The organism is Microbispora sp. NPDC046933 (assembly GCF_040644635.1).
In the GTDB taxonomy this organism is placed as follows: domain Bacteria; phylum Actinomycetota; class Actinomycetes; order Streptosporangiales; family Streptosporangiaceae; genus Microbispora.
The window spans coordinates 21298-76759 of the sequence record NZ_JBEYWW010000017.1; the positions used below are offsets into that span (position 1 = coordinate 21298).

57 protein-coding genes are annotated in these 55462 nt (G+C 71.5%); 30 read left to right on the forward strand and 27 right to left on the reverse strand.

All coding sequences use genetic code 11. From position 1 onward, the window contains the following. Positions 1-204, reverse strand: a 204-nt coding sequence (locus ABZ857_RS22730; RefSeq protein WP_357045940.1) for an RICIN domain-containing protein, incomplete at its 3' end; no start/stop codon positions are given. A 23-nt stretch (positions 205-227) separates the two neighbouring features. Continuing rightward, positions 228-1703, reverse strand: coding sequence for a pectinesterase family protein (locus ABZ857_RS22735; RefSeq protein WP_357045942.1), 1476 nt, complete (start codon positions 1701-1703; stop codon positions 228-230). A gap of 302 nt (positions 1704-2005) precedes the next feature. Here ABZ857_RS22735 and ABZ857_RS22740 point away from each other — a divergent pair, with 302 nt between their 5' ends. Further along, the gene (locus ABZ857_RS22740) at positions 2006-2764 is read left to right on the forward strand and encodes a MerR family transcriptional regulator (RefSeq protein ID WP_357045944.1); all 759 of its coding nucleotides are present in this window, start codon (positions 2006-2008) and stop codon (positions 2762-2764) included. Positions 2765-2771: 7 nt separating this feature from the next. On the opposite strand, the gene ABZ857_RS22745 is transcribed toward ABZ857_RS22740, so the two are convergent. Next, positions 2772-3218, reverse strand: a complete 447-nt coding sequence (locus tag ABZ857_RS22745) for an SRPBCC domain-containing protein (protein ID WP_357045946.1) — start codon at positions 3216-3218, stop codon at positions 2772-2774. Further along, positions 3215-3649, reverse strand: a complete 435-nt coding sequence (locus ABZ857_RS22750; protein WP_357045947.1) for a metalloregulator ArsR/SmtB family transcription factor — start codon at positions 3647-3649, stop codon at positions 3215-3217. The genes ABZ857_RS22745 and ABZ857_RS22750 overlap by 4 nt, the downstream gene beginning before the upstream one ends. A 97-nt stretch (positions 3650-3746) precedes the next feature. Between ABZ857_RS22750 and ABZ857_RS22755 the strand changes: the two genes are divergently transcribed. After that, positions 3747-4481, forward strand: a complete 735-nt coding sequence (locus ABZ857_RS22755) for an HAD family hydrolase (protein WP_357045949.1) — start codon at positions 3747-3749, stop codon at positions 4479-4481. A 36-nt stretch (positions 4482-4517) separates the two neighbouring features. Here ABZ857_RS22755 and ABZ857_RS22760 read toward each other — a convergent pair whose 3' ends face one another. From ABZ857_RS22760 to ABZ857_RS22785, 6 genes are all read right to left on the reverse strand, one after another. After that, positions 4518-5282, reverse strand: coding sequence for a GNAT family N-acetyltransferase (locus tag ABZ857_RS22760; protein ID WP_357045952.1), 765 nt, complete (start codon positions 5280-5282; stop codon positions 4518-4520). An 8-nt stretch (positions 5283-5290) separates the two neighbouring features. Further along, entirely contained in the window at positions 5291-6718 is a 1428-nt protein-coding gene (gene purB / locus ABZ857_RS22765; protein ID WP_357045953.1) for an adenylosuccinate lyase, read from the reverse strand. A 107-nt stretch (positions 6719-6825) separates the two neighbouring features. Further along, on the reverse strand, positions 6826-7836 hold the full coding sequence (locus ABZ857_RS22770; RefSeq protein ID WP_357045955.1) for an RNA polymerase subunit sigma-70: 1011 nt from the start codon (positions 7834-7836) through the stop codon (positions 6826-6828). 113 nt (positions 7837-7949) lie between these two features. Further along, on the reverse strand, positions 7950-9254 hold the full coding sequence (locus tag ABZ857_RS22775) for an MFS transporter (RefSeq protein ID WP_357045957.1): 1305 nt from the start codon (positions 9252-9254) through the stop codon (positions 7950-7952). Next, positions 9251-9880, reverse strand: a complete 630-nt coding sequence (locus ABZ857_RS22780; RefSeq protein WP_357045959.1) for a winged helix-turn-helix domain-containing protein — start codon at positions 9878-9880, stop codon at positions 9251-9253. Before ABZ857_RS22780 ends, ABZ857_RS22775 begins: the two co-directional genes overlap by 4 nt. 85 nt (positions 9881-9965) lie before the next feature. Next, positions 9966-13226 carry an efflux RND transporter permease subunit gene (locus ABZ857_RS22785; protein WP_357045961.1) on the reverse strand — a complete coding sequence of 1087 codons (3261 nt, stop codon included), beginning with the start codon at positions 13224-13226 and terminating at the stop codon, positions 9966-9968. Between the two features lie 110 nt (positions 13227-13336). Here ABZ857_RS22785 and ABZ857_RS22790 point away from each other — a divergent pair, with 110 nt between their 5' ends. The 9 genes from ABZ857_RS22790 (at position 13337) to ABZ857_RS22830 (ending at position 21407) form a co-directional block, all read left to right on the forward strand. Beyond that, positions 13337-13882: a MarR family transcriptional regulator gene (locus tag ABZ857_RS22790; protein WP_357045963.1), complete on the forward strand. Its 546-nt coding sequence runs from the start codon at positions 13337-13339 to the stop codon at positions 13880-13882. Positions 13883-13940: 58 nt separating this feature from the next. After that, on the forward strand, positions 13941-14714 hold the full coding sequence (locus tag ABZ857_RS22795; RefSeq protein ID WP_357045965.1) for an SDR family oxidoreductase: 774 nt from the start codon (positions 13941-13943) through the stop codon (positions 14712-14714). Positions 14715-14895: 181 nt separating this feature from the next. After that, positions 14896-15327 carry a hypothetical protein gene (locus ABZ857_RS22800; RefSeq protein WP_357045967.1) on the forward strand — a complete coding sequence of 144 codons (432 nt, stop codon included), beginning with the start codon at positions 14896-14898 and terminating at the stop codon, positions 15325-15327. Positions 15328-15551: 224 nt separating this feature from the next. Beyond that, complete coding sequence (locus ABZ857_RS22805; protein WP_357045969.1) at positions 15552-16049, forward strand: pyridoxamine 5'-phosphate oxidase family protein; 498 nt, start codon at positions 15552-15554, stop codon at positions 16047-16049. A gap of 31 nt (positions 16050-16080) precedes the next feature. Further along, positions 16081-16488: a YciI family protein gene (locus tag ABZ857_RS22810; RefSeq protein WP_357046232.1), complete on the forward strand. Its 408-nt coding sequence runs from the start codon at positions 16081-16083 to the stop codon at positions 16486-16488. A gap of 5 nt (positions 16489-16493) precedes the next feature. After that, positions 16494-17639 (forward strand): DUF6596 domain-containing protein, encoded by a 1146-nt coding sequence (locus tag ABZ857_RS22815; RefSeq protein WP_357045971.1) that lies wholly within the window; start codon positions 16494-16496, stop codon positions 17637-17639. Between the two features lie 292 nt (positions 17640-17931). Then, on the forward strand, positions 17932-19992 hold the full coding sequence (locus ABZ857_RS22820; protein WP_357045973.1) for a cellulose binding domain-containing protein: 2061 nt from the start codon (positions 17932-17934) through the stop codon (positions 19990-19992). 60 nt (positions 19993-20052) lie between these two features. Further along, complete coding sequence (locus ABZ857_RS22825; RefSeq protein WP_357045975.1) at positions 20053-20430, forward strand: MerR family transcriptional regulator; 378 nt, start codon at positions 20053-20055, stop codon at positions 20428-20430. Beyond that, positions 20427-21407, forward strand: a complete 981-nt coding sequence (locus tag ABZ857_RS22830) for an aldo/keto reductase (protein WP_357045977.1) — start codon at positions 20427-20429, stop codon at positions 21405-21407. Before ABZ857_RS22825 ends, ABZ857_RS22830 begins: the two co-directional genes overlap by 4 nt. 76 nt (positions 21408-21483) lie before the next feature. Here ABZ857_RS22830 and ABZ857_RS22835 read toward each other — a convergent pair whose 3' ends face one another. The 4 genes from ABZ857_RS22835 to ABZ857_RS22850 are packed head-to-tail and all read right to left on the reverse strand — an operon-like array spanning position 21484 to position 24968. Beyond that, positions 21484-22233: an SDR family oxidoreductase gene (locus ABZ857_RS22835; protein ID WP_357045979.1), complete on the reverse strand. Its 750-nt coding sequence runs from the start codon at positions 22231-22233 to the stop codon at positions 21484-21486. A 17-nt stretch (positions 22234-22250) separates the two neighbouring features. After that, complete coding sequence (locus ABZ857_RS22840; protein WP_357045981.1) at positions 22251-22838, reverse strand: NAD(P)H-dependent oxidoreductase; 588 nt, start codon at positions 22836-22838, stop codon at positions 22251-22253. Next, positions 22828-23442: a DsbA family oxidoreductase gene (locus tag ABZ857_RS22845; RefSeq protein ID WP_357045983.1), complete on the reverse strand. Its 615-nt coding sequence runs from the start codon at positions 23440-23442 to the stop codon at positions 22828-22830. The genes ABZ857_RS22840 and ABZ857_RS22845 overlap by 11 nt, the downstream gene beginning before the upstream one ends. A 29-nt stretch (positions 23443-23471) precedes the next feature. Beyond that, positions 23472-24968 (reverse strand): MDR family MFS transporter, encoded by a 1497-nt coding sequence (locus tag ABZ857_RS22850; RefSeq protein ID WP_357045985.1) that lies wholly within the window; start codon positions 24966-24968, stop codon positions 23472-23474. Positions 24969-25053: 85 nt separating this feature from the next. Here ABZ857_RS22850 and ABZ857_RS22855 point away from each other — a divergent pair, with 85 nt between their 5' ends. Continuing rightward, positions 25054-25797, forward strand: a complete 744-nt coding sequence (locus ABZ857_RS22855; protein ID WP_357045987.1) for a TetR/AcrR family transcriptional regulator — start codon at positions 25054-25056, stop codon at positions 25795-25797. A gap of 141 nt (positions 25798-25938) precedes the next feature. Here the strand turns inward: ABZ857_RS22855 and ABZ857_RS22860 are convergent, their stop codons facing one another. From ABZ857_RS22860 to ABZ857_RS22870, 3 genes are all read right to left on the reverse strand, one after another. Further along, on the reverse strand, positions 25939-26682 hold the full coding sequence (locus tag ABZ857_RS22860; RefSeq protein ID WP_357045989.1) for an alpha/beta hydrolase: 744 nt from the start codon (positions 26680-26682) through the stop codon (positions 25939-25941). Beyond that, positions 26679-26945, reverse strand: coding sequence for a hypothetical protein (locus tag ABZ857_RS22865; protein ID WP_357045991.1), 267 nt, complete (start codon positions 26943-26945; stop codon positions 26679-26681). Before ABZ857_RS22865 ends, ABZ857_RS22860 begins: the two co-directional genes overlap by 4 nt. 105 nt (positions 26946-27050) lie before the next feature. Beyond that, on the reverse strand, positions 27051-28103 hold the full coding sequence (locus tag ABZ857_RS22870) for an NAD(P)-dependent alcohol dehydrogenase (protein ID WP_357045993.1): 1053 nt from the start codon (positions 28101-28103) through the stop codon (positions 27051-27053). 92 nt (positions 28104-28195) lie between these two features. Between ABZ857_RS22870 and ABZ857_RS22875 the strand changes: the two genes are divergently transcribed. Both ABZ857_RS22875 and helR read left to right on the forward strand, forming a co-directional pair. Continuing rightward, complete coding sequence (locus ABZ857_RS22875; RefSeq protein WP_357045995.1) at positions 28196-28774, forward strand: TetR family transcriptional regulator; 579 nt, start codon at positions 28196-28198, stop codon at positions 28772-28774. A gap of 429 nt (positions 28775-29203) precedes the next feature. Beyond that, a complete protein-coding gene (gene helR, locus ABZ857_RS22880) occupies positions 29204-31351 on the forward strand; it encodes an RNA polymerase recycling motor ATPase HelR (RefSeq protein ID WP_357045997.1) in 2148 nt (715 codons plus the stop codon). 16 nt (positions 31352-31367) lie between these two features. On the opposite strand, the gene ABZ857_RS22885 is transcribed toward helR, so the two are convergent. Then, entirely contained in the window at positions 31368-32111 is a 744-nt protein-coding gene (locus ABZ857_RS22885; protein WP_357045999.1) for an SDR family oxidoreductase, read from the reverse strand. A gap of 248 nt (positions 32112-32359) precedes the next feature. Between ABZ857_RS22885 and ABZ857_RS22890 the strand changes: the two genes are divergently transcribed. Continuing rightward, the gene (locus tag ABZ857_RS22890) at positions 32360-33247 is read left to right on the forward strand and encodes an RNA polymerase sigma-70 factor (protein WP_357046233.1); all 888 of its coding nucleotides are present in this window, start codon (positions 32360-32362) and stop codon (positions 33245-33247) included. A gap of 47 nt (positions 33248-33294) precedes the next feature. Here the strand turns inward: ABZ857_RS22890 and ABZ857_RS22895 are convergent, their stop codons facing one another. Beyond that, entirely contained in the window at positions 33295-34293 is a 999-nt protein-coding gene (locus tag ABZ857_RS22895; protein WP_357046001.1) for a transcriptional regulator, read from the reverse strand. A 70-nt stretch (positions 34294-34363) separates the two neighbouring features. Between ABZ857_RS22895 and ABZ857_RS22900 the strand changes: the two genes are divergently transcribed. The 3 genes from ABZ857_RS22900 to ABZ857_RS22910 all read left to right on the forward strand — a co-directional run bounded on the left by ABZ857_RS22900 (position 34364) and on the right by ABZ857_RS22910 (position 37266). Next, entirely contained in the window at positions 34364-35155 is a 792-nt protein-coding gene (locus ABZ857_RS22900; protein WP_357046003.1) for a DeoR/GlpR family DNA-binding transcription regulator, read from the forward strand. A gap of 580 nt (positions 35156-35735) precedes the next feature. Next, positions 35736-36956, forward strand: a complete 1221-nt coding sequence (locus ABZ857_RS22905; RefSeq protein WP_357046005.1) for an MFS transporter — start codon at positions 35736-35738, stop codon at positions 36954-36956. Between the two features lie 49 nt (positions 36957-37005). Then, the gene (locus ABZ857_RS22910; RefSeq protein WP_357046007.1) at positions 37006-37266 is read left to right on the forward strand and encodes a winged helix-turn-helix domain-containing protein; all 261 of its coding nucleotides are present in this window, start codon (positions 37006-37008) and stop codon (positions 37264-37266) included. A 36-nt stretch (positions 37267-37302) separates the two neighbouring features. On the opposite strand, the gene ABZ857_RS22915 is transcribed toward ABZ857_RS22910, so the two are convergent. The 4 genes from ABZ857_RS22915 to ABZ857_RS22930 form a co-directional block, all read right to left on the reverse strand. Further along, entirely contained in the window at positions 37303-37902 is a 600-nt protein-coding gene (locus tag ABZ857_RS22915) for a GNAT family N-acetyltransferase (protein WP_357046009.1), read from the reverse strand. Continuing rightward, positions 37899-39371 carry an APC family permease gene (locus ABZ857_RS22920; protein ID WP_357046011.1) on the reverse strand — a complete coding sequence of 491 codons (1473 nt, stop codon included), beginning with the start codon at positions 39369-39371 and terminating at the stop codon, positions 37899-37901. The genes ABZ857_RS22915 and ABZ857_RS22920 overlap by 4 nt, the downstream gene beginning before the upstream one ends. A 29-nt stretch (positions 39372-39400) precedes the next feature. Beyond that, positions 39401-40042, reverse strand: coding sequence for a GPP34 family phosphoprotein (locus ABZ857_RS22925; RefSeq protein ID WP_357046013.1), 642 nt, complete (start codon positions 40040-40042; stop codon positions 39401-39403). A 285-nt stretch (positions 40043-40327) separates the two neighbouring features. Then, on the reverse strand, positions 40328-40462 hold the full coding sequence (locus ABZ857_RS22930) for a hypothetical protein (RefSeq protein ID WP_357046015.1): 135 nt from the start codon (positions 40460-40462) through the stop codon (positions 40328-40330). Between the two features lie 83 nt (positions 40463-40545). On the opposite strand from ABZ857_RS22930, the gene ABZ857_RS22935 reads away from it, so the two are divergent. Both ABZ857_RS22935 and ABZ857_RS22940 read left to right on the forward strand, forming a co-directional pair. Then, positions 40546-41085 (forward strand): hypothetical protein, encoded by a 540-nt coding sequence (locus ABZ857_RS22935; protein ID WP_357046017.1) that lies wholly within the window; start codon positions 40546-40548, stop codon positions 41083-41085. Between the two features lie 59 nt (positions 41086-41144). After that, positions 41145-41345, forward strand: coding sequence for a DUF3072 domain-containing protein (locus ABZ857_RS22940; RefSeq protein ID WP_030508076.1), 201 nt, complete (start codon positions 41145-41147; stop codon positions 41343-41345). Positions 41346-41418: 73 nt separating this feature from the next. On the opposite strand, the gene ABZ857_RS22945 is transcribed toward ABZ857_RS22940, so the two are convergent. Continuing rightward, positions 41419-42282 carry an SDR family oxidoreductase gene (locus tag ABZ857_RS22945; RefSeq protein ID WP_357046019.1) on the reverse strand — a complete coding sequence of 288 codons (864 nt, stop codon included), beginning with the start codon at positions 42280-42282 and terminating at the stop codon, positions 41419-41421. 133 nt (positions 42283-42415) lie between these two features. Here ABZ857_RS22945 and ABZ857_RS22950 point away from each other — a divergent pair, with 133 nt between their 5' ends. Then, positions 42416-43945 (forward strand): pentapeptide repeat-containing protein, encoded by a 1530-nt coding sequence (locus ABZ857_RS22950; RefSeq protein WP_357046021.1) that lies wholly within the window; start codon positions 42416-42418, stop codon positions 43943-43945. A gap of 34 nt (positions 43946-43979) precedes the next feature. Here the strand turns inward: ABZ857_RS22950 and ABZ857_RS22955 are convergent, their stop codons facing one another. Next, positions 43980-44582, reverse strand: coding sequence for a hypothetical protein (locus ABZ857_RS22955; protein ID WP_357046023.1), 603 nt, complete (start codon positions 44580-44582; stop codon positions 43980-43982). Positions 44583-44753: 171 nt separating this feature from the next. Here ABZ857_RS22955 and ABZ857_RS22960 point away from each other — a divergent pair, with 171 nt between their 5' ends. From ABZ857_RS22960 to ABZ857_RS22985, 6 genes are read left to right on the forward strand one after another with little or no spacing between them, the layout of a single operon-like run. Beyond that, a complete protein-coding gene (locus ABZ857_RS22960) occupies positions 44754-45638 on the forward strand; it encodes an ABC transporter substrate-binding protein (protein WP_357046025.1) in 885 nt (294 codons plus the stop codon). Next, entirely contained in the window at positions 45629-46582 is a 954-nt protein-coding gene (locus ABZ857_RS22965) for an amino acid ABC transporter permease (protein ID WP_357046027.1), read from the forward strand. The genes ABZ857_RS22960 and ABZ857_RS22965 overlap by 10 nt, the downstream gene beginning before the upstream one ends. Positions 46583-46599: 17 nt before the next feature. Continuing rightward, on the forward strand, positions 46600-47352 hold the full coding sequence (locus ABZ857_RS22970; RefSeq protein WP_357046234.1) for an amino acid ABC transporter ATP-binding protein: 753 nt from the start codon (positions 46600-46602) through the stop codon (positions 47350-47352). Then, a complete protein-coding gene (locus tag ABZ857_RS22975) occupies positions 47349-48956 on the forward strand; it encodes a D-aminoacylase (RefSeq protein ID WP_357046029.1) in 1608 nt (535 codons plus the stop codon). Before ABZ857_RS22970 ends, ABZ857_RS22975 begins: the two co-directional genes overlap by 4 nt. Positions 48957-48985: 29 nt before the next feature. After that, entirely contained in the window at positions 48986-49825 is an 840-nt protein-coding gene (locus ABZ857_RS22980) for a serine hydrolase (RefSeq protein ID WP_357046031.1), read from the forward strand. 48 nt (positions 49826-49873) lie between these two features. Next, a complete protein-coding gene (locus ABZ857_RS22985) occupies positions 49874-50785 on the forward strand; it encodes a LysR family transcriptional regulator (protein ID WP_357046033.1) in 912 nt (303 codons plus the stop codon). On the opposite strand, the gene ABZ857_RS22990 is transcribed toward ABZ857_RS22985, so the two are convergent. Then, positions 50782-51384: a TetR family transcriptional regulator gene (locus tag ABZ857_RS22990; protein ID WP_357046035.1), complete on the reverse strand. Its 603-nt coding sequence runs from the start codon at positions 51382-51384 to the stop codon at positions 50782-50784. The genes ABZ857_RS22985 and ABZ857_RS22990 overlap by 4 nt on opposite strands. 102 nt (positions 51385-51486) lie before the next feature. Between ABZ857_RS22990 and ABZ857_RS22995 the strand changes: the two genes are divergently transcribed. From ABZ857_RS22995 to ABZ857_RS23005, 3 genes are all read left to right on the forward strand, one after another. Next, positions 51487-52284, forward strand: a complete 798-nt coding sequence (locus ABZ857_RS22995; RefSeq protein ID WP_357046037.1) for an SDR family oxidoreductase — start codon at positions 51487-51489, stop codon at positions 52282-52284. Positions 52285-52327: 43 nt separating this feature from the next. Continuing rightward, positions 52328-53563: an FAD-dependent oxidoreductase gene (locus ABZ857_RS23000; protein ID WP_357046039.1), complete on the forward strand. Its 1236-nt coding sequence runs from the start codon at positions 52328-52330 to the stop codon at positions 53561-53563. Between the two features lie 198 nt (positions 53564-53761). Then, on the forward strand, positions 53762-54916 hold the full coding sequence (locus ABZ857_RS23005) for a hypothetical protein (protein WP_357046041.1): 1155 nt from the start codon (positions 53762-53764) through the stop codon (positions 54914-54916). A gap of 43 nt (positions 54917-54959) precedes the next feature. On the opposite strand, the gene ABZ857_RS23010 is transcribed toward ABZ857_RS23005, so the two are convergent. Continuing rightward, a complete protein-coding gene (locus ABZ857_RS23010) occupies positions 54960-55427 on the reverse strand; it encodes an SPW repeat protein (RefSeq protein ID WP_357046042.1) in 468 nt (155 codons plus the stop codon). Positions 55428-55462 lie beyond the last annotated feature (35 nt).

The window sequence follows — 55462 nt, forward strand, 5'->3', positions numbered from 1 at the left end:
GGTGGTGCAGCCCCACTGTTGCAGCAGTGCGCCGTTGTCCTTGGAGCCGGACACGACGTCCAGGCACATGCCGCTCTTGGTGACACTGATCTGGTACGTCCCACCGGCCGAGGGCACGGCCGCGTACGCGGGCACGGCGTGCAGCGCGACCGCCGCCAGCGGCACGGTGGCGAGGACGGCGGCCCGGAGTGTGGTGACACGCATGTCTGTTCCTCGGAGGTAGAGGGTCAGCCGATCGGGTTCCATCCGTCGGACCCGGCCAGGTACTTCTGCGGGGTGTGGTTCGCCGCCTGGGAGTCGCTCATCTGCGGCCGGTTGGAGTTCACCGTGGCGCCGGCGCCGGTGTTCTTGTATTCGAAGAAGCGGGCGTTCTTCCAGGAATTGCCGGACATGTCGGTCCAAGGCTGGGAGGTCTTGACCGTGGAGCTGAGCGTCGACTCCCGGTAGAGGACCTGGGCGTTCGGCCCCCACGGGCGGCCCAACTGGGTGGTGTTCGCCGTGGCGCCGGAGATGCGGGACCTGTAGATCAGGAAGCCGTAGGTCTTGCCGGCGTCGGTCCTGGCGGCGGTGATCGGCGCGCCGGTGCTGCGCTTTTCGTAGATGTCGCAGTCGTTGATCACGATGGTGCCGTCGCCGAAGACGAAGTCGACGGTTCCCTCGACGTAGGAGCCGGTCATGTAGGCGCGGGCGGATGCGTTGACCAGGAACGTGTCCTGGTCTCCGAGCAGCCGCACGTTCGACAGGACCGCCCGGTCGGCGTTGAGGTTCAGCGCGACGGCCTGCTGGCCGGTGCTGCTCGTGTTCTCGTCGAAGTCATTGGAGATCGTCAGGTTGGTGAGGGCGGCGTCGTGCCCGTTCACGAACGCCGTGGCGCTGTTGAAGGTGCCGTGCGTGCCGGCGGAGTGGTTGTTGACGATCACCACGTCCTTGGCCGCGGAGCCGAGGCCCTGCAGCGTGATGTACGGCTTGTTCGCCGGGATCGTGACGATTTCCCGGTAGGTGCCGGGCTTGATCGTGATGACCACGCGGCTGCCGTTGTTCGCGGGCACCGCGTCGATCGCGGCCTGCACCGTTCGGTACGTGCCTGTGCCGTCGGCGGCCACGGTGGCGGCGCCCTGCGTGCCCACGGGGGTGAACAGCCACTGCTTGTTGGTGTTGGCGGTGCAGGTCTCCTGGATGACGGCGGCGCCGGAGGAGGTGGAGGCGCCTTTGTCGCTCAGGCACAGGCCGCTGGCGACGCTGACGATCTGGTAGGTGCCGCTTCCCGAGGCGACCAGGCGCCACTGCTGGTTGGTCTGGCCGCTGCCGCAGCCCCACTGCTGCAGTTGCACTCCGGAGGCGGTGGAGCCACCCGGGACGTCCAGGCACAGGCCGCTGTTAGCGTTCACAATTGTGAAAACACCGGACCCGGCGGGCTTGAGGGTGAACTGCTGCCAGGCGGCGGTGGTGCAGCCCCACTGTTGCAGCAGTGCGCCGTTGTCCTTGGAGCCGGACACGACGTCCAGGCACATGCCGCTCTTGGTGACACTGATCTGGTATGTCCCACCGGCCGAGGGCACGGCCGCGTGCGCGGGCACGGCGTGCAGCGCGACCGCCGCCAGCGGCACGGTGGCGAGGACGGCGGCACCCGCGGCGGCGCGCCGGGCGGCCGGGCGGCGGGTTCTGGGTGGGCTCGGAGCTGTTGCGGGGGGTGCGGTGGGCATCTGCGCTCCTTCGGACGCACGCTGTCTGAACGGGAGGATCACTGCTCGCCCCGGGGAGGACCTGCATCGGCGCGAGAGCCACCGCAACGTAAGCGAACTGCGCGAATTACGTCAATCGTCCAAACTAAGGCGGACGCATTGCCGCTGATCAATCGTGTGAACTGGGTGCGAAACTTTCATCGGGCGCGCCCCGCCTGACGACGGTCCAGGAGCGGCGGAAGCCGCCGCCTCAACTCGCTCAGCTCGCTTGACCCTCACGCCGCGGGAGGCCGCAGGCTTGGACCCGGAAAGGAGGAGAACCCATGGGTTACTCGGTGGGCCAGGTCGCCCGCTTCGCGGGGATCACGGTGCGGACGCTGCACCACTACGACGAGATCGGGCTGCTGCGGCCCGGCGAGCGGTCGGCGGCCGGATACCGGCGCTACAGCGAGCAGGACCTCGACCGGCTGCAGCAGGTGCTGTTCTACCGGGAGTTGGGGTTCTCCCTGGAAGAGATCGCCGTCATCCTCGACGACCCGGGCGCGGACCCGGTGACCCACCTGCGCCGCCAGCACGAGTTGCTGCGGCGCAGGATCGGGCGGCTGGAGGCGATGGCGGCGGCGGTCGAGCGTGCCATGGAGGCGAGGAAGATGGGGATTTCCCTCACGCCGCAGGAGCGGTTCGAGGCGTTCGGCGACTTCGATCCCGAGCAGTACGACGAGGAGGCGGAGGAACGCTGGGGCGGCACCGACACGTTCGAGCAGAGCCGCCGCCGGACGGCCCGCTACACCAAGGACGACTGGCGGGCCATCACGGCGGAGGCCGGCGAGGTGCTGGAGGCGTTCGCGGCGGCCTTCGCCGAGGGCGCCCCGGCGGACGGCGAGCGGGCGATGGACGTGGCCGAACGGCACCGCGCGCACATCACCCGCTGGTTCTACGACTGCACCTACGAGATCCACAAGGGTCTCGGGGAGATGTACGTGACCGATCCGCGGTTCGCGGCCAACTATGAGCGGGTCGCCGAGGGGCTGAGCCGATACGTCCGCGACGCCCTCAACGCGAACGCGGCGCGGCACGCCTGACGATGTGTCACAGTACGGCGGCGAGCGAAAGGGTCATCAGGCGGCGCCATCCGCCGTCCATGATGGTGCGGGCCCGCCGCTGCGACTCGTCTCCGGGGTCGAAGCCCTCGTGGGTGAGGAACAGCCGGGTGCCCCGGCCTTCGGGTTCGAGCGTCCAGGTGATCGTCCAGTCGGCGCGGGCGAGACCGGCGGGGTCGGCGTCGCGCCAGCCCAATCGGAGCATGCGCTCGGGCTCGAAGGCCAGCACCTCGGCCTGGACGGTGCCGGAGAACCCGGTGCCGGGCATGGCCGTCCCGCGCATCGTGTAGCGGTGGCCCACGCTCAGGCGGAAGTCCCCCGGCATGAACCACTGGGCGAGCAGGTCCGGGTCGGTCAGGGCCCGCCACACGCGGGCGGGCGGATGCGCCAGGTATTCGTCCAGGCGCAGCACGGTCGGGTCGTCGCCGTGGGTCATGGTCTCTCCTCGTCCTGTTCCGTCCGGAGGCCGCCGCCGCGATCGTGCGGGCGGCCGCCGGCGCCGGTGTCGTCAGCGGTGTCGTCGAGCAGGTGGCGCAGGGCGGACAGCCGGTCGCGCCAGAACCGCTCATAGGGGTCCAGCCAGTCGCGGACGCGGACCAGCGGGACGGCCTCCAGGCGGTAGAGCCGGCGCCTGCCGTCCCTGCGTTCGCTGACCAGGCCCGCCTCGCGCAGCACCCGAAGGTGCTCGGAGAAGCTGGGCCGGGCCATGGAGAAGCAGGAGGCCAGGTCCTGCACGGACTGGGGGCCGCGCTCACGGAGCAGGCGCAGCACCTCGCGCCGGACCGGGCTGGCGAGCGCGGCGAAGATCGCGTCTTCCGCCGTGCCGGGCGGCGGTCCGCCCGGCACGGCGGTGGGGGTGACGTCCACGACCCCATAATAGGTAGGAAATTTCCTACCTGTCATCTCCGGGGGCTTCACAGCCAGGAAACGCGCCGGAAACACGACCAAGTCAAGATGGGGACTCGTGATCAGGGCCATTCTGTTCGACCTCGACGAGACCCTTTTCGATCATCGCCGGGCGGTCGCGCACGCCGCGACCCGCTGGACCGAGTCGGTCTGCCCGGGTCACGAGCTGCTGCCGGAGACGCCGGCGCTCTGGCTCGACCTGGAGGACAAGCACCTGCCCGCCTGGCACGCCGGGGAGTGCTCGTTCGCCGAGCAGCGGCGCAGGCGGCTGCGCGAGTTCTGCCGCCGGCTCGGGCTGCCCGAGCCGGCCGACCCGGACGCTGCGTTCGCGGGCTTCCTGGCGCACTACGAGTCGGCCTGGGCCGCCTTCCCCGACGTGCCCGAGACGCTGGACGCGCTGGCGGCGCTCGACGACGCCCCCGTGCTGGGCGTGCTCACCAACGGCGTGGCCGTGCAGCAGGAGGACAAACTGCGCCGCATCGGGCTGATGGACCGCATGGAGGTGGTCCTGACGCCCGACACGCTCGGCGCGTTCAAGCCCGCCCCGCAGTGCTACCACGAGGCGGCGGCGAAGCTGGGCCTGCGCCCGCAGGAGGTGCTCATGGTCGGCGACAACCTCCTGCTCGACGCGGTCGCCCCCAGCCGGGCGGGAATGCACGGAGTGTGGCTCGACCGCTACCGCGCCGAGCCCGGCGCCTCCCCCACCGTCACGAGGATCACCACACTGCGCGACCTGCCCGAAGTGCTGGCCGCGCTGAGCCCGCGCCTGCGCGACCCGTCACGCGCCGCCTGAACCGCACAAGCGGGTGCCGCCTGAACCACGGAAGGCTCACGCGCGCAGGCCGGCGACGGCGACGCGGCGACGGGTGAAGCCGAGCCGTTCGTAGACGACGATCGCCGCCTGGTTCCAGTCGTCCACCATCAGCGCCGCGCGGCCGTGCTCCGCCAGCAGCGCGGACACCACGAACCTGCACACCCGCTCCCCCAGCCCGCGCCCCCGCGCCGATACGGCGGTCGCGACACCGGCGAGCAGGCCCACCGTCGGCGCGGACCACGCGTCCGCCGCGACCGCCAGCAGGACGCCCGAGCCGTCCCGTACGCCCGCCCAGCGGCGTACGCGCGGCAGGCCCGGCACGGCGTAGGAGCCGGGGTTGGCGGCGGCGAGCAGCTCGGCCACCTCCGGGGCGGCGGAGTCCGCCAGCCAGGAGGCCGCCCCCTCCCGGCCCGCCCCCTCCGGGCCTGTCGCGTTCCGCCGGGGCGGGGCGAGCTTCTCGGCCCCCATCCAGGAGAAGTGGCCGTCGAGCTTCAGCTCCGGCACGGCCGCGACGACCCGTTCGATCAGCGCGGCGTCACCGATCGGCCGGTACGACGGCCCGGACTCGGCCAGGGCGTGCCGCAGGAGCGGAACGACCTGGCCGGCCTCACCCCGGACCGCCAGGCGATCGCGCCGGGCCGTCTCGGGGCCGGCCACCACCACCGCCTCCCCGTACGCCCAGGCGCGTACGCCGGGCCGCATGCCCTGGGCCGCCCACACGACGAGGTCGTCGTCTCCCGAGGCGGCGACGACCTCGGCCTCGCTCACCAGCTCGCGCACGCGTGTCCCTACAGGATCGCGCCCGGCACGTAGGCGGCGTCATCCGGATGGCGCGCGGTGATCTCGCCGATCCGCGCGCTCACGGCCTCCACCTGACCGGCGGCCGCTCCGGCGAAGGAGGCCCGGTCGGCCAGCAGCGCGTCGAGTTCGGCCCGGCCGAGCGGGAACCGCTCGTCGGCGGCCAGCCGGTCGAGCAGCTCGTTGCCGGCGCCACGCGATCGCATGGCCAGCGCCGAGGCGACCGCGTGCTCCTTGATGATCTCGTGGGCCGTCTCGCGGCCGACCCCGGCCCGCACCGCCGCCATCAGCATCTTGGTCGTGGCGAGGAACGGCAGGTAACGGCCCAGCTCGGCCTCGATGACCGCCGGGAACGCGCCGAACTCGTCCAGCACGGTCAGCATGGTCTCCACCAGGCCGTCGAAGGCGAAGAACGCGTCGGGCAGGGCGACCCGGCGGACCACCGAGCAGGACACGTCACCCTCGTTCCACTGGTCGCCGGCGAGCTCTCCGGCCATCGAGGCGTACCCGCGAAGGATCACGGTGAGACCGTTCACGCGCTCGCAGGAGCGGGTGTTCATCTTGTGCGGCATCGCCGACGAGCCGACCTGGCCCTCCTTGAAGCCCTCGGTGACCAGCTCGTGCCCGGCCATCAGCCGGATGGTCTTGGCCAGGGAGGACGGGGCGGCGGCCAGCTGCACCAGTGCGGTCAGCACGTCGTAGTCGAGCGAGCGGGGGTAGACCTGGCCGACGCTGGTGAAGCGGCGGGCGAACCCGAGGTGCGCGGCGACGCGGTCCTCCAGCGCGGCCAGCCGGTCCGTGCCGCCGAGCAGGTCGAGCATGTCCTGGGCGGTCCCGACCGGGCCCTTGATCCCGCGCAGCGGGTAGCGCTCCAGCAGGTCCTCCAGCCGCTCGTAGGCCACCAGCAGCTCGTCGGCGGCGGTCGCGAAGCGCTTGCCGAGCGTGGTCGCCTGCGCGGCGACGTTGTGCGAGCGCCCCGCCATGACCGTCGAGGAGTGCTCTGCGGCCAGGCGGCCCAGGCGGGCCAGCAGCGCCACGACCCGGCCGCGCACCAGCAGCAGGCTGTCGCGGATCTGCAGCTGCTCGACGTTCTCGGTCAGGTCGCGGGAGGTCATGCCCTTGTGCACGTGCTCGTGCCCGGCCAGGGCGTTGAACTCCTCGATGCGGGCCTTCACATCGTGCCGGGTGACCTTCTCCCGCTCGGCGATGGAGACCAGGTCGACCTGCTCGGCGACCTTCTCGTAGTCGGCGATCGCCTGCTCGGGCACCTCGATCCCGAGGTCGGCCTGGGCCTTCAGCACGGCGAGCCAGAGCCTGCGCTCCAGCACCACCTTGTGCTCGGGAGACCACAGGCGGGCCAGCTCCGGCGAGGCGTAACGGGCGGCCAGGACATTCGGGATACGCGGCTTGGCATTCACGTTGGCCCAGTCTATTGAGCGCGGGCCTGCCGCCCGTCCGCAGGTGCCGGCCACGCTCACCGGGGCTCTCGAAGGGCGTCTCACCGGTGGGCGTCTCACCGGTGCCCTCACAGCGCGGGGGCGAGCCCGAACGCCGGGAACAGCTCCGGCCCGAACGAGGTGATCTCCACCACCAGCCCGTCCTCCACCCGCAGCACCGTGACGGCGAACGCGCGATGCGCCGCGTCGCCGGGCCCGCGCACGTACGACGCGACGGCCGGCTGCCGGTTGGCGCCGACCGGCAGCATCCGGAACCGCCCCTGAAAGCCGGACGAGGCGGGATCGAAGCTGTCGGCGAGGGCCGCCGTGATCGCCTCGCGCCCCTGGAACCAGAACGGGTAGGGCGGCATCGACGCGCGGGCGTCGCCCGCCAGCAGCGCGGCGACGGCGGCGGCGTCGGCCGCCTCGTAGGCCGCCATCAAGCGGTTGAGCACCTCGCGTTCGGCGGCCGCCGCGGCGCCGCGCCGCCAGTCCGTCCTGCGGGCGGGCAGGTGGCGCCGCATCGTCGCACGGGCCCGCTGCAGCGCGCTGTTGACCGACGGCAGGCTCGTGCCGAGCAGGACGGCGATCTCCCCGCCCGGCCGGTCGAGCACGTCGCGCAGGATCAGCGCGGCCCGCTGCCGCGGCGGCAGGTGCTGCAACGCGGCCAGGAACGCCAGCTCGATCGTCTCCCGGTCGACCACCTCGGCGCCGGGCCCGTCCTCCTCGAGCAGACGATCGGGGAACGGCTGCAGCCAGGGGATGTCGGTCCTCGGCCCGGCCACCGCCTGGCCCGGCTCGCAGGCGGGCTCCAGGTGATGCGGCAGCACCCGGCGCGGCAGCCGTTCGAGGGCGTCCAGGCAGGCGTTGGTGGCGATGCGGTACAGCCACGCCCGGAACGTCGCCCGTCCCGCGAAGCCGGCGCGCCCGCGCCAGGCCCGCAGGAACGTCTCCTGCACCTGGTCCTCGGCGTCCTCAAGCGAGCCGAGCATGCGGTAGCAGTGCACGCGCAGCTCTCCCCGGTAGCGCTCACACAGCTCGCTGAACGCCGCCGGGTCGCCGGCCTTCGCGGCGGCGACCGCCTGCGGCTCCTCCCCCACGGGTGCCTCCTTCCCCGGTTCTGCCTTTCCGGATGCTTCCCCCGCCCTCGTACGGGGAGCTCGTACGGTGAGACGGCCGGGCGGCGGAGAACTCATCGGTCCCGGCCCGCCGCTCACACGACCGGATCGGCCGCCCGAGCCCGGGACTCCCGGGCGCCCCGGCCGCGCAGGCGGTCCATCTCACGCCACTGCGGCAGCAGCGCTGCCAGATTGGTGGTCAGGAAGTACGCCGCGCCGCCGATCAGCAGCGCCGGCCCGAGTCCGAACGCGACCACCGCCGCACCGGCGGCCAGGCCGCCGAGGGGAATGCCCGCCCACGCCATCGAGTCGCCCAGCGCGTTGACCCGGCCCCGCAGCCCGTGCGGCACCCGCTCGAAGGCGATCGCCCCGAGGATCGGATTGAGGAAGCCGCCGCCGGCCCCGCTCACCGCGAACACCGCCAGCACCGCCCACATGGGCACGTCGGCGGCCAGGACCAGGAACCTCGGCGCCCCGGCCAGCAGGAACCCCGCGAAGAACACCGCCCGGCGCGGCATCCGATGGGCGACCGCCGCGGCGACCAGGCTTCCGGCGACCGCCGTGGCGCTCCACACGCCGTTGCTCAGTCCGATCGCCGTCGGGCCGTTGCCGGATTGCTCGGCCCACACGGGCAGCAGGACGGTGCTGAACGCCGCGTCAAGCAGGTTGGTGATCCCGACCATGACGATGATGGTGAGCAGCAGCGGCTCGCCGCGCAGGAAGGCGAAGCCCTCGCCGAAACGCCGCCAGTAGCCGGAGTCGGCAGGGGCTTCGTCGGCCGGGTGACCCATGCCGCGCGGCAGGGCCAGCGAGATGATCAGCGACCCGAGGGCGAAGCACGCGGCGTTGAGCACGAGACCGGTCAGCGGGCCCAGCAACGCCACCAGGAGGCCGCCGGCCGCCGGACCGATGGTCGAGGCCAGCCGCTCGGTCACGCCGGACAGGCCGGTGGCGCGCTCCAGCGGCACGCCGGCGCGCTCGGCCGCCTCCGGGACCATCACCTCCTTGGCCAGGTCGCCGGGGCCGCGTACGGCGCCGATCACCGCGACCAGGGCCAGCAGCACGGGGAAGGACAGCAGGCCCACGGCGTGCAGCAGGGGCACGGCGCCGGCCGCGGCCGCGCTGACCGCGTCGGTGGTCCACGAGACGACCCGCGGCCCCGCCCGGTCCACCAGCGGCCCGGTCAGCGCCTTGACCACCACGTAGGGGGCCATCTCGCAGAAGGCCGCCAGCCCGGTCTGCGTCGCGCTGCCGGTCGTGACCAGGACGAACCACGGCAGCGCGATGGCCGAGACCCGGGTGCCGGTCAGCGCCACCGCCATGGCGGCGAGCAGCCCGCCCAGCGGACGCAGCCTGCGCACGCGGGCCGAACCACCGGTGATCGCGTTCTCCCCCGTCATCGGGCGTCGTCTTCCGGTGCGGCGGGCGCGTCCAGTTCGGGCAGGATCTGCACGATCACCGACACCCGTTCGGCGTCGGCCGGGGCGCCGGCCGCCTCCGGGGTGTCGCGCCGGTGGCGCGTGATGACCGCCCACAGCTCCTCCCGCAGGGCGGTGGCCTCCTGCGGGGTCAGCCGCAGCGCCCAGTCGCTCATGTCGCACGCGGCGCGCCACGCGCGCGGCATCGTCTGGAGCTCGTTGATCGTCCGCTGGGTGCGCATGGTGTAGGTGGCGGCGACGGACTGCAGGTAGGCCACCGTGGCCTCGGGCTCCCGCTCGGCCAGGTCCAGGTCGTCCAGGAAGGTGGACCGGTGGACCGCGCGCCACCATCGCTCCCGCGCGTTCCCGCGCGCGGTGTCCTCCTGGACGAAGCCCGCGGCGGCGAGCCGGCGCAGGTGGTAGCTGGCCGCGCCGGAGTTGATGTTCAGCAGTTCGGCGAGCCGGGTGGCCGTCGAGGGGCCGTGCTTGCGCAGCAGGCCCACCACCTGCACGCGCACCGGATGCGCGAGGGCGCGGAGCCCCTTCGCGTCCAGGACGACCGCGTCCTCGGTGAGCGGGCTGCGGGGGATGTCGCCGTGATCAGACATGGCCTCACCATAAACCGCAAACAGTTCTTCGCGAAGGCTTCTTCGCGAAGAACTGTTTGCGGTTATATCGGTGTGGCGGCCGGGCTCACTTGGCCGGTTCGAGCGCCTCCTTGCCGTACACGGTCAGGTCGCCGTCACCGTCGCCCGAGGCGGGCGCCTTCGGCGTGCGGCGCATGCGCTCCTTCAGCCGCTCCACCATCGTGTAGAGCGTCGGCACCAGCACCAGCGTGAGCAGCGTCGAGGAGATCAGGCCGCCGATCACGACGATGGCCAGCGGCTGGGAGATGAACCCGCCCGAACCGGTCACGCCCAGCGCCATCGGGGTGAGCGCGCAGATCGTCGCGATCGCGGTCATCAGGATCGGGCGCAGCCGCCGCCGGCCGCCCTCCATGACCGCCTCCACCACGCCCAGCCCCTGCTCGCGGTACTGGTTGATCAGGTCGATCAGCACGATCGCGTTGGTGACGACGATGCCGATCAGCATCAGCATGCCGATCAGCGCGGGCACGCCGAGCGCCGTGTCGGTGGCCAGCAGCAGCCCGATCGCGCCGGTCGCCGCGAACGGGATCGACACCAGCAGGATCAGCGGCTGCACCAGGCTGCGGAACGTCGCCACCATGATCATGAAGACGATCGCCACCGCGAGCAGCATGGCCAGCCCCAGGTCGGCGAACGCCTCCTGCTGGTCGGAGCTCGCACCGCCGATCTTGTACGTCACCCCGGCGGGCAGCGTCAGCGTCTTCAGCTTGTCGGTGACCTTCGTGGTGATCGCGCCGAGGTCGGACGCGTCGGCGGCGCCCGACACGGTCGCGGTGCGGTCGCCGTCCTGCCGGGTGATCTGTGTCGGCCCGTCGGCCCGCACCACGTCGGCGACGTCACCGAGCTTCACCAGGCCCGTCGCCGTGGGGATCGAGAGCTTCCTGATCGCCGCGATGTCGTCGGGCGCGTCGCCGCCGGCGCGCAGGATCACATCGCTGGAACGGCCGTCGACGTCGATCGAGCCGACCGGCGCGCCGCGGAACGCCTGCGCGACCAGCTGCCCGACCCCGGCCTCGGTCAGCCCCCTGGCGGCGGCCTTCTCCCGGTCCACGTGCACCTCGACCCGCGGGACGCTGTCTTCGAGGTTGGAGGCGACGTCCCGCAGCCCGTCCACCCCGGCCATGGCGTCGCGCACCGTGGTGGCCGCCGTCTTCAACGCGGCCTGGTCCGAGCCCTGCACGATGACCTGCACCTGGTTGGTGTTGAACCCGCCGCCGCTGCCGCCGACCGTGACCTCGCCGACGCCCGTCAGGCCCTTCACCTTCTCCCGCAGCCGCTCCTCCAGGGCGGTGGTCTCCACGCCTTCCTTCAGCGTGACCGAGAACGACGCGCGGTCGGAGCCGCCGCCCACCCCGCCGAGGAAGCTGTTGCCGCCGCCGACCGTCACCTGGTAGGACTTCACGCCCCCGTCGGCCGCCAGCACCGCCTCGACCTTCTTGGCCGCCGCGTCGGTGGTCGCCAGGTCGGTCCCGGCCGGCATCCGCTGGCTGATCTGCGTGGTGTCGTTGCCCGAATTGTCGAGGAAGTTGGTCTTCAGGTTGGGCGCCAGCGCCATCGTGGCGACGAACACCACCACCCCGATCAGCACCGTGACCAGGCGCCGCCGCGTCGCGAAACGCAGCACCGGCAGGTAGATCCGCTGCAGCGGGCTGCGCAGCTCCCTGCGCTCGGCGTCCTCGCGTACGGCCTGCGCCTCCTGCGGCGTGAGCGCCGGCGCCTTGAGGAACCAGTACGCCAGCACCGGGATGACGGTGAGCGCGACCAGCAGCGACGCGAGCAGCGCCACGGTCACCGTGATCGCGAACGGGCTGAACAGCTGCCCCACCATCCCGCCGACGAAGGCGATCGGCAGGAACACCGCGACCGTGGTGAGCGTCGAGGCGGTCACCGCCCCGGACACCTCGCGCACGGCCGTCAGGATCGCCCGCCGTTTCTCCTCGCCGTAGCCGAGATGGCGCTTGATGTTCTCCAGCACCACGATCGAGTCGTCGACCACCCGGCCCACGGCGATCGTCAGCGCCCCCAGCGTCAGCAGGTTCAGCGAGTAGTCGCCGATCCACAGTGCGATCAGCGCGATCACCACCGACAGCGGGATCGACACGGCCGTGACCAGGGTCGAGCGGACCGACAGCAGGAACACCAGGATCACGACCACGGCGAACGCCAGGCCCAGCAGGCCCTCGGTGGTGAGGTCCTCGATGGACCGCTCGACGTACGGCGCCTGGTCGAACACCACGGTCAGCTCGGCGGTGTCGCCGAGGGCACGCGTCAGGTCCGGCAGGGCGTCGTTCACGTCGTGGGAGATCTGCACGGCGTTGCCGTCCGGCACCATCGTGATCGACACGCCGAGGCTCGGGGTGCCGTTGGTGCGGGTGAGCGTGGTCGCGGCGGCGTCCTCGACCTTGATGTCGGCCACGTCACCGAGCTTGACCGGCTTCGGCCGGGCCGCGGCGGCCCGGGCCTGCGCAGCCCCCTGTCCGGCGGCCGCGCTCTGCGCCGCGCCCTGCCCCGCGCCCGCGCCGCCGCGCTGCCCGGCCGCTGCGCCCTGGCCCGCAGCGGGCGCCGCAGCCGGGGTCAGGTAGAGGTTCTCGAGGTCCTTCACCGTACGCACCGGGTCGCCGATCTGCACGGTCAGCGACTTGCCGTCCTCGGTCAGCGTGCCGGCCGGGATGGACACCCCGTTGGCCCGCAGGAGGTCGGGGATGGCCGCGGCCGGCAACCCCAGCAGAGCGAGCCTGCCCTGGTCGGGGGTGATGACGACCCGCTCCTCGCGGGCGCCGCTGACGGTGACGTCCCGGACGCCCTCGATCGACTGCAGCTCCGGCACCATGATCTTCTCGATCTTGTCGGCCATCGCGTGCTGGTCACCGCCGTCGCCCACCGCGATCGCCATCACCGGGATGTCGTCGGTGCCGCCCGCGACCACCTGCGGATCGACGTCGGCCGGAAGCTGCGCCTTGATCCGGCTCACGGCCTGCTGCATCTTCCCGATCATCTGGTCGATGTCGGTGCCGTACTCATAGGCCACCTGCACCTGGGACATCCCCTCCCGGGAGGTGGAGGTGATGTCGGTGACACCGGCGATACCCTGGAACGCGCTCTCGATCGGCTTGGTGACCTGCTCCTCCACGATCTCGGGAGCGGCACCCGGATAACTCGCCACCGTGAACGCCGCGGGGAACTCCAGCGACGGGAAAAGCTGTTGCTTCAGCGAGGGAATCGCGAACAAGCCGAAACCCGCGAGCACCAGCGTGATCATGATCACGAGAGTGCGGTTGGCAAGGCTCAGCCTGGCCAAGGAGGTCATCCGAGCTCCTGACATCGGGGGAAGTGTTTGCCCAACACTAACACTTCGCCTCGTCCGAACATTCAGCGGTCGCATTAACAGCTGGTAACCTCTTCTCCCGAGAGGTGAAAGTGAACGACAGCCCAGCCGAGCGGCGCATCGGACCCGACGCGGCGGCCGCCGCCCGCACGCAGGACGACCTCGCCACTGGGGAGGACGCCGAGCGCGGGTGCATCATCGCCCGCCTCACCGAGCTGCAGCGCAGCATGGGCCGGTTCTTCGCCCGCGACAGATCGATGCCGCTGCTGGCCTCCACCCTCACGATGCAGCAGCTCAAGGTCGTCATGTTCCTGTCGTTCGCCGGGTCCGCCTCCGGGCAGGATCTCGCCCGCCACCTCGGCGTCGGCCTGGCCACCGTCACCGGCATCGTCGACCGCGTGGTCGCCCAAGGGCTGGCCGGCCGTCATGAGGACCCCCACGACCGCCGCGTACGCCGCGTCGAGCTCACCGAGGCAGGGCGGCGGCTCACCAGCGAGATCATCGAAGCCGGGACCGGCGGCTACATCCGCCTGCTGCGGCGGCTCGACACCGAGACCCTGCGCACCATGGAGACGGTGATGCGCAAGATCGAGGACGTGATGCGCGAGATGCATGCCGAAGACGCCGGCCCCGCCTGACCCCGTCCCCCGACCCGTCCTGTGGGCCCGCGCCGGAACGCTGCTACCTTCCGGCGATATGCCGACCTACATCGAGGATCTCTTCTCGCTCACCGGCCGGGTCGCCCTGGTCACCGGAGGCAGCTCCGGCATCGGATACGCCATCGCCGAGGCACTCGGACGTGCCGGGGCGGCCGTGGTCCTGGTGGCCCGGCGGCGGAAGGAACTCACCGAGGCCGTCACCCGGCTCGAAGGCCACGGCGTGCGCGCGGCCGCGATCAGCGCCGACCTCGGCGACCGCGCCGCCGTCGCCCGTGTGTGCGAGGAGGCGGACGGGTTCTTCGGCGAGATCGACATCCTCGTCAACGACGCCGCCAACAACATCCGCAGGCCCATGGCCGAACTGACCGACGACGACTACGACCAGACCATCGCCGTCAACCTCACCGCGCCGTTCCTGCTCGGGCAGCACTTCGGCCCCCGCATGGCCGCCCGGGGCCGGGGACGCATCATCAACATCGGCTCCCAGCAGTCGATCAGCGCCTTCGGCGACAGCGGCGTCTACGGCGCGGCCAAGGCCGCCGTCTGCGGGCTGACCCGCTCCCAGGCCGAGGCGTGGTCGCCGCACGGGGTCACCAGCAACACCGTCATCCCCGGCTTCGTCCTGACCCCGCTGACCGCCCCCGCCCAGGCCGTCCCCGGGCGGGTGGAGCAACTGGCCGCCCGGTCCATGACCGGGCGCAACGGCCTCCCCGACGACTTCCGCGGCGTGGCCGTCTTCCTCGCCTCCGACGCCTCGTCGTACGTCACCGGCCAGGTCATCTGCGTCGACGGCGGCTTCAGCGTCCACTAGGAACCGCCCGCCGGGCGGGGCGGCCGGCGGCGGGGAGGCGCCAAAGGACCGGTAATGACCTGTGCCGATCTTGACCAGCTCCCGCCCCGGCCCCTCCCCGAAGGGTATGAGGCCCACGTCCCGGCGGAACCGGACGAGCGACAGCGAACGCCGGGTCAGGAACAGGAAGGCACGTACGAAGATGTCCCGCTCCCGCGCGCGCGACCCGCGCGACACCAAGCTCCTCGCACCGGTCCTCGCGACGGTCGTCACGTCCCGGCGGCTGGCCCTGGCCGCGCTCGTGATCACGGCCGCGGGGATCGCGGCCGCGCAGCCCGCGATCGCCCGCGTCACCCCGCACCACCCGCGCGAGGGGCTCACGGCGCTCCGCAACCCCGGCCCGGGCGGAGGCCAGGTGATCAAAGGAGGGCGCGCGGCAGGCGGGCAGGGCCGCTCCGGCGCGGGCCGGTTCAATCAGAACCTGACCGGCGTCATCAGCCCCACCTTCGTCCGTGGACAGGCGCAGCAGGCCATCACCGACCAGGGCTCGTTCGACGTGCAGTCCGCCTTCTGCGGTGCCCAGCCGGACAGCTGCCTGCTCGGCCAGAACCTGCCGATCCGCTGGAAGTCCTGACGCCCCAACCTTCGGGAGTCCACTCGGCCAGTGGCGTTGGCGAGCCCTGGCGGCGCGGTGACCCCGGCGACGGGGTCGATCAGCTCATCGCTTTGCGGTGTGATGGCTGCCATGGCGGTGGCAGCCGGAAAAAATCTGGGAACTCGGGGGCCGGCGGATGTCGAGAATGCTCCGACGGCTCCGTCCCCGGGGCGGATCACGACAACGACCCTGGAGGGACGGCCATGCGAGCGAACGAGATCACCGAGATACTGGACCGGCCGATCAGCCGAGAGCTGTTGGCACGCGACGTGACCCGGCTGGCGTACGTGGCCAAGGACGGCACGCCCCGAAACGTCCCGATCGCGTTCACCTGGAACGGTTCGGAGATCGTCATGTGCACCACCAAGAACGCCCCCAAGCTCCCGGCTCTGCGCGAGAACCCGATGGTCGCCCTGACGATCGACACCGAGGTGCACCCACCCAAGATCCTGCTGATCCGCGGCCGGGCCGAGCTGGACGTCGTCGACGGCATCCCGGACGAGTACCTTCAGATCAACGGCTCGTACGAGATGACGCCCGAGCAGCGGGCCGAGTGGGAGGCCGAAGTCCGCTCGCTCTACGACGGCATGGTCCGGATCGTGGTGACCCCGACATGGGCGAAGCTGATCGACTTCGAGACGACCCTGCCGAGCGCGGTCGAGGAGCTGGTCCGGCAGCGGGCCGAGCGTGAGCGCGCCTGAACACGGTCCCGACCATACCGAGGAGAACATGATGGCCAAGTACCTGCTGCTCAAGCACTACCGGGGCGCTCCCGCACCGGTCAACGACGTGCCCATGGACCAGTGGACGCCGGAGGAGGTCGACGCGCACGTGCAGTACATGCGCGACTTCGCGGCCCGCTTGGAGGAGACGGGTGAGTTCGTCGACGGACAGGCGCTCTCCCCGGAGGGCACGTTCGTCCGCTACGACGGCGAGGGGCGGCCGCCGGTTACCGACGGCCCGTTCGCCGAGACCAAGGACCTCATCGCCGGCTGGATGGTCATCGACGTGGAGTCCTGGGACCGCGCGGTCCAGCTGGCCGGGGAGCTGTCCGCCGCTCCGGGAGCGGGCGGCAAGCCGATCCACGAATGGCTGGAGGTGCGCCCGTTCCTGGCCGAGCTTCCGACCATCACGGACTGACACGCGTGGACGAGTCCCTGCTGCGCACCCTCACCCCCACGGTGATCGGCATCCTCGGCCGACGCGGAGCCGACTTCGCGTCGGCCGAGGACGCCGTGCAGGACGCCCTGGTCGAGGCCGTGCGCGTGTGGCCGGACGACCCGCCGGGCGACCCCAAGGGCTGGCTGGTCACCGTGGCCTGGCGCAAGTTCCTCGACGCCGCCCGCGCCGACACCTCCCGACGGCACCGCGAGGTGCGCGTCGAGGCCGAGCCCGTGCCAGGTCCTGGCGAGGCGATGGACGACACGCTCCAGCTGTACTTCCTGTGCGCCCACCCGTCCCTGACACCGGCCTCGGCCGTCGCGCTCACACTGCGCGCGGTCGGCGGCCTGACCACGCGCCAGATCGCGCAGGCCTACCTCGTGCCGGAGGCGACCATGGCCCAGCGCATCAGCAGGGCCAAGCGAACGGTCTCGTCCGTCAGATTCAACCAGCCCGGTGACGTGGCCACCGTGCTGCGCGTGCTCTACCTCGTGTTCAACGAGGGGCACGGCGGCGACGTCGACCTGGCGGCCGAGGCGATCCGCCTCACCCGCCAGCTCTTCGCCCTGACCGACGAGCCCGAGGTCGCGGGCCTGCTCGCGCTCATGCTGCTGCACCACGCGCGCCACGCGTCCCGCACCGGACCGGGAGGCCGCCTGGTGCCGCTCGCCGAGCAGGACCGATCGCGCTGGGACACCCGCCTGATCGCCGAGGGAGTGACGATCCTGCAGGCGGCGCTGGCCCGCGACCGGCTGGGCGAGTATCAGGCACAGGCCGCCATCGCCGCCCTGCACGCGGACGCCCCGAGCACCTCCGAGACCGACTGGGTGCAGATCGTGGAGTGGTACGACGAACTGCTGCTCCTCACCGGCAGCCCGGTCGTACGGCTCAACCGCGCGGTGGCGGTCGGCGAGGCCGACGGACCACAGGCAGGCCTGGCGGCACTGGCCGAGGTGAGCCCCGACCTGCCCCGTTACGCCGCGGTACGGGCCTACCTGCTCGAACACGCCGGTGACCTCGAGCACGCCGCCGAGCTGTACGCCGAGGCCGCCCGCGCGGCGACCAGCCTGCCGGAGCGCGACCACCTCACCCGCGAGGCCGCCCGGGTGCGGCAACTGCTCCAGGCGTGAGTACGGCTCGCCTCGGCCGTGCTGGTCGCGCCGATGACGGGCCGCCGAGGCCGCCAACTCCTCACGACCGTCGGCGGCGCACGGTTCGGCATGCTGCTGTGCCGGCACCTGATATGGACCCTGCCTGATCCCCACGCGGCACTGCGCGAGTGCGATAGCCGCGGCCGTGTGAAAGTTGCACGCCCCGCCTAACTCTGCCGCAGCTCACGGCCGCGCCCGAGGGCTTCCGCTTGACCGCTCCACACGTCCTGATCACGATCTCACGGGCAAGATCCTTCGGAAAAGGGACGTAATGAGCACCCTGCGCATCGCCAGGCCGGCCATCGCACTCCTCACGGGCGCAGCGGTGGCCGCCCAGATCCTCACCGGCGTACCCGCCGCGACCGCCGACACCACGCCCGTCAACGTCACCGTCAACACCCGCGCGGGCCTGGCCGCCGCGTCCGACACCGCCGTCGGCGCCAACCACGCGATCTGGGACAGCAATCTCGGCACGAACGAGACCGCCGACCTCCTCAAGGCCGCCGGCGTGAAGATGCTGCGCTACCCGGGCGGGTCGTACGCCGACATCTACCACTGGAAGACCCACACCGCCCCGGGCGGCTACGTCGCCCCCGGCACCGACTTCGACACCTTCATCAGCGGAGCCAAACGCACCGGCGCCCAACCGATCATCATCGCCAACTACGGCACCGGCACCGCCCAGGAGGCCGCCGACTGGGTCGAGTACGCCAACGTCACCAAGAAGTACGGCGTGAAGTACTGGGAGATCGGCAACGAGAACTACGGCAACGGCCACTACGGCGCCGACTGGGAGGCCGACGACCACGCCGACAAGAGCCCCGCCGAATACGCCAGGAACCTCGTGCAGTACGCGGACGCGATGAAGGCCGTCGACCCGACCATCAAGATCGGCGCGGTGCTGACCACCCCCGCCAACTGGCCCGACGGCATCGTCGCCGGCGGCGACCAGGCCACGTGGAACGACACCGTCCTGTCGATCGCCGCCTCGAAGATCGACTTCGTCATCCTGCACTGGTACCCGCCGTACAACAACGCGGCCGACGTCCTCACCAAGACCGCCCACATCCCCGACATGATCTACCTGGTCCGCAAGCAGATCGCCAAGCACGCGGGCGCCCGCGCCGGCGACATCGGCATCGCGGTGACCGAGATCAACAGCGGGATCGCGCCGAACACCCAGCCCGGCGCGCTGTTCGCCGCCGACGCCTACGCCGGCCTCATGGAACAGGGCGTCTTCACCGTCGACTGGTGGAACGTCCACAACGGCATCGGCACCGTCAGCACCGTCGCCGGCCACACCGACTACGGCGACTTCGGCATGCTGTCCAGCGGCACGTGCTCGGGCGACACCTGCGAACCCCCGCTGAACACGCCCTTCGCCCCCTACCACGCGCTCTCCATGATCAGCTCGTTCGCCCGCCCCGGCGACCGGTTCGTCCGCGCGGCCACCGACGAACCGCTCGTCGCCGCGCACGCCGCCCGGCGCCCCAACGGCGACCTCGCCGTCCTGCTGATCAACCGCGATCCCGACAACGCCCGCGAAGTGAAAATCGACTACGACGGGTTCACCCCCGCCGGCGACGCGCCCACGGTGCAGACCCTCACCAACGGCGCCACCTCGGTCAGCACCGGCCACGGCGGCACCGCCACCACCCAAACCCTCCCGCCGTACTCGCTGACCACGCTGGTGCTGCACCCCGCCACCGCCACCACGGGCGCCCCCGCGGCCCCCGGGCAGCCCACCGCGAGCGGCGTCACCGACAAGACCGCCACCTTCTCCTGGCCCGCCGCCGCGCCCGGTGCGAGCCCCGTCGCCAAGTACGAGATCCACCGGCAGAACGGCGCCGTCACCGAACAGCTCGGTGAGACCTCCGGCACCTCGTTCACGGTCCGCAACCTCGTTCCCGGCACCCGTTACACGGTCAACGTGATCGCCCGCGACACCGCCGGCCGCGTCTCCTGGGCCTCCGCGCCGCTCACCTTCACCACCGGCACCCCCGACAAGAGCTCCTGCTCGGTACGCCTGAGGGACACCAACGACTGGGGCAACGGGTTCGTCGCCACGGTGGACATCACCAACACCGGCACCGCCGCACTCGACGGCTGGACGCTCCACTACACCTGGCCCACCGGATGGCAGACCGTCAGCAGCGGATGGAGCGCCAACTGGACGCAGAACGGGACCTCGGTGACCGTCACCAGCACCCCGGACAACGGCAGGCTCGCCCCCGGAGCGAGCACCTCGATCGGCTTCGTCGGCGCCTACAGCGGCCCCAACGTGCTGCCGACCGCCTTCACCCTGAACGGCGCCCTCTGCACCGCCCAATGATCCGCATCCAGCGATCATGGACTTGACTTAGAGCGCGCTCCAACTCCCAGACTGGTCCCCATGGACGAGGGGATGACCATCGCGCAGGTAGCGCAGCGTACCGGCCTCACCGCCCACACGCTGCGCTACTACGAACGCGCCGGCCTCATGCTGGAACCGCCGCCGCGCGGCGACAACGGCCACCGGCGCTACACCGAGCGGGACACCGAATGGATCAGCCTGCTCACCCGCCTGCGGGCGAGCGGCATGCCCATCGCCGCCATGCGCAGGTACGCCGAACTCGTCCGCCGGGGCCAGGACACCTACGTGGCCCGCAAGGAGCTGCTCGAGGCCCACCGGGCCGACGTGATCGCCAAGATCGAGCAGCTCCGAAGCGATCTCGAGATCGTCGACTACAAGATCGATCTCTACAGCCGCAGAATCATGGGAGAACAATGAAGCAGCACACGCTCGGCCAGGGCCTTCGCACCTCGGCGCTCGGCCTGGGCTGCATGGGAATGAGCGACTTCTACGGTCCGGGCGACGAGTCCGAGTCGATCCGGACCCTCCATCGCGCGCTCGATTTGGGGATCACCCTCCTCGACACCTCCGACGCGTACGGGCCGTTCACCAACGAGAGGCTCGTCGGCAAGGCCGTCGCCGACCGGCGCGACCAGGTGGTGCTGGCGACCAAGTTCGGCATCGAGCGTCTGCCCGACGGCACCCGCGTGGGCGTCAACGGCCGCCCCGACTATGTGCGCCGCTGCTGCGACGCCTCGCTCGAACGGCTGGGCGTCGACCACATCGACCTGTACTACCAGCACCGCGTCGACCCCGGCGTCCCCGTCGAGGAGACGTGGGGCGCCATGAAGGAGCTGGTCGAGGCCGGCAAGGTCCGCCACCTCGGCATCTCCGAGGCCGCGCCCGCCACCGTGCGCCGCGCCCACGCCGTCCACCCCGTCACCGCGGGGCAGTACGAATACTCCCTGTTCACCCGGGACATCGAGAACGAACTGCTGCCCACGCTCCGGGAGCTCGGCATCGGCCTGGTCGCCTACAGCCCCCTCGGCCGCGGCCTGCTGACCGGTGCGATCACCAGCACCGGGGAGCTGTCCGACGACGACTTCCGTCACCACAACCCCCGCTGGCAGGGCGACAACTTCGCCGCCAACCAGGCCCTGGTGGCCAAGGTCGGCGAGATCGCCGCCACGCTCGGCGCCACCCCGGCCCAGGTGGCCCTCGCCTGGGTGCTGACCCGGGGCGGGGACGACGTCGTGCCGATCCCCGGCACCAAGCGGGCCGCCCGGCTGGAGGAGAACGTCGCGGCCCTGGAGATCAAGTTCGAGCCGGACCACCTCGGCGCGCTCGACTCCCTCGCCGGTCAGGTCGCCGGCGACCGCTACAACCCGGCCGGAATGAACACCGTCAACCACTGATCAGACCATCAGAGCCCGGCACGAAGCCCGCGCCGGGCTCTCTCGTCAGTTGGGGTGCCGATTCGGTGGCGTGGGTCTACATGGTCGTCCCGCCTGAGACGTCGAGCCGGTGTCCGGTGACATAGCGGCTGTCGTCGGAGGCCAGGAAGGCGACGGTGTCGGCCACGTCCTGCGGTGTGCCCAGCCGGCCGAGGGGCGTCTGTGATGACAGCCAGGCCAGGGCCTCGCCGACCAGGCGTCCTTGGTGCATGTCGGTGTCGATGACGCCGGGGGCCACGAGGTTGACCGTGATGCCGCGCGGCCCGAGCTGCTTGGCCAGGGCGACGGTCATGACGTCGAGTGCGGCCTTGGACATCGCATAGTCGATCGCCCTGGGCATGGCCGCCCCGCGGGTCAGCATGGTGCCCACGGTGATGATCCGCCCGCCGTCGCGCAGTCGTGGCAGGGCTTGCTGAGTGATGAAGAACGGAGCGGTGGTGTTGACCGCGAACAGGCGCTCAAGACCCTCCCGGGTGACGCCGTCGATCTCGCTCTGGCCGCCGAGGATGCCCGCGTTGTTGACCAGGACGTCCAGCCCGTCGGTGTGCGTGTCGAAGGCGGTCCACAGGGCTTCGGCGTCGCCGGGCGCGCCCAGCTCGGCCTGGACGGCGAAGGCCCGCCCGCCGGACACTTCGATGGCGGCGACGGTGTCCTTGGCGGCGGCGTGGTTGCCGCCGTAGTGCACGGCGACCCGGGCGCCTTCGCGAGCCAGCCGGGTGGCGATCGCGCGGCCGATGCCCCGGCTCGCGCCGGTCACCAGCGCCGTCTTGCCGGTCAATGTCGTCATGATCACGCCTTTCTGATTTATGCGGTGTAGGGGGTGACGGCCTTGGCGTCGCGCAGGATGCGCGCCCACCAGGTCACCTGGTCCAGCAGGGTCTTGGCGGCCGCGGCCGGGCCGACCGGGTCCTTCGGCTGTCCGTTGCCGTCGAAGCATTCCCAGGCGCCGTGGAAGCTGACGGTGTCGCGGGTGGTGACGGCGTGCAGCTCGGCGAAGACGGCACGCAGGTGCTCCACCGCGCGCAGGCCTCCGGAGATGCCGCCGTAGGAGACGAACGCCACCGGTTTGGCGTGGAACTGCTGGTTGTGCCAGTCGATGGCGTTCTTCAGGCTGGCCGGGTAGCTGTGGTTGTACTCGGGGGTCACCACCACGAACGCGTCGGCGGCCGCCAGCCGCGGGGTCAGCCCGCCCAGGGCCTCCAGCACCGACGTGGGCGCGGACATCGACGGGGCCGCCCCGCCGATCGGCACGTCGGCCAGGTCGATCACGTCGACGTCGAGGTCCGGGCGGGCTGCGGCCTGGCCGGCGAACCAGTTGGCCGCAGTCGGGCCGAAGCGTCCGTCGCGGACGCTGCCGACAATGACGGCCAGCCTCAGCGGGTCAGTGGTCACGGTGTTCTCCCTTCGTGATGGCGGCCTGCCGCAGGGCCGCCAGCAGTGTGGTCTCGGTCTGGGATCCGGTGAGCGGGGGCAGGTTCTCGATGAGGAAGACCGGCACGCCGGTGATGCCGAGGCGGCGCACGCCGTCGAGCCGGGCGCGCACTTCCCGGGAAGGCACGTGGCCGGTGGTGACACCGACCTCGGCGGCCAGTCGGGCGAGCGTGGCGGGGTCGCCGATGTGCAGCCCGTCGGTGAAGTGGGCGCGAAACAGGCGCTCTGCCATGGGCTCGGCCTTGTCCTGGTGCGCAGCGTCGGCGATGAGGCGATGGGCGTCGAAGGTGCCGGTGGCGATCGCCTTGCCGTACTCGAACTGGAGACCTTCGCGGGCCGCGCGTTCGGCGAAGACGAGCGCGCCGGCGGCCGCTTGCGGGTCGAAGGTCTGTTCCAGGACCGCCAGGAGCGGCTGCCCGTCGGCCGGGGCGCCTGGCGCGAGCTCGAAGGGCAGGAACTCCACCGTCACCTGCACGCCCTCGGCCCTGAGCAGGTCGGCGGCGCGGGCGAAGCGGGTGTAGCCGAGGTAGGAATGCGCGCAGATGACGTCCATGACGAACTGCACTTTCACACTCTGTGGCATGGGTGCCCGCCTCACGCGGCCGCAGTGGCGGGCTCGGCCGACGGGGCGCTGTCACGCAAGGGGACCTCGCGGATGAACCAGGCCAGCACGAAGGCGAGGGCGCCCAGCGCGGCGGCGCCGAGGGCCATGGCGTGGATGCCGTCGGAGACGGCGAGGCGGACCGCCTCCCGCGCGGCGGGCGTGAGCCGGATGAGCGCCTCGGGCGTCAAGGCGATCCGGGTGGCGGTCTCCGCGCCGAGGTGGTCGATGAGGGTGTCCTGCAGCCGGGCGGTGTACAGGGCGCCCAGGGCGGCCACGCCCAGTGAGGCGCCCATCGTGTGCCAAAGGGTGACCGAGCCGCTGGCCGCCCCCATGTCGCGCGGCTCGGCGCTGTTGATGGTGATGATCGTGGTGGACTGCATCAGCATGCCCACCCCAAGGCCGCCGATCAGGGTGAGACCGGAGGCGAGCGCCAGGTTGATGCCCGGCCGCAGCATGAGGAGCGCGAGCATGCCGGCCGCCACGGTGGAGCCGCCGAGGATCGGGTAGATCCGGTAGCGGCCGTTGCGGCTGATGAGCCGGCCGGTGCCGATCAGCACGGCGACCATGCCCAGCATCGCGGGCAGGATCAGCAGGCCGCTGGCGATCGGCGAGGCACCGTGGACCAGATGCATGTACTGGGGCAGGAAGGTGGCCGCCACCACCATGCCGACGCCGCCGAGGAAGCGGATGACCTGGGCGAGGGTGAAGTTGCGGTCGGCGAACAGGCCCAGCGGGACGATCGGCTCGGCCGCGCGTCGTTCCACGAACAGCAGGGTGGCCAGCGCCGCCACCCCGATAAGGATCAAGGCGAGGATCGGAGTCGATCCCCAGGCGTACTGGGTGCCGCCCCAACTGGCGACCAGACTGAGCGCCACCAGCGCCACCGTCAGCAGCAGCGCCCCGAGGTAGTCGATCCGCGTCCTGATCCGGCGCCGCTCCAGCCGCACGGCGGCACCGATGAGCAGCAAGGCGGTCGCGCCGATGGGGAGGTTGACGAAGAACGCCCACCGCCAGCCCAGTTGCCCGGCGAACAGGCCACCGAGCAACGGCCCGGCGATGAAGGCGATCGGCATCATGATCCCGAACAACCCCATGAGCTTGCCGCTGTGCCGGGGTGGCACCAGCTCGCCGATCAGCGCCAGAGCGCCGGTCATCAGCCCGCCCGCGCCCAACCCCTGCACCATCCGGAAGCAGACGAGCTGGATCATGTCATGCGCGGCTCCCGACAGCCCTGACCCCAGCAGGAAGACCACGATCGCGGCCATGTAGACCGCCTTGCGGCCGTACAGGTCGCCGAGCTTCCCCCAGATCGGCGTCGAGGCGGCCATGCAGATCAGATAGGCCGTCGCCACCCAGGAGAAGTACTCCAGCCCACCGAGATCTTTCACGATCGCCGGCAACGCGGGCCCGAGCATCATGCCGTCCAACGGGGCTGTGATCATGCCCAGCATCACGCCGATCACGCCCACACGAAGAGATCGATCCACACGTCCTCCATTTCGCGTACCTCGTACGTGAAATGGACCATAACCATTCAGGTACCATGTACGCAAATGGAGGGAAGGGATGTGCATGGCCGACGAGCGAGCGACCAGCATCTGGATGCAGCCGGAGGGGCACGAGCGCTCCGGCCCGGGACGGCGCCCCGGCTACAGCCGGGAGCAGATCACCCGAGCGGCCGTCCAGATCGCCGACGCCGAAGGAGTGGAGGCCGCGACCATGCGGCGGATCGCAGGCGAGCTGGGCACCGGCGCCATGTCGCTCTACCGCTACGTACCCCGGCGCGACGACCTGTTCGACCTCATGATCGATCTGGCGATGAGCGAGATCGAGCTTCCCGACGGCCCGTCGGGTGACTGGCGCTCCGACCTGACGCTGCTGGCCCGGCAGATCCGCGCCACCGGCCTACGCCATCCCTGGCTGATCGCGCTGCTCACCAGCCGGCCCACGCTAGGCCCCAACCTGCTGCGCGTGCACGAGTTCGCACTCGGCGCCTTCGACGGGCTCGGGCTCGACATCGACGACATCACCGGGTTCGTCGGCATGCTGAACGACTACGTACACAGCGCGGTCCGCCGCGAGATCGGCTGGCTGGAGGAGGCCCGCCGCACGGGCCTGGACCCCGAGCGCTGGAAACGGGACTACATGGGACCGTACGTTCGCCAGGTCGTCGAATCCGGCGCCTTCCCCCTGTTCAACCGATCGGTCCTCGACTCCCGCACCGCCCACCTCGCCACCGAGGAACGCTTCCGGCATGGACTCGATCGCATCCTCGACGCCATCGCCGCCCTCATCCCATCACTGTGTCCTCGTTAAGCAGGAAGGCAGACCGAGACGACGGCGCCACCGGCGGCGGGCCGACGGAGGCTTCTAGAGCAGGAGGCGTCTGGTCCTCGTCGAGGGGTTCTGAGGGCCTAATTTTGGTTTTACACCAACCCAGCGCCTTTACAAAGTAGATCAGGAAAGCAACTCGATCAGCAGGCGGGTGATCTCGACGGGGCGCTCCATGCTCGGCAGGTGACCGGCCCAGTCGAGTTCGAGCAGCGTCGCGTCCGGCAGCGCCTCCGCCGTGTGCCGTCCGCTCTCCCGGAAGTACGGCAGGTCGTGGCCGCCGGTGACCACCAGCGTGGGCGCGGTGACCACCGTCAGGTCGATCGGTTCCCTGCGCCGCTCGGGCACCGGGTCGGCGGCCAGTTGCACCTCGAACGCGTGCCGCTGCATCGCCGCCAGCCGCGCCCTGACCGGCTCGTCCGCCTCGGGTCCCAGCCACGTGCGGACGTTGAGGTCAACCGCTCCCCCGACGTCGCCCGCCTCGATCAGCCGGTCCTCCTCCGCCCCGAACGCCTCAAGATCGGGAGTCGGCGGCAGGCCGCAGCCCGCGTTCAGCAGCACGAGCCGCGAGACGAGATCGGGATGCCCGGTCGCGAGCTCCAGCGCGACCCGCCCGCCGTACGACGATCCGACGAGCCCGACCCGGCGCAGGCCGAGCGCCGCGAGCAGGTCCGCGACGTCGCCGGCGTCCGAGTACGGCCCCTCCGCGACGCACGGCGTGCGCCCGCGCCCCCGGAAGTCCAGCCGGATGACGCGGAACCGCTCCCCCAGCGGCTCCCACTGCGGATCCCACATGCCCGAGTCGGCGACGCTGGAGTGCAGCAGGACGACCGGCTCACCCGAACCCCGTTCCTCGTGCCAGACCGTCATCGTGCCTCCATCGCGACGCGGACGCCGAGGGCGACCAGCACTGTCCCCGACAGCTGTTCCAGGCGGCGGCGGACCGCGGGCCTGCCGAGCACGGCGCCGGCCCTGCCGATCGCCCACAGGAAGATGCCGATTTCGTTGCCGAGGAGAGCGGCCACTCCGGACGAGCGCCCGGCCCTGAGCGTCTGCCGCAGGATCAGCGCCGTGCCGGCACCCGGGATCATCGCGAGCAGGAAACAGGAGCCGACGAAAGCGAGCCAAACCACACGCTCATCCTTCCGGCCGGGTCGCGAGCCCACAACCGATTTCCCGCCCGGTGCGGGCGTGAACGCCCCGGTCGGACGCACGTCGCGACGAGAACCAGGGCTCTCTTAGGAGGCAGGCTGGTCGAGGTCGGCCAGGTCCAGCACGAAGCGGTAGCGGACGTCGCCTCGATCGAGGCGGGCGAGCGCCTCCTGCACGCGGGCGGAGGGGAGCAGTTCGATGTCCGCGGTGATTCCATGCTCGGCGCAGAAGAGCAGCATCTCGGCCGTGCCCGCCCGTCCACCGGTGCCCGACGACGTCAGCTTCTTGCGGCCGTAGATCAGGTCCATGACCCGCAACGGGATCTCGCCGGGATAGCCGAGCAGGCTGAGCGTGCCGTCCAGGGCCGCCATGCGCAGCAGCGGCGGGATGTCGTGCGGGGCGGAGATGGTGTCCAGGATGAGGTCGAACCGGCCGCGTGCCTGTTCCGTCTGCTTGTCGTCGGTGGTGAGCAGCAGGCCGGTAGCCCCGAGCCTGCGGGCGTCGGCGGCCTTGTCCGGCGTGCGGCTCAACACGGTGACCTCGGCGCCGAGGGCGGCGGCGAACTTCACCGCGAGGTGCCCCAGCCCACCGAGGCCGGCTACGGCGACCCGGGTGCCCGGCCCGACCCCGGCGGCTCGCATGGGCTCCCACACGGTGATCCCGGCGCACATCAGCGGGGCGGCGGCGGCCGGGTCGAGCCCGCCGGGCAGCCGGTAGGCGAACCTCTCCCGCAGCACGTACTCGCGACTGTAGCCGCCCTGCGTCGTGGTGCCGTCGACGCGGTCGGTCCCGCCGTAGGTGCTGGTGGCGCCCGCGTAGCAGAAATTCTCCTGCCCCACCTGGCACATCGGGCAGTCCCCGCAGGAGTCGACGATGGTCCCGACCGCGACCCGGTCACCTGGGGCGAAGGTGGTCACCGCGGCACCGACGGCCGCAACCGTGCCGGTGAACTCGTGACCGGGAACCAGGGCCCCTTCGTCCCGGAAGACGCCGCGGATCCTGTGCAGGTCGCTGTGACACACGCCGCAGTAGTCGATGCGCACCGCGATGTCGTCGTCGCGCAGCTCCCTGCGCTCGATCGCAACCCGCTGCAGCGCGGTGGATCCGTCGACGCTCTGCCAACCGGTGGTGAGGCGCATTGATTCTCCCCAGACAGACTGTTCGGTCTGTTTCAGACTAGCCGCCTCCGGTCGAAAGGCAAACCAACTGTTCTGTTTGCTATCGTGATCCCATGCCCGAACTGCCGACCACGCCGCGCGGCGCCGCGACCAGTCGGCGCATCCTCGACGCGGCCACCGAGGAATTCGCGCAGCGCGGCATCGCCGGCGCCCGGATCGAGCGCATCATCGCCGCGGCGCGCACCAACAAAGCCCAGCTCTACGGCTATTTCGGCAGCAAGGAAGGCCTGTTCGACGCGGTCGTCGCCGACTGCGTCGGCCGCACCACCGACGCCGTCCCCTTCGACGTCGACGACCTGCCCGGCTGGGCCGTGGGACTGTACGACCTGAACCTGCGCCAGCCGCACCTGGTCCGGCTCATCGCCTGGATCCGGCTGGAGCAGCGCCCGACCGGCCGGTGGTTCGACAGCTCCGAGCACGAGCCGAAGCTCGCCGCCATCGCCCAGGCCCAGGCGGCGGGCCGCCTGCGTCCAGGCGACCCCTTCGACCTGCTGACCCTGGTCATCGCCATGGCGTGCGCCTGGTCACCTGCCAGCGGCGTCTACACCGCCACCGCGGACGAGCCCCCCGCCGAGCACGAACGCCGCCGGGCACTGCTGCGCGACTGCGTCGCGCGCGCCGTATCGCCCTGACCCGACCGGCTGCCCAAGCGCATCGCCGCCGTAGGGGATCGTTCGTACGGGGTCGGGGACGCGCGGCGGCCGGATGAACGCGTACGGCCACAGGCGCCGGTGTGGTCAGCCCGATTCACGAGGGAGTCGTCCGTCCAGAGCGGACGACGACAGGAAAGCGGATCAACCGCTCCTTTCCACTTTCAACCTATAGCGCACAGGGGGGCTTGCGGCAAGACCCGGGTCGTACCGCAAAATCAACGGCCGGAGCCGGCGCCCAAGGCCGCCCGTGCCCGCGTGAACCACGCGGGAACGTCGCGCCAGGACCCGAGAACAAGAGAATCCGCGAACCCCGGCGACCTGAACCCACGACGGCCCAGGTTCGTCACGGCGGTTCGGGCGCCTTCGTGCGCGTGACGGTCGCAAGCCACCCAGATCGGAGCTGATTACGTGAACCCGCTGCCCACCAGCGCGTTCGACCTTCCCGGCAACCTCTCCCACAAGGCCGATCCAAGGCTGATCGCCGCCGATGAGCGGCACTTCGCGGCCATCGCAGAAAGCCTCGAACAGTCGATCGCCGAGCTGTCCGATCGCCTCGACACCGAGCTCAAGGCCCCAGGCGGCAGTGGCCGGCAGGCGCTGGACCGGGACCTGGAGGTCCACCGGCTGACCGCTCGCCTGCGCATGCTGCGCCGCTTCGGCCTGGACCTGTGCCTCGGACACATGGTCGGCGAGGACGACCCCGAGCCCGTGTACATCGGACGACTCGGTCTCACCGACAGCGCGGGTCGCCGGCTCCTGCTCGACTGGCGCTCCCCCGCCGCTGAGCCGTTCTTCGGAGCCACCCACGCCAACCCGATGGGGCTGACCAGTCGCCGCAGGTATCGCTGGACCCGCGGCCGGATCAGCGACTACTGGGACGAGGTGTTCACCCCGGACGGGTTCGAAGGGCACGCCGCGCTCGACGACCAGTCCGCCTTCATCGCCAGCCTGGGCGGCAGCCGGTCGCCACGGATGCGCGACGTGCTCGGCACCATCCAGGCCGACCAGGACGCCATCATCCGCGCGGGATCCGAGGGCGCTCTCGTCGTCGACGGTGGCCCCGGCACGGGGAAGACCGTCGTCGCCCTGCACCGCTCCGCCTACCTCCTCTACTCCGACCCTCGCCTCGGTCAGCGCCGGGGCGGCGTGCTGTTCGTCGGTCCGCACCAGCCCTACCTGGCCTACGTCGCCGACGTACTGCCCAGCCTCGGGGAAGAGGGCGTGCAGACCTGCACCCTGCGCGACCTCGTCCCCGAGGGGGCCGCGGCGGCGATCGAGACCGATCCCGGCGTGGCCCGCCTGAAGTCGTCCGCGGATCTGGTGAAGGCGATCGAGCCGGCCGTCAGGTTCTACGAGAACCCGCCCACCAAGGGGATGACGGTCACGACCCCCTGGTCCGACATCTGGCTGAGCCCCGACGACTGGGCCGAGGCGTTCGAAGCGCCGGAACCCGGCACTCCGCACAACGAGGCACGCGACCGGATCTGGGAGGAACTGCTCACGATCCTGGTGGACAAGCACGACGGCGACGCCCCGGCCGACCTGGTCCGCAGGTCGCTGGTGCGGGACAGGGAGCTGCTCACGACCTTCAACCGCGCGTGGCCGCTGATCGAAGCGACCGACCTCGTCGGCGACCTGTGGTCGGTGCCCGCGTACCTGCGGATGTGCGCTCCCTGGCTCAGCGTGGACGACGTACGGAAGCTGCAGCGCGCGGACGCCCAGGCGTGGACGGTGTCCGACCTGCCGCTCCTGGACGCGGCACGGCAGCGGCTCGGCGACCCGGAGACCTCACGACGCAGGCGTCGCCATGACGCCGCAGTCGCGGCCCAGCGCGAGGGCATGGCGCGGGTCGTCGACGACCTGATCGAGGCCGACGACTCCGAGATGCTCGTGATGTCGATGCTGCGCGGACAGGACCTACAGGATGCCCTGGTCGACGAGTCCGCGCTGCCCGCCGCCGACCCGGACCGGCTCGCCGGCCCGTTCGCGCACATCGTGGTGGACGAGGCTCAGGAGCTCACCGACGCGGAGTGGCAGATGCTGCTGCTGCGCTGCCCGTCCCGGAGCTTCACCATCGTCGGCGACCGCGCCCAGGCGAGGCACGGGTTCACCGAGTCGTGGCACGAACGGCTCAAGCGGATCGGGCTCGACCGGATCACCCTCGCCTCCCTGACCATCAACTACCGGACGCCGGAAGAGGTCATGGCGGAGGCCGAGCCGGTCATCCGGGCCGTGCTCCCGGACGCCAACGTGCCGGCCTCCATCCGCGGCGGCGGCGTCCCCGTCGTCCACGGATCCGTTTCGGATCTGCGCTCGATCCTCGACGCCTGGCTCGCGGAGCATGCCGAAGGGACCGCGTGCGTGATCGGCGATCCCTCCTTCGAGGAGACCTCCCGCGTCCGGTCACTGACCCCGGAGCTGTCGAAGGGGCTCGAGTTCGACCTGGTCGTCCTCGTCGACCCGGAGAGGTTCGGCGAGGGCGTCGAAGGAGCGGTCGACCGCTACGTCGCCATGACCCGGGCGACCCGGCAACTCGTCATCCTCACGAGCTCCTGACGCCGGTCGGCTGCGGTCACCACCCGACGGGGCCGAGGCGGTCGATGAAGATCCCCGTCGGCCCGTCGGCGTCGATCGTCGCGAGTCTGACGATCGAGTCGGTGCCCTCGGTGACCGTCAGCTCGCCGGTGTGATTGTTCATGTCGGTGGCGGCGAACTTGCGGTTCGCGACTTCGCCGGGAGTGGCGACGTTGAACTTGACCTTCGGGATCGCCTGGGCGTACCGGACGGTGATCATGTTCAGCGCCGCCTTCGACGAGCTGTAGGCGAGCTCGTGCATTCTCGAGACGGGCTGCTCCGGATCGGTCACGACCGTGAAGGAGCCGCCGCCGCTGGACACCATCACCACCCGCGGATGGTCCGCCGCCCGCAGCAGGGGAAGGAACGCGTTCGTGACCCTGATCGGCCCGTAGACGTTGGTGTCGTAGACGGAATGGATCTCCTCCACCGTCGTCTCCGCGGGCGCGACGACCTTTCCCGGCGTGCCGGCGTTGTTGATCAGTACGTCCAGGCGGTCGGTGTGCTCGCGGACGAGCCGTACGGCGCCGGCCACCGACTCGTCTGAGGTCACGTCAAGCGGGACCATGATCACATCGACGCCGCCGGCGGTCAGCTTGTCGGCGGCCGCCCGTCCTCGGCTCTCGTCGCGCGAGCCGAGAAAGACCGTCCAGCCCTCTTCCCCGAGCCGCCGGGCCGCCTCGAACCCGAGTCCCTTGTTGCCACCGGTGATCAGCACCGAGGTGCGCTCCGAGTTCGTCATTCGTCCTCACTCCGTGGAGTCTCGTGCCGGCGCGGATCGTCCGCGCGGCGTCCTGACGAACACGAGACGCCGCTAACCCGCCCCCTGTGACAGCTCGGCTGTGTGACGTACGCCACTGGTCGCGGGTGTCACACAGCTGCGGGAACCGGCGTCTCGTGCGTGTGGCACAGTCGAGAGCGATCAGGCAGGAGCCGGTGATGAGCGAGGGACGAATGAGTGCGGCGCAGTCACTCGCCGGCGGCGGCCGGATGGATTCCGCCGATCCGGCCACCGAGGCGTTCGTCGCCCACCGCAACCTGTTGTTCACCGTCGCCTACGAGATGCTCGGCTCGGCCGCCGACGCCGAGGACGTCCTGCAGGAGACCTGGCTGCGGTGGGCGGGCGTCGATCTCGAAACCGTGCAGGATCGGCGTGCGTACCTGGTGCGGATCACCACCCGCCAGGCGCTGAGCAGGCTGCGTGTGCTCGGCCGGCGCAGGGAGTCGTACGTCGGGCCGTGGCTGCCGGAGCCGCTGCTGACGGCGCCCGATGTGGCCGAGGACGTGGAGCTGGCCGACAGCGTCTCGATGGCGATGCTGCTGGTGCTGGAGACGCTGTCGCCGACCGAGCGGGCGGTGTTCGTGCTGCGCGAGGTGTTCGACCTGGACTACGACGAGATCGCCGAAGCGGTCGGCAAGAGCCAGGCCGCGGTCCGCCAGATCACCCACCGCGCACGCGCCCACGTCGCCGCCCGCCGGCCACGCGACGTCGTCTCCCCTGCCGAGACCCGCGACGCCCTCCAGGCCTTCCAGCAGGCAGTCGAGACCGGCGACCTGCAGAGCCTGCTCGACATCCTCGCGCCGGACGTCGTCGTCCTGAGCGACGGCGGCGGGCTCAAGAGGGCCGTGGCGCGGCCCGTCGTGGGGGCCGGCAAGGTGGCTCGCCTGCTGACCGCCGGCCTGAGCAGGTTCGGCGCCGAGGTGTCGGCCGAGCCGGTACAGGTCAACGGCCACCCCGGTCTCATCATGCGGATCAACGGGGAGATCGACGGTGTCGTGGCGATGCGGATCGAGGACGGGCTCGTGGCTGGGATCTACTTCGTCCGCAATCCCGACAAGCTGTCGCGTGTGGAACGGGAGACCGCGCTGAGCCGCTGAGACCGGAACGACCCGGCAGTCCGCGCCGTGACCCTGCGCCCTCCGCTTCAGCGTCCGGCGCCGGAGTCGTCCTCCGGCGCCGCGCCGTACATGCGGGACAGATCCGCGACGGCCTCGGCCATCAGCGCGCGGAGGTCGGCCGGCTCCAGCACCTCGACGAGGACGCCCATGCGCAGGAACAGCCACCGGGCGTGCGTGAGGGACTCGATCGGCAGCGTCAGCCGGGTCCAGCCGCCTGACTCCGGCTGCCCGTCGGCCAGCGCCTTGTCGACGACGTCTCCCCCCAGGGTGAACCGGAGCAGGTCCTCCGCGCCCGGCGCGAGTCGTACCACCGCCTCGGCCGTGTACATACGTGAGGCGAAATCCGCGGCGAAGCCGCGCCAGAACTCGGCGAGATCGAAGTCCGGCGGCCGTTCGAAGCGCTCGGACAGCACCTCGGCCTCGATGATCCTGGCCACGCGGTAGGTCCGCACCGTACCCGAGCAGGCGGCGGCGAGATACCAGGAACCACCCTTGAGAACCAGCCCGTAGGGATGCACCAGCCGTTCCACCTCGGCCGGCCCCCACCGGCGGTAGCGCAGCCGGAGCACCCGCTCCTCCCACACCGCCTCCGCGACCTCCACGAGGAACGGCGCGTCGTCGGCGCCGCGGTACCAGCCCGGCACGTCGAGGTGGAACCTCTCCCGCATCCTGGCCGCGTGGGAACGCGGCTCGGGCGGCAGCGCGGCCAGCAGCTTCAGCTCCGCCGCCGCGGCGAAGTCGGCGAGCCCCAGTTCGGCCGCCGGGCCCGGCAGGCCGGCCAGGAACAGGGAGGACGCCTCCTCCACGGTCAGCCCGTTGAGGCGGGTACGGTAGCCGTCGAGCAGCCGGTATCCGCCCAGCGGCCCACGGTCGGCGTAGACGGGCACCCCTGCGGCCGACAGGGCCTCGACGTCCCGGTAGACGGTGCGGACCGACACCTCCAGCTCTTCGGCGATCTCCGTGGCGGTCATCCTGCCGCGCGTCTGCAGCAGGAGCAGCAGGGACAGCAACCGGCTCGCACGCATGTGACCAGTCTGCCACCTTTACAAAGTAGATTTATTTGCTTTCGCACATGAGCTGTGTTCAAATGCACGCATGGAGAGTGCCGACCGGATTCGGGCCATCATGAACGCGCTGCGGACGTCCGACAGCGTCTCCGTGGCCGAACTGGCGCTGGCGTACGGGGTCTCGGAGATGACCATCCGGCGCGACCTGGACGAACTCGCCCAGCAGGGGGTGGTCCGGCGCGTCCGCGGTGGCGCCCTGAGCCTGCTGCTGCGTGGTGAGGAGCCGCCCTTCGGCGTGCGCGAGCGGGAGGCGATCGACGCCAAGCGCCGCATCGGCGCGGAGGTCGCCGGCCTGCTGGCCGACGGCGAGGCCGTGCTGCTCGACGGCGGCACGACCGCGCTCGAAGTCGCCCGAGCCGTACGTGAGCGCCGCCTGACCGTCCTGCCACTGGCGCTGCAGGCGGCGCAGGAACTGGCCGGCGCGCCCCGCGTCCGCCTCGTCCTGCCCGGCGGGGAGGTGCGGCACGGGGAGATGAACTTCGTGGGCCCGCTGACCGAGACGTCGATCAAGGCCCTGCGGTTCGACACCGCGGTGATCGGCTGCTGCGGGCTGTCGGCCGAACACGGCCTGACCGCGCACGACCTGCCCGAGGTGGCCATCAAGCAGGCCGCGATCGCCTCGGCCCGTCGCGTCGTCGTCGCGTGCGACTCGGGGAAGTTCACCCGTACGGCGTTCGGGGCGGTCTGCGGGCTCGATCGGCTCGACCTGGTCGTCACCGACGAGGGCATCCCCCGGGACCAGCACGACGCTCTCACCGCCGCCGGGGTCACGGTGCGCACGGTGTCCGCCTCCGCCCCTGCCTCGGCCCCCGTCACCTGAGCACCGCCTCTCCCCCGCGTGGACGGCGGCGTGCCCGGACCGTCCGCGGCCCCAGGTGCTCCGCGCGGGTGTCGCCGCCCAGGGATCGCACCCGGGTCCGGACATGGACCCGGGCGATGCGCGAGCGGGAAATCACTCCAGGCCCCCACCTCCAGGCCCGTCATCAAACCCCGTCCTCAAACCAGCCCTCACACCCAGCCCTCACACCCAGCTCCGGCGGTCGCCGGGAGGGGGTTCCCCTGCGGGAGGCGCACACCTCCCCCGATCGTTCACCCAGCTCACCGGCACCGCCGTTCACGGAGCCCGTTCACGGAGCCCGTTCACGGAGCCCGTTCACGGAACCCGTTCACGGGCCCGTTCACACGGCTCGATCGCACCCGAGCGGACCTCCGTAGGAGCGCGTCGGCCCCGACGCCCGGCATCCCGCAGGTCCGCGACAACACACCCGGGACCCAGCCGGGACACCACAGCCGCGAACACAAGCCGCGAACACAAGCCGCGAACACAAGCCGCGACGACAAACCGCGACAACAAACCGCGACGACACAGACGAACCTTCCAGCGCCCCGAGGAGCACGACATGGCTCTGTCCGCCCCCGCCCGCCCGGCGCTTCTGCGCGCACGCGTGGCCGTCTACGGGCTGTTCCTGCTGGCCGGCATGGCCATGGGCACGTGGACCAGCCGGATCCCCGCCATCAAGGCAAGCCTGGGGCTGAGCGACGGCGCGCTCAGCCTGGGACTGCTCGGCATCGCGGCCGGTGCCATCACCGGCATGCAGGTGGTCGGCCGGCTGGTGGACCGCTACGGCAGCTACCGGACCATGCTGCCGATGGCCGTCGCCCAGGGGCTCGTCCTCGTGGTTCCCGCCTACATGCCGAACCTGCCGGCGCTCGCGCTCTCCCTGTTCGCGTTCGGCGCGGTCACCGGCACGCTCGACGTGGCGATGAACGCCAACGCCGTCGTGGTGGAGCGGGCGTACGGAAAGTCACTCATGTCGTCCTTCCACGCGGTGTTCAGCGTGGGCGGGTTCGCGGGGGCGTCCGCCGGTGGCATGTTCGCCCACGCCGGGGTGAGCCCTGGTGTCACCTTCGCGGCGATGGGCGCGGCGATCCTGCTCATCGCCCTGCTGAGCGCCCGGTGGGCGATCCGCGACGCCCCTGCGCGGGAGGCGGTGCAGGCGGGTTCCCCCCAGGCCGGACCCGCGCGCCGGCGTGTCGGCGGCGGCGTGCTGCTCCTCGGCGTCCTCGCGTTCTGCTGCATGATCGGCGAAGGCGCCGCGGCCGACTGGGGCTCGGTCTACCTGCGTGACAACCTGGGCTCCTCCCCCGGCTTCGCCGCGGCCGCGTACGCCGCGTTCTCGATCATGATGACGGCCGGCCGGTTCGCCGGGGACCGCCTCGCCGCCTGGCTGGGGCCGGTCACACTGGTGCGCTGTTGCGGAGTCATCGCCGGGGCCGGTCTCGCGGCCGGGATCGTCGTGAGCGAGCCGGTTGCCGGGGTCGTCGGATTCGGTCTGTTCGGCGCGGGCCTGTCGTGCATCATTCCCCAGGTGTTCTCGGCCGCCGGCCACCGCGACCCCGCCCAGTCGGGGCGCGCGCTCGCCGCCGTGGCGAGCCTCGGCTACTCCGGCTTCCTCGCCGGCCCCGTTCTCATCGGCGGCCTGGCCGAGGCCGTCACCCTTCCGCGCGCGCTGCTGGTGCCCGCCGTGCTCGCGTTGTTCGTGGCCCTCACCGCTCCGGCGCTGCGCTCACCCCGTCCGGAACCCGCGACCGATCGTCGGGCCGAGCCCGCCCGGGATTGACGAGCCGGAGCCGAGGGTTGGATCGGGCAGGGCCGGGCAGTGGTGGGGCGTGGCCGTCACCGACGATCCCGAGGAGCCGGTCCCCGCGTACCGGCGGCTCGCGGCGATGCTTCGCGAGGAGATAGTGCGCGGCCGGATCGAGCCCGACCGCCCCCTGCCGCCTGAGGAGCGCCTCGTGCGTGAGCACGGGTTCGCCCCCGAGGACGTACGCCGCGCCGTCGAGGTGCTCAGCGGCGAGGGCCTCGTGTACACGATCGAGGGGCAGGGGGCGTACGTGTCCACCCGGGCCGAGGAGACGGGCGGCGGCTGAGCGGTCAGCCGGCCGTCCCGTCCCCCACCGGTACGGCTACCCGGCCTGCGCGGACGGGCGGGGCTCGCGCCACATGGGGTACATGACCGGGCCGCCGGGCAGCCGGAGCAGTTCGGGCATGTCGACGTAGCCGTGGCGGAGATACAGCCGCCGGCTCGCCTCGCTGCTCGCCTCCAGGTAGGCCGCGATCCCTTCGGCGTCGAGCCTGCGGTGATGCTCCTCCAGCAGCAGGCTGCCGAGGCCGCGGCCGGTCCTCCCCCGTTCCAGGGCGATGAACGCCAGGTAGTGGTGCGGCTCCTGGGGGTGGAGCTTGTCCATCAGCTCCCCGAAGACGCGGTAGCGTTCGGCGTTGTCCCCCGCGAAGGACGCGATCGCCTCCTGCTCGCCGGGGATCTCGGGAAACGGCGCGGCGAACCAGACCGCCACACCGGCCAGCTCGCCCGACTCGTGGATGCCGTAGACATCGCCGTGCTCCAGCGCGTGCCCGGCCCAGATGGTGAAGAACCGCCGCTGCATCGGCAGCCGGTCCTCCACCCGCGGGATGAGCCAGCTGCTGATCTCGTCGGTGTGGAAGGTGCCCGCGATGAGGCCGCCGGCCGCCTCCGCGTCCGTCATCCGGATGATCTCGACGCTCACTTGGCGCCCCCGTTGACGGCCTGGGCGCCCAGGCCGATGTTGGCGTACACCTCGGGCCGGATCGACTTCAGCACCCGCCCCCAGACGAGGCCGAGGGCGATCGCGACGAGGAAGATGCCGGGCAGGATCCAGCGGAGGACGGAGTCGGGCTCGACCCCGAGGACCGTGTCGAAGTTGATCAGGGTGAGGCCGATGATCACACAGAGCGCCAGGATCGCCAGGGCCGGGGCTATGCGGGTGCGCCAGGTCGTCTCTCCCCGCGAATCGCGGGCGAAGAACACGATCACCGATATCGAGGTGACGGTGAGCAGGGTCAGCAGCCCGAGACCGCCGAAGGTGCCGAAGATGAAGAACATCTTGGTGACCGGGTCGAGGCCGGAGATCGCGTAGACGGTGATCACGACAAGCCCGAGCACCGTCTGCAGCAGCGACCCGGCGATCGGGGCGGCGGTGCGGGCCGAGGTGCGGCCGAAGATCGAGGGGATGACGTTCTCCCGGCCCAGGGCGAAGATGTAGCGGGCCGTGGTGTTGTGGAAGGCGATCATGCAGGCGATGCTGCTGGTCACGAACAGCACCGAGCCGATCGTCGAGACGGCGGAGCCGAGGTGGGCGGCGGCCTGGTTGAAGATGAGCCCGGTCCCCTGCTCCGAGGCGGCCTTCACGATCCCGTCCGGCCCGGTCGGCACCGTCTGCGCCCAGGCGGAGAACGAGTAGAGCACGGCGATGATCGCGATGCCCAGGTAGGTGGCGATGGGCACGGTCCGGTGGCGGTCCTTGGACTCCTCGGCGAAGACCACCGACGACTCGATGCCGGCGAACCCCGCGACGACGGTGGCGAGCGCGGCGCCCACGCCGGGCACGAACAGCGCGCCGGGGGTGAAGCCCTCGAAGCTGAGGCCGCCCGGGGCGGGGTGGGTCAGGTCGCCGAGGTCGAACAGCAGCACGATGGCGATCTCACTGACCAGCAGGATGGACAGGATCTTCCCGTTGACGTCCACGCGCAGCAGGCCGAGCACGCCGGTCAGCGCCCAGGCCACGAGCGCGATCACCCACCACGGGGGCGACCCGCCGAACCAGTCGACGAGCAGCGGCTCGGCCGCCGATCCGATGATTCCGTACAGGCCGAGCTGCAGCGCGTTGTACGCCAGCAGCGCCACCCAGGCGGTCGCGACTCCCTGGGTCCGGCCGAGCCCTTGGGCGGCATAGGCATAGAAAGCGCCCGCGTTCACCACATGCCTGGCCATCGTCACATATCCGACGGCGAAGAGCGCGAAAATGGCGCCCAGCATCAGGAATGCGAACGGGACGCCGATGACAGACGTCACCGTGTACGCCGTCGGGACCGAACCCGCGACGACCATCAGCGGCGCCGCCGCGGAGATGACGAAGAACACGATGGACGGCACGCCGAGCCGGTCCTCGGCCAGTGCGGCGGTGACGGCACTGGGCCGTTGCTGTGTGAGGGACACCTGGAACTCCGTGTGAGGGGGGTGGGAGGTCACCGGCGGCTGATGACGGCCTGGCCGACGGCGACCTTGGTCTGGGCGATGAGTCTCTGCAGGGGTACGGGGAGCATGGCGGTCGCGGCGGCCACGAACCGGGGATCGTGCTCGGACAGGACCCGCTGGGCGCAGCCCGCCGCGGCCAGGAGTCCCAGAAGGACGCAGTCTCCGGACGCCGGCGGCGTGCGCCGCTGCACGGCCAGGTTCAGGCGGGCGAGCGGCCACGCGGCCGTGTTCATGTCCGCCGGGGCCGCGGGCTGCTGCTTCAGCAGGTGCCTGACCGGCGGCTTGAGCAGCTTCGCGGCGATCATCCTGGCGGTGACGTCGGCGTAGATCGTACGGGCGAAGAAGAGGAGCCACGTGCCGACCGGATGGTATGGCTCGGCGATGACGTGCCCGAGCACTGTGCGGGTGAGCCGGTCGCCGGTGGCCTCCCGGACCGTCGCGTAGAGGCGTTCCGGGTTCGAGGCGAAGTCGAGCGCCACGTGCTCGGCGAGCATCAGTTCACCGAGCACCCCGCCGGCCAGCGCCAGCCCCGTGAGCCGGGAATGGAGCAACGGATGACCCGTCACGTTGTCGTGCAGGACAAAGTACAGGTCATCGACAAGGGACGGGCTCGAAAGATCGCTTTCAGCCACGGTCGGCGATGATATAGGCGAAATGTTCCGTCTGTCATCGCGCGAAATCACCGTTATGTGGATGACTTCGCGTTCTCCATCCGATATACGCGAATCATGCCAACCGGAATCCGCTTTTCGGTTTATGCAATTACAGCCCGTCTCGCCGGCACTCACCACGGGCGACGAAATGGGCCGGAGGCAGGCCGAAAGCGTTGACCCACGCGCTCGCCTGGGTCGAGTGCTCCGGCATGACGGATCCCGAAGGCACAGGAGCCGGCGGCGCCGAAGTCACGGCCGCGCCTCTCATCTGAGCATGGCGTTGGCGAGGATCGTGAGCAGGATCGACGCGACGATCGAGATGACGATCATCAGGAGGCAGCCCGCCGCTCCCCCGAGTGGCCGAATCTTGAAATTTCCGGGCATGGCGTCCTCCCCCATCGCCGCTCCATGTGCGCCTACCCCTGGCCTTCCTGCCGAACCGAGCGCGGTTTGTCCGTTTTGCGGCCGGGCATCGTCGGCCTATGACCACCCAGGACGACAGGGGCGCGACGGCCCTGGCCCGCGCCCACGGGCTCTTCAACATCGCGGGCGGCCTCTGGCCGCTCCTGCACCTGCCGAGCTTCGAGAAGGTGTTCGGCGCGAAGACCGACCGGTGGCTGGAGCGCACCGTCGCCGGGCTGCTCGTGGGGATCGGCTGGACGCAGATCCGCGCCGCCTCCGCTCCCGGCGGCGCCGACCACGCACGCCGTCTCGGCATGGCCACGGCGGCGACGCTGCTCGCCGTCGACCTGGTCTACGTGCCCACCGGCCGCATCCGGCCCACCTATCTCCTCGACGCGGCGGCCGAGGCGCTGTGGCTGCGCGCCTGGCGGGCCCGCGCCGTACGGCCCGAGCCTCCGTCGACCCGCGCCGGCTCGGTGTTCGCCGCGGCGGCGGCGCTGGCCGCGGGATGCGCCACGGGCGGCGTGCTGGCCGCGCGGATGCTGCGGCGGCGACGGGCGGAGCAGGGCGAGTCAGAGCTCACCCGGGCCCGCTACCTGCGCCACCCCGCGGCGCGGTGAACCAGGTTACGGACCACGACGACGGGTAGAGCGAACGGCAGTTCGATGATGGAGGAGTCATGGACCGAGGACCTGTGGAGAAGGACCCCGAGGAGTGGGCGACCGGGGACGAGCCGATGACCGCGCCGCAGGAGTCCTACCTGCGCACGCTGGCCCGGGAGGCCGGGCGGGACGTGCCGGAAGGGCTCAGCAAGGCCGAGGCCTCCAAGCTGATCGACGAGCTGCAGGACCAGAGCCGCCGTCTGAACGAGAACCGGTGAAGCAGGCCCAGGGAAGCACGCACAGGGCCGCCCGGGACGACCCCGGGCGGCCCCGCGACGTCAAACGGCGCCGTCACCCGGGCAGCGTCTCGCCGCCGATAGGGGCGAGGACCTCGCCCGTGTAGTACGACGACAGCCGGTTGGCGGCGAAGAACACGTACGAGGGAGCGATCTCGTCCGGGTCGGCCGGGCGGCCCATCGGCGCCTGCTGGCCGAACTTGCCCACCTTCTCCTCCGGGAACGTGGACGGGATGAGCGGCGTCCAGACCGGGCCGGGGGCCACGGCGTTGATCCTGATCCCCCGTTCGAGCAGCACCTGGGCCATGGAGTAGGTGAACGCGTTGATCGCGCCCTTGGTCGCGGAGTAGTCGATCAGGGTCTTGTTGCCGCGCAGGCCGTTGATCGACGAGGTGTTGACGATCGAGCCGCCCTCGGGCATGTGCCGCAGCGCGGCCTTCGTCACCCAGAAGTAGCTGTGGATGTTGACCGCGAAGGTGCGCTCCCACTGATCATTGGACAGCTCTTCCAGCGACTGCACCGGGGTCTGCGTGGCCACGTTGTTCACGAGCACGTCGATCCCGCCGAGCTCGCGGACCGTGCGCTCCACGACCTCCTCGCAGTGGCGGGGGTCGGCGAGGTCCCCCGGCATGATCACACAGCGGCGGCCCTCCTGCTCCACCAGCTTCCTGGTGTGCTCGGCGTCCTCGTGCTCGGTCAGGTACGCGATCGCGACGTCCGCCCCCTCCTTGGCGAACGCCACGGCGACGGCCCGCCCGATGCCGGAGTCGCCGCCGGTGACGAGGGCACGCTTGCCCGTCAGCAGGTCGCGTCCGGTGTAGTCGCGCATCTCGTCCCTGGGTTCGGGCGTCATCTCGCCCGTCCGGCCGGGGTACGGCTGCGTCTGCGGCGGCGGTGTGGAGTTCGGCTGCTCAGACATGCACGTCGGGTACCCCTGCCCGTCCAGGGCAAACGGGCGGCGACGGCGGGTGGCGATCGCCCGGCGGATACACACTGTTACCTATCCATCACGCTTTAATGTCCCGAGACGGGACATCGGGTATGACGTTGCCATGACACCCCGGTCGCGGATCAGTCCGCTCGACGTGGTCTGGAAAACGTGCGACGCCGTGCCCGAGTGCCTGGGCGTCGCCCACGAGCCGTACGGCAGATGCCTGGCGCACCTCACACCGGCCGAGGCGGACGGGCTCCTGCGGGGCCTGACGCCCGGCCAGCCCCTCGACCTGCGCGGCACCCTCCTGTCGGAGGACCTGCTCACGCGGGTCCTCGACGCCGTGGAGCGCCGGGTGGGCAGGGCGAGGTTCGACCGCGCGGTCTTCACCGGCCCGGCCCGCTTCGGCGAGGTCGTCTTCACGGGTGACGCGACCTTCGGCCACGCCAGGTTCGACCGTCTCGCCTCGTTCTACGGCGCCCGGTTCCTCCGCAACGTCTCCTTCCGGGAGGCCCGGTTCCTGCGCGAGTTCTCCCTGCACGACGCGCGGGTGTGCGGCCACGCCGCGTTCGACCACGTCACGGTGCGCGGCGACGCCCTGTTCGGAGGCGCGCGGTTCGGCACCCCGTCAGCCGGAGGAACGGCGAACGTGTCGTTCCAGAGGGCGCAGTTCCATGGCTTCGCGGCGTTCGACGCGGCGGTGTTCCACGGGGACGCCTGCTTCCGCGGCGCCCGGTTCCACCGGGCCGTCTCCTTCCGCGGCTCGGACTGCGGGGCGAGCGCCGAGTTCCAGGGCGCCCGCTTCGAGGGGGCGGCCTACCTCGGCCCGATGCGGATCGTGCGGCGCCTGTCCCTCGCGGGCGTACGGGCCTGCGCGCCGTTGCACCTCGACACCGGCGGGTGCCGTGTGGTGCTGCGCTCGGCGGCCGTGCTCGGGCGGCTCTCCGCACGGCTGTCCGACGCCGAGGTCGATCTGCGGGACGCGACGCTCGCCGGGCCCGCCGCCGTCACCCGGCGCTCCGGACGGCTGCGCGTGACCTCGCTCGACGGCCTCGACGCGGGCGCGCTCACGCTGACCGGGGCGGACCTGCGGGCGTGCGGCCTCGGCGGGGTGCGCCGCCCCGAGGGCCTGCGCCTGCGGGAGTGCGTGTTCGCCGCGCCACCGGGCGGGCTCGGACTGCGCCTGGGCTGGCCGCCCGTACGGTGGTGGAGCCGCCGCCGGGTCATCGCCGACGAGCATCTGTGGCGGGGATGGCCCGCGCAGGGCGCCGACGAGCACGCCGCCGGTCCCGCCGGGGAGCGGGCGCCCGACCCGGTGCGCCTGGCGGTCCTGTACGAGCGGCTGGGGCCGGGCGTCGACGACGCGCGCGTGGCGGCCGACTTCGCGTTCGGCGCGATGGAGATGCGGCGGCTGGGCAGCCCGAGCGGCCGGGCCAGGCTGCTGCTGTCGGTGTACTGGCTCGCCTGCGGGTACGGCCTGCGCGCGGGGCGGGCCCTCGGATGGCTCACGCTGGTGGCGGCTCTCGCCGCGGGCGCGGTGTGGGCCGCCGGGGCGCGCCCGGCGGGCAAGCCCGCCGTCCAGCGCGCCCGTGTCGCGGTCGTACGGCCCGCGGTGTCGGTCTCCCGCCCGGCGCACGGGCTCGGAGGCTGAGCCCTCGGAGCACGAAGGGCGACCGTTGCCCCGATCAGCTCCAGGTGGCGTTCTTGAGCGCGCCGGACAGTCCCTTGTGGTCCCAGAAGTCCGCCACCAGGATCTTCGAGGTCGGCAGGAACCACTCCCGCTGTGTGAACGTCACCTTCCGCCCCGAGCTGCCCTGGGGCTCGCAGTAGTTGGGCCAGGTCACGTACTTGGCCGTGTGCCCCGGGCCGACCTGCCGGAGCCCCCGCGAACGGGCCCGGTCCCCGAACAGAGTCATGGTGAGTCCGCCGAAGGGGCACGACGGCTGCGAGAGCGTGGGGATGTACTGGTTCTTTCCGGTGTAGCCCCAGTATTTCAGCGTCTTGGGGCCCACCAGCCAGAAACCCTTGCAGTCGCCGTAGAAGTACTCGGGGTCGGCGCAGCGCCCGGTGATCACCCTGGCCGTGTCCCCGTAACGGCGCACCTTCCACGCGGACGGGATCCTCAGGTTCATGCCGTAGAAGGAGAGGGTCGTGGTCCCTCGGGCCTGCGTGGCCGAGGCGCCCGACGGCGTCCCGGCCGGCAGCGGACCCGCCGCCGAGGCGGCGGCGGGAACGGCCAGCATGGCAACGGCGGACAGAGCGGCCAGGGCAAGAGATCGTTTCCTCATGCTCCGAAGCTAACGATCACAACTTGCGGGTCACTTGGAAGCGGCTGGGCCGCGCTCCGCCCCCGGAGCATCGAAATCTTCGATGCTGAGGACCACAAGGGTTCACGAGTGTTACACGCGTTACCTCCTGTCGCCAGCATAAGCTCAATCGTTCGCAAAACAGGAGATTCCATGACAAAGCGCCTATATGTGGCCATAGTCGGCGCGCTGGTCGTGTCGGCGCTCGCCGGCGGCTGCGGGCGTTCGTCGTCGGGGACCGCCGCGGGCGAGAACGCGGCGACGACGACGGGCAAGACCGCCAAGGACCTGGTTCCCGAGGACGTGCGCACGACGGGCACGCTGCGGGTCGCCACGTCGGAGGGTTACCCCCCGATGGAGATGTACAAGAAGGGCACCCAGGAGCTCACCGGTGTCGACCCCGACCTCGGCGCGGCCATCGCGGCCAAGCTCGGGCTGAAGTTCTCGATCACCAACGCGGCCTTCGACGGGCTCATCCCCGGGCTCCAGGGCGGGCGCTGGGACATCGTGATGTCCTCGATGAGCGACACCGAGGAGCGGCGCGCGGCGGTCGACTTCATCGACTACTTCAACGCCGGCGGCGCGATCATGGTGAAGAAGGGCAACCCGGAGGGCATCAAGACCCTCGACGACCTGTGCGGCCGCACGGTGGTGCTGGCCAAGGGCAGCTCCAACCTCGCCATCGGCGAGAAGCAGAACGAGAAGTGCGCCACGAAGATGAAGATCATGCAGAGCGAGGACGCGCCCACCGGCCTGCTCTCGATCGACTCCGGGCGCGCGGTGGCCACGATCGTGGACTACCCCGTCGCCGTCATGTACGCCAAGGACACCGGCAAGTACGACGTGCTGCCCGAGCAGTACGAGGCCGGGCCGTGGGGCATCGCCGTCGACAAGCGCAAGACGGCGCTGCGCGACGCGGTCGCCAAGGCGATGGAGGAGCTCCAGGCCGACGGCGGCTACACCGCCGTGCTGGACAAGTACGGCGTGACGGCCAACGCCGTCGACGGCGTGCTGGTCAACACCCAGCCGTGGAAGTGACCCGGGAGCAGGCGGCCGGCGTCGAGCTGCCGATCGAGGCCGTGCGCCCCGTGCGGCCCGGCCGGTGGCTGGGGGCGGCCGCCGCCCTCCTCTTCCTGGCCTGGCTGGCCTACACGATCATCGTCAACGAGAACCTGCACTGGGACGTCATCGTCGCCTACCTGGGCGACGGCAGGATCCTCGGCGGTCTGTGGGTCACGATCCAGCTCACCGTGCTGTCCATGGCCATCGGCCTGGCGCTGGGCGTGCTCGCCGCCGTCATGCAGCTGTCGGACAACCCCGTGCTGCGCGGCACCTCCGCCCTCTACACGTGGTTCTTCCGCGGCACGCCGCTGCTGGTGCAGCTCATCTTCTGGTTCAACATCGGGCTGGTCTTCCCTACCTTCGCCATCGGCGTGCCGTTCGGCGGCCCCAAGCTGATCGAGTGGCAGGCCAACGCCGTCATCACGCCGTTCACCGCGGCGCTGCTCGGCCTGGCCATCAACGAGGGCGCGTACATGGCGGAGATCGTCCGCGCGGGCATCCGCTCGGTCGACCCGGGCCAGCGGGAGGCGGCCGAGTCGCTCGGCATGTCCCACCGGCAGGTGCTGCGCCGCGTGGTGCTCCCGCAGGCCATGCGGGTGATCATCCCGCCGACCGGCAACCAGTTCATCTCGATGCTAAAGACCACCTCGATGGTCTCCGTGATCGCCGGGGCCGAGCTGCTGACCGTGGCGCAGCGCATCTACCTCGGCAACTTCGAGGTCATCGCGATGCTCGTCGTCGCCTCGATCTGGTACGTCGTGCTGACCACGATCGCGAGTGTCGGGCAGCACTTCATCGAGAAGCGGTTCGAGCGCGGCCACGTGCGGCTGTCCTCCCGGGTCCGCCGCAACCTGTCGCCGCTACCGTCCAAGGAGCCGCTGCCGTCCAAGGAGCCGCTGCCGTCCAAGGAGCCCTCGTGAACGCTCAGGACCAGCCCATGGTGCGCATCCGCGCCGTACGCAAGCGCTTCGGGCCGCTCGAGGTGCTCAAGGGCATCGACCTCGACGTCCCCGCCGGCGAGGTGGTGTGCGTCGTGGGCCCCTCGGGGTCGGGCAAGTCGACGCTGCTGCGCTGCGTCAACCGCCTGGAGGGCATCGACTCGGGCCGGATCTGGGTGAACGGCGAGCTGATGGGCTACGCCGAGCGCGGCGGCCGGCTCCACACGCTGCGCCCGGCCGAGCTGTGCCGGCAGCGGCGCGGCATCGGCATGGTGTTCCAGCGCTTCCACCTGTTCCCGCACCGCACCGCGATCGAGAACGTGATGGAGGGGCCGGTCACCGTGCTGGGCACGCCCGCCGCCCAGGCCAGGCGGCAGGCGGAGGAGCTGCTCGACCGGGTCGGCCTGGCCGGCCGCGCCCACCACTACCCGGCCCAGCTGTCCGGCGGGCAGCAGCAGCGGGTGGCCATCGCCCGCAGCCTGGCCATGCGGCCCAGCCTGATGCTGTTCGACGAGCCGACCAGCGCGCTCGACCCCGAGCTCGTGCAGGAGGTGCTCGCCGTCATGCGGGACCTCGCGGCGAGCGGCATGACCATGATGGTCGTCACCCACGAGATGAACTTCGCCCGCGAGGTCGGCGACCAGCTCGTGTTCATGGACGACGGCGTCATCGTGGAGCGCGGCGACCCGCGCGAGGTGCTCGCCGCGCCCCGCCACGAGCGGCTGCGCGCCTTCCTCGGGCAGGTCCAGTGAGCGGCTTCGACCTGCTCGTCCGGGGTGGCCTGCTGATGGACGGCACCGGCCGCCCCGGCAGGCTCGCCGACGTCGGGGTCGCCGCCGGGCGGCTGACCGTGCTGGACCCGGGCGAGGCCCCGCGTACGGGCGGCGCCGCCGAGGTGATCGACGCGCGCGGACGGGTGGTCTGCCCCGGCTTCGTCGACGTGCACACGCACTCCGACGGCGTGGCGCTGCTCGGCCCGTCCGGCGGCTCCACGCTGGTGCGGGCGTCGGTGCTGCAGGGCGTGACCACCGAGATCTGCGGCAACTGCGGGTCCAGCCTCTTCCCTGCCCTGCCGGAACGGCTGCCCGCCATGCGGGCCGAGACGCGGATCGCGTTCGGCGGCGACGTCGGCGCGTACGCCGACTTCGCGGGCTTCGCCGCCGCGCACGCACGGGTGCCCCGGGCCAACCACCTGGCCTCGCTCGTCGGCCACGGCACGCTCCGGGCGGGCGTGCTCGGCCCCGTGGACCGGCCCGCCCGGCCCGACGAGCTGCGCACGATGTGCGCGCTGCTCGACGCATCCCTGGCGCAGGGCGCGGCCGGGCTGTCCACCGGCCTCATCTACACCCCCGGCTCGTACGCGGGCACCGACGAGGTGGTGGCGCTTGCGGCGGTGGCCGCCCGGCACGGCAAGCCGTACGTCACCCACCTGCGGGACGAGATGTCGCGCGTGGAGGAGGCGCTGGAGGAGGCGATCGAGATCTCCCGGCGCAGCGGCGCGGCGCTGCACGTCTCGCACCACAAGACCGCGGGCCGGTACGCCTGGGGCCGCACCGAGCGCACGCTGCCGCGCATCGCCGCGCTGCGCGCCGAGGGCATGGACGTCACCTGCGACGTCTACCCCTACACCGCGGGCAGCACGGCGCTGGCCGCCATGCTGCCGCCATGGGCGAACGACGGCGGCGTGGGAGCGCTCACGACCCGGCTCGGCGATCCCGCCCAGCGCGACCGGATGCGCCGCGCCATCGCGGAGGGCGTGCCGGGCTGGGAGAACACGGTCGGCAACGGCGGCTGGGACCGCATCTCGGTGGCGTGCGCGCCCCGCCACCCCCAGGCCGAGGGCCGGACCATCGCCGACCTCGCGGCCTCGGCGGGCGCCGACCCTCTCGACGTGGCCGCCGACCTCCTGGTGGCCGAGGCCGGCGAGGTGACGATCATCAGTCACTCGATGGTCGAGGAGGACGTGCGGCGGGTGCTGGCCGCGCCGTACGCGATGATCGGTTCCGACGGCGTGCCGAAGCCGGGCGGGCGGCCGCACCCGCGCTGGGCCGGGACGTTCCCGCGGGTGCTCGGCCGGTACGTCCGGGAGCTGGGGCTGCTCGGGCTGGAGGAGGCGGTGCACAAGATGACCGGCATGGCCGCGGCGCGCTTCGGGCTGACCGGGCGCGGCGTTGTCCGCGACGGCGCGCACGCCGACCTGGTGGTCTTCGACCCCGCGACGGTGGCCGACCGGGCGACGTTCACCGAGCCGCTGCTGCCGCCCGCCGGGATCGACGCGGTCGTCGCCGGCGGTGAGGTCGTGGTGCGCGACGGCGAGGAGACCGGCGCAAGGCCGGGCACGGTGCTGGCGCTGTGACTCCCTTCGAGCCGCGGAAAGGAACGGACGTGGACAATTCCGGTAAGCCGGAAGCGGCGCGGCTGGAGGAGGTGGCCGCCGCCTGCCCGGGCACCCTGGCCGTCTGCGTGCCCGGGCTGCTCGGCGTGAACGAGGACGCGGTGCTGCCGCTGGCGAGCACCGGCAAGGTGCTGCTGCTCGCGGCGCTCGCGCAGGACGTGGCCGCGGGCGTCGTGGACCCGGGCGAGCGGGTGACGCTGCTCGACGAGGACTACGCGGGCGGATCGGGCCTGCTGACCGGCCTGTCGGCCCGCGGCTGGACCATCGGCGACCTCGCGCTGCTCACCGCCGCCGTCAGCGACAACACCGCGACCAACGCGCTGCTGCGGCGGCTCGGGCTCGGCCGGGTGGACGCGGCCGCCGCCGCGCTCGGGCTGGCCAGGACCCGGATCCACGACAGGATCCGCGCGCCCCGGCTCCCGGAGCATCCGCCGGCCTTCGCCACCGGCACGGCGCGCGAGCTGGCGGGTCTCATGCGGTCCCTGGCGTACGGGCGGGAGCCGTGGCAGCGGCTGCTGCTCGGCTGGATGGCGCACAACACCGACCGCGCGCTGGTGCCCGCGCTGCTCCCGCACGAGCCCGAGGACCGCGACCCGCCGCGGGCCCTGCCGTACGCCGCCGGCGTCTGGGTGGCGAACAAGACCGGCACGGACACCGGGACACGGGCCGACGTGGGCGTCATGGCCGGGGCGCGGTGGGAGGGCTACGCCGTGCTCGCGCACGGACCGGCCGGTCGCGAGCACGCCCTGGTCGAGGCGATCCGGCAGGCCGGCCTCGCCGTCGCCGCCACCGTCCTCCGGCCGCCCGGGGCACCCGTCATGCCGGTATGACCAGCTCCGATGCGGTTTCGTCGATACTGTTTCGTCGATACTGGGGGAATGCTCAGCAGCCACCGCCTCAAGGTGCTCCTGGAGGTCTTCAGGACCGGGAGCATCGCCGGAGCCGCCAAGACCCTGCGGCTGTCGCCCTCCGCCGTCTCCCACCAGCTCGCCCGGCTGGAGGAGGAGGCGGGGGTCGGGCTCGTTGAGCGGGCCGCGCACAGCCTGCGGCTGACCGCGGCGGGCCACCGCCTGGCCGGACGGGCCCAGGAGGTGCTCGACCTCATCGAGTCGGCGGAGAAGGACCTGCTCGCCCAGGCACGGGCGGACGCCGGGCAGCTGCGCATCGGGTTCTTCGCCTCGGCGGGCTACCGGCTGCTGCCGATGGCGTTGTCGTCCTTCACGGCCCGCCACCCGGGCGTCGATCTCGATCTGGTGCTCGGGCAGCCGCACGAGCTGCTGCCCGACGTGGAGCGCGGCGAGCTGGACGTGCTGGTCGTCTTCGAGCACGCCCTCGACCCTTGGAAGGCGCCGAAGGGCGTCGAGGTCGTCCACCTGTTCGACGAGCCGCAGCTTCTCGTCATGCCGCTCGGCCACCCCGCGGGACACCGGCCCCGCGTACGGCTGACCGACCTGGCCGACGAGCCGTGGATCACCACGTTCGGCACCGAGACCCCGGTGTCGGTGCTGGAGCGGGCCAGCGCCCTGGAGGGGATCACACCCACCATCCGCTGCCGCAGCGACCACTACGAGGTGACGCTCGGCCTGGTCCGGGCCGGGCTCGGCGTGGCCCTCGTGCCGAGCCTCGGCGTGCAGGGCGCGGCGGGCATCCAGGTGTGCCAGGTGGAGGGCCCCAGGCTCTACCGCCGGGTCGGCGCCGCCCTCCGCCCGACCAATCCCAATCCCGCCCTGCGGGCGTTCGTCGACTACCTCAGGGACGCCTCGGCCCGCCTCAGCGTCACCCTCCGCTAGGGAGTGCCCGAGGCGGTGGCGAGCCTGCGGGCGACTTCGACCACTGTCTCGCGGCGGCGGGCCAAGGCGGCCTGGTCGGTCTCCTCGTCGAGGACTAGGCGGCACATCCCGGGCACCGCGAAGTTCCAGGAGATCAGTCCCATGATGGTGAACAGCAGGTCCTGGGCGGCGCGGACCCGTGCGTCCTCGGGAAGGTGGCAGGCCACGCCCGCGTCCACGAGGTGGCAGACCTTCTCACGGAAAGCGTCCCGGCGCTCCCGCTCGATCTCGGCGGGCTCGTCGGACGCCTCCAGCGCCTCCCACAGCAGCAGCCTGATCAGCTCCGGGTGTTCCCGATACCAGTCGAACATCTGCCCGACCGACTCGGCCACGGCGTCGGGATCGATGGAGACGGAGATCCGGACCTCCTCCAGCTTCGCCCGCAGGACGGCGGCGAACAGCTTCTCCTTGCTGCCGTAGTACAGGTAGATGGCCTGCTTGTTGGCCCTGGCGGCCGTCGCGATCCGGTCGACCCTGGCCCCCGCCAGGCCGTGCTCGGCGAACTCGGCCGCGGCCGCGTCGAAGATCCGCCGTCTGGTGTCCTCCGCGTCGTAGGCCATGAACGAAATTAAACCATCCGGTTGACTCCTCCCCGCCCAGGCGGCAGTATCGGGGTCAGCAATAAAACAACCAGATGGTTTATTTCACCGAAAGGCTCTCCCATGAGCACTGCGACACCCATCCCCGTCCGGTCGCCGCTGCCGAGCGTGCTCTCCGGCACGACCGCCGTCGTCATCGGCGGAAGCTCGGGCATCGGGCTGGCGGCGGGCGTCCTGCTGCGTTCGGTCGGCGCCCGCGTCGTGCTGGTCGGCCGCGACCCCGACCGGCTGAAGGCCGCCGTCTCCCGGGTGCGAGGCGCAGGCCCGGCCGAGGATCCCGACGACGCCGTGCTGGGCGTTCCCGGCGACGGCGGAGACGAGCAGACCCTCGCCGAGGCGTTCGGCAGGGCGGGTCACGTCGACCACGTGTACGTCACCGCCGGCGGCATCAGCGGCGCCGGCCCCCTGACCGGGCTGTCGGCCGACGACATCCGCACGACCCTCGGCTCCGGCCCCCTCCAGACGGTCTTCGCCATCGCCCGCGCGGCGGCGACCCGGCTTCCCGCGGGAGGCTCGCTCACGTTCAGCTCGGGGATCCTGGTGGTCCGCCCTTATCCGGGAATGACCGTCCCGCTGTCGCTCGGCGGCGCCGTGGAGACCCTCACCAGGGCTCTCGCCGTGGAACTCGCCCCCGCACGGGTGCGCGTGAACACCGTCCGCTACGGCCGGATCGACACCCCGCTCCTGCGCTCGCTGCCGGGGCTGGACTCCGACGACGCGGTCGCCGCCGCCGGATCGACCGCTCCCCTCGGCCGTTTCGGCACCGCCGAGGAGGCCGCCGCCGCGGCCCTCTTCCTCATGGCCAACAACTACGTCACCGGCCAGGTCATCACCGTCGACGGCGGCGAAACCCTCACCTGACCGATTGACACAGTGTCACGATTGTCCGCTTTCGGGAGCGGCAGTGAGGGCTGGCGATCCTCGCCACGTCACGGACATGCTCGTCAGCGGCACGGAACATCCGGACGAACGGGGGTCGAGGGACGTGCGGTGCACGGTGGTCGGGGCCGGCGCCTGGGGTCTGTCCGCCGCGGCCGAGCTGTCCGCGCGGGGTCACCGGGTCACGCTGGTGGAGCGCCACGGGATAGGCAACGCGCTGTCCTCCTCCCGCGGACCGACGCGGTTGTGGCGGCTGGCCGACCCCGACCCGCTGAAGATCCGGCTGTCCCTGCGCGCCCGGGACGCCATGCGGCGGCTGGAGCGCCTGACGGCGGCGACGCTGCACCTGCGCCGGGGGCTGCTGTGGCGGGACACGGAGTCGCTGGTCCACCTCGCGGCGGCGCTGCGCGCCGCACGCCTGCCCTTCACCGAGGTGGAGGGGGCGGACGTCGGCCGGTTCTTCCCCGGCCTGGCGGGCGACGGCCGCGACGCGGTGTTCCAGGCGGACGCCGGCGTGGTGCTCGCCGAGACGTTCCTCGCGGCCCAGGCGGAGCGGTTCCGGGCGAACGGCGGACGCCTGCTCCAGGGGGAGGTGGTCGCCGTGGACGCCGCCGCCCGTCACCCCGGCGTACGCCTGGCCGGCGGCACCACGCTGACCGGCGACGCGGTCGTGGTCGCCGCGGGTCCCGGCACTCCCCCGCTGCTCCCCTCTCTGGGCGTGACGGTGCCGCTCAGGCCGTACCTCGAACAGGTGGTCCACTACGCCGGGATCGAGCCGTCCGCGCAGGCGCCCGGCCTGTTCGACGGGCCCGTCGGGGGCGCTCCCGGCGTGTACGGCATGCCCACCCCTGGCGTCGGCTACAAGGCGGGGCTGGACACGCCGCTGCGGCCGCTGGGGGCGGGCGACGACGACCGCACCCCCGACCCCGGGCGGACGGCCGAACTGACCCGCCGCGTCACGGCCATGTTCCCGCACGCGACGCCGAGGGTCGTGGACGAGCAGGTGTGCAGCTGGACCGACTCGCCGGACGGCCGCTTCGTCGTCGACACGGTCGGCAGCGCGACGGTGCTGGCCTGCGGCGACAGCGGCGAGGGCTTCAAGTACGCCGCGCTCGTCGGCGACGTGCTCGCCGACCTCGCGGAGGGCCGGCCGCCGGACGACGACGTCTCGGCCCTATCGCTCGCGCGCCTGCGCGCTGTTCCGGACGATTTTGGCAGGGCGCCGACCGCCCTCGGACGGGCGTCCGGACAGAGCGCCTGACCGCGTCCGCTCCCGCCGGCGCGTGATCTTCATTCGATCGGCGGACCCCGCGTCCGCCTCGAGGCGGACGACAGCCGTACATGATCTTCCATACGTTCCACCGGTCGCCGGGCGCGCGGTCCCGGGGTGAGACCCCGCGTGCCGCCGCCCCATCTCACGAGACATGTCACGGAACATGTCACGAGACCGAGGAGCACCTTGAACAAACGCCTGTCATTCGCCGCCGGCGCCGTCACGCTCGCCCTCACCCTTCTGGTTCCCGGCACGGGAGCGGCCGGGGACACCGGCCCCTGGGCGTCCGACACCCTGGCCGGCGCCTCCGCCGACGCCCTCGCGGTCGCGGGTTACTGGAGTGCCGACGACGACGCCGCCCTGCGCAGGGCCACGCCCTTCCAGCCCGAGAACCTCCAGCCGCCGTTCGCCAGGACCACAGCCATCCGCCCCACCGGGGAGCAGGGAATGATCGCCCCCGGACACGAACTCGGCTACGAGCCGCCCGCCGAGGCTCCGGAGGACGTCGTCCTCCCCAAGACGGTCGGCAAGGTCTTCTTCGTCGACAACGAGGGCCGGGAGCGCTGGTGCTCGGCCACCTCGATCGAGTCGGCGCACCGCAACGTGGTCGCGACCGCCGCCCACTGCGTGTACAACCCGGCCGTCACCGGCGAGGTGATGGACAAGTGGGTCTTCGTCCCCGGCTACTACCAGGGCAGGAGCCCCTACGGGATCTACGTGGGCGAGCGGGTCTGGACGCACCGGGACTTCGACGCCGACGAGGACTACGACTACGACTACGCCTTCGCCAACGTCTACAACGGCGTGCGGCTGTCCTCGATCGGACAGGTGACGCAGGCGGAGTACGACGCCCACACCGGCGCCAAGTGGACCCAGGACGGCCTGCACTACACGGCCGTCGCCCAGGACATGGGCCGTCTCGGCGACAAGGTCGGCGGCCAGGGCCTGGTCTACAACAGGCAGCCCCGTGACGTGGTCTACACCTTCGGCTACCCCGGTGGCCCCGATCTCGACGGCAGCTCTCCGTGGACGGGTGTCACGATGAAGTGGAGCTTCGGGAAGCTCGACGCCCGGTACGTCTCGACGAACCCGGCGACCAACAGCGCGGACAGCCACGTCGGGATCAAGAGCGCCTTCACGACGGGAGCCGACGGCGCGCCGATGCTGGCGTTGTACAGCAATACCGAGCGTCTCGGCTACGTCACCGGCCTGGTCAGCTATTTCGTCGACCAGGACTCGAACCAGCGGTACGACCTGATCACCTCGGCGTACTTCGACGGCGAGACCGGCGCGGTCTACCGTGAGGCCGCCCAGGTGGCGACCGGTCCCGTGACGCAGTGAAGCCGCGCCCGGCCCGCGGGACGCGGGCCGGGCGCCTGTTCCGTCACCAGTTGCCGAGCCTGCGCGCGCTCCGCTCGCCCTTCTCGTGCCGGCGGAACGCCTGCGCCATCGCCAGCGCGGCGGCTCCCAGCGCGAAGATCACGATGCCGATCGCGACGTTGTTCCAGAGAGTCGTCGCCGTGGCCTCAGCTCCCGCGCGCAGCACAAGCGGCGAGATGACGGCCCACACGCCGAGCAGCGGGAGAAGCCACCCCACGCCGTAGGTGCGCCCGAAGGCGGACGCGAGCCCGAGAGCGAGGGCGCTTACCACGAGGCCGGTGATCAGATTGTTGACGGTCATGCCCCGGAATCCGAAGAACCCGATGATCCACGGCGATAGGGCCAGATACAGGCCGGCCAGGAAGGACAGCCCCTCCAATACCTGGGCGGGGGCCGTCGAGCCCGCCCGATCGTACGTCTGGCGCAGTTCGGTGACGTCGGGATGACGCTCGAGGCCGGTGGGTCCAACCATGTCTGGTTCCGCCTTTCCTGCTGCGTGCGTTTGTG

What these genes read in the sequence shown, in the direction of transcription:
- ABZ857_RS22775 (WP_357045957.1), bottom strand. Translation starts at nt 9,254, where the DNA reads ATGACGGGGGAGAACGCGATCACCGGTGGTTCGGCCCGCGTGCGCAGG.
- ABZ857_RS22970 (WP_357046234.1), top strand. Translation starts at nt 46,600, where the DNA reads ATGGTGCGCATCCGCGCCGTACGCAAGCGCTTCGGGCCGCTCGAGGTG.
- ABZ857_RS22985 (WP_357046033.1), top strand. Translation starts at nt 49,874, where the DNA reads ATGCTCAGCAGCCACCGCCTCAAGGTGCTCCTGGAGGTCTTCAGGACC.
- ABZ857_RS22835 (WP_357045979.1), bottom strand. Translation starts at nt 22,233, where the DNA reads ATGACGACATTGACCGGCAAGACGGCGCTGGTGACCGGCGCGAGCCGG.
- ABZ857_RS22805 (WP_357045969.1), top strand. Translation starts at nt 15,552, where the DNA reads ATGCGAGCGAACGAGATCACCGAGATACTGGACCGGCCGATCAGCCGA.
- ABZ857_RS22825 (WP_357045975.1), top strand. Translation starts at nt 20,053, where the DNA reads ATGGACGAGGGGATGACCATCGCGCAGGTAGCGCAGCGTACCGGCCTC.
- ABZ857_RS22830 (WP_357045977.1), top strand. Translation starts at nt 20,427, where the DNA reads ATGAAGCAGCACACGCTCGGCCAGGGCCTTCGCACCTCGGCGCTCGGC.
- ABZ857_RS22785 (WP_357045961.1), bottom strand. Translation starts at nt 13,226, where the DNA reads ATGACCTCCTTGGCCAGGCTGAGCCTTGCCAACCGCACTCTCGTGATC.
- ABZ857_RS22950 (WP_357046021.1), top strand. Translation starts at nt 42,416, where the DNA reads ATGACACCCCGGTCGCGGATCAGTCCGCTCGACGTGGTCTGGAAAACG.
- ABZ857_RS22810 (WP_357046232.1), top strand. Translation starts at nt 16,081, where the DNA reads ATGGCCAAGTACCTGCTGCTCAAGCACTACCGGGGCGCTCCCGCACCG.
- ABZ857_RS22960 (WP_357046025.1), top strand. Translation starts at nt 44,754, where the DNA reads ATGACAAAGCGCCTATATGTGGCCATAGTCGGCGCGCTGGTCGTGTCG.
- ABZ857_RS22735 (WP_357045942.1), bottom strand. Translation starts at nt 1,703, where the DNA reads ATGCCCACCGCACCCCCCGCAACAGCTCCGAGCCCACCCAGAACCCGC.
- ABZ857_RS22855 (WP_357045987.1), top strand. Translation starts at nt 25,054, where the DNA reads ATGGCCGACGAGCGAGCGACCAGCATCTGGATGCAGCCGGAGGGGCAC.
- ABZ857_RS22795 (WP_357045965.1), top strand. Translation starts at nt 13,941, where the DNA reads ATGCCGACCTACATCGAGGATCTCTTCTCGCTCACCGGCCGGGTCGCC.
- ABZ857_RS22905 (WP_357046005.1), top strand. Translation starts at nt 35,736, where the DNA reads ATGGCTCTGTCCGCCCCCGCCCGCCCGGCGCTTCTGCGCGCACGCGTG.
- ABZ857_RS22945 (WP_357046019.1), bottom strand. Translation starts at nt 42,282, where the DNA reads ATGTCTGAGCAGCCGAACTCCACACCGCCGCCGCAGACGCAGCCGTAC.
- ABZ857_RS22780 (WP_357045959.1), bottom strand. Translation starts at nt 9,880, where the DNA reads ATGTCTGATCACGGCGACATCCCCCGCAGCCCGCTCACCGAGGACGCG.
- ABZ857_RS22895 (WP_357046001.1), bottom strand. Translation starts at nt 34,293, where the DNA reads ATGCGTGCGAGCCGGTTGCTGTCCCTGCTGCTCCTGCTGCAGACGCGC.
- ABZ857_RS22940 (WP_030508076.1), top strand. Translation starts at nt 41,145, where the DNA reads ATGGACCGAGGACCTGTGGAGAAGGACCCCGAGGAGTGGGCGACCGGG.
- ABZ857_RS22870 (WP_357045993.1), bottom strand. Translation starts at nt 28,103, where the DNA reads ATGCGCCTCACCACCGGTTGGCAGAGCGTCGACGGATCCACCGCGCTG.
- ABZ857_RS22875 (WP_357045995.1), top strand. Translation starts at nt 28,196, where the DNA reads ATGCCCGAACTGCCGACCACGCCGCGCGGCGCCGCGACCAGTCGGCGC.
- ABZ857_RS22745 (WP_357045946.1), bottom strand. Translation starts at nt 3,218, where the DNA reads ATGACCCACGGCGACGACCCGACCGTGCTGCGCCTGGACGAATACCTG.
- ABZ857_RS22990 (WP_357046035.1), bottom strand. Translation starts at nt 51,384, where the DNA reads ATGGCCTACGACGCGGAGGACACCAGACGGCGGATCTTCGACGCGGCC.
- ABZ857_RS22740 (WP_357045944.1), top strand. Translation starts at nt 2,006, where the DNA reads ATGGGTTACTCGGTGGGCCAGGTCGCCCGCTTCGCGGGGATCACGGTG.
- ABZ857_RS22885 (WP_357045999.1), bottom strand. Translation starts at nt 32,111, where the DNA reads ATGACGAACTCGGAGCGCACCTCGGTGCTGATCACCGGTGGCAACAAG.
- ABZ857_RS22930 (WP_357046015.1), bottom strand. Translation starts at nt 40,462, where the DNA reads ATGGGGGAGGACGCCATGCCCGGAAATTTCAAGATTCGGCCACTCGGG.
- ABZ857_RS22955 (WP_357046023.1), bottom strand. Translation starts at nt 44,582, where the DNA reads ATGAGGAAACGATCTCTTGCCCTGGCCGCTCTGTCCGCCGTTGCCATG.
- ABZ857_RS22890 (WP_357046233.1), top strand. Translation starts at nt 32,360, where the DNA reads ATGGATTCCGCCGATCCGGCCACCGAGGCGTTCGTCGCCCACCGCAAC.
- ABZ857_RS22995 (WP_357046037.1), top strand. Translation starts at nt 51,487, where the DNA reads ATGAGCACTGCGACACCCATCCCCGTCCGGTCGCCGCTGCCGAGCGTG.
- ABZ857_RS22820 (WP_357045973.1), top strand. Translation starts at nt 17,932, where the DNA reads ATGAGCACCCTGCGCATCGCCAGGCCGGCCATCGCACTCCTCACGGGC.
- ABZ857_RS22900 (WP_357046003.1), top strand. Translation starts at nt 34,364, where the DNA reads ATGGAGAGTGCCGACCGGATTCGGGCCATCATGAACGCGCTGCGGACG.
- ABZ857_RS22935 (WP_357046017.1), top strand. Translation starts at nt 40,546, where the DNA reads ATGACCACCCAGGACGACAGGGGCGCGACGGCCCTGGCCCGCGCCCAC.
- ABZ857_RS23010 (WP_357046042.1), bottom strand. Translation starts at nt 55,427, where the DNA reads ATGGTTGGACCCACCGGCCTCGAGCGTCATCCCGACGTCACCGAACTG.
- ABZ857_RS22800 (WP_357045967.1), top strand. Translation starts at nt 14,896, where the DNA reads ATGTCCCGCTCCCGCGCGCGCGACCCGCGCGACACCAAGCTCCTCGCA.
- ABZ857_RS22860 (WP_357045989.1), bottom strand. Translation starts at nt 26,682, where the DNA reads ATGACGGTCTGGCACGAGGAACGGGGTTCGGGTGAGCCGGTCGTCCTG.